The 57671-nt window shown below is 36.3% G+C and carries 57 protein-coding genes, 1 rRNA gene and 2 pseudogenes (1 of these 60 running past the window's edge); 35 read left to right on the top strand and 25 right to left on the bottom strand.

Annotated features, from left to right (window positions below; translation table 11 throughout):
- A protein-coding gene (locus AC22L0_RS20955; RefSeq protein WP_016110886.1) for a GNAT family N-acetyltransferase crosses the window boundary here: on the top strand, window positions 1-366 show its 3' portion. It extends 114 nt beyond the left edge of the window; only the last 366 of its 480 coding nucleotides appear in the window; its start codon lies off the left edge, out of view; it ends in the stop codon at window positions 364-366.
- Between the two features lie 23 nt (window positions 367-389).
- On the opposite strand, the gene AC22L0_RS20950 is transcribed toward AC22L0_RS20955, so the two are convergent.
- Window positions 390-881 (bottom strand): phosphatidylglycerophosphatase A family protein, encoded by a 492-nt coding sequence (locus AC22L0_RS20950; RefSeq protein WP_000665094.1) that lies wholly within the window; start codon window positions 879-881, stop codon window positions 390-392.
- Window positions 882-1001: 120 nt separating this feature from the next.
- On the opposite strand from AC22L0_RS20950, the gene yutH reads away from it, so the two are divergent.
- The gene (gene yutH / locus AC22L0_RS20945; RefSeq protein ID WP_000614218.1) at window positions 1002-2003 is read left to right on the top strand and encodes a spore coat putative kinase YutH; all 1002 of its coding nucleotides are present in this window, start codon (window positions 1002-1004) and stop codon (window positions 2001-2003) included.
- A 61-nt stretch (window positions 2004-2064) separates the two neighbouring features.
- Here the strand turns inward: yutH and AC22L0_RS20940 are convergent, their stop codons facing one another.
- The gene (locus tag AC22L0_RS20940) at window positions 2065-2280 is read right to left on the bottom strand and encodes a hypothetical protein (protein ID WP_001125495.1); all 216 of its coding nucleotides are present in this window, start codon (window positions 2278-2280) and stop codon (window positions 2065-2067) included.
- Window positions 2281-2588: 308 nt separating this feature from the next.
- Complete coding sequence (locus AC22L0_RS20935; protein ID WP_000431159.1) at window positions 2589-2825, bottom strand: NifU family protein; 237 nt, start codon at window positions 2823-2825, stop codon at window positions 2589-2591.
- Between the two features lie 195 nt (window positions 2826-3020).
- Here AC22L0_RS20935 and AC22L0_RS20930 point away from each other — a divergent pair, with 195 nt between their 5' ends.
- The 3 genes from AC22L0_RS20930 to AC22L0_RS20920 all read left to right on the top strand — a co-directional run bounded on the left by AC22L0_RS20930 (window position 3021) and on the right by AC22L0_RS20920 (window position 4968).
- Window positions 3021-3329: a YuzD family protein gene (locus AC22L0_RS20930; protein WP_000248588.1), complete on the top strand. Its 309-nt coding sequence runs from the start codon at window positions 3021-3023 to the stop codon at window positions 3327-3329.
- Window positions 3330-3381: 52 nt separating this feature from the next.
- Window positions 3382-4176, top strand: a complete 795-nt coding sequence (locus AC22L0_RS20925; RefSeq protein WP_139894700.1) for a nucleotidyltransferase domain-containing protein — start codon at window positions 3382-3384, stop codon at window positions 4174-4176.
- A gap of 123 nt (window positions 4177-4299) precedes the next feature.
- Entirely contained in the window at window positions 4300-4968 is a 669-nt protein-coding gene (locus AC22L0_RS20920) for a hypothetical protein (RefSeq protein ID WP_000049704.1), read from the top strand.
- 50 nt (window positions 4969-5018) lie between these two features.
- On the opposite strand, the pseudogene AC22L0_RS20915 reads toward AC22L0_RS20920, so the two are convergent.
- A pseudogene (locus tag AC22L0_RS20915) lies at window positions 5019-5351 on the bottom strand (DUF4304 domain-containing protein); the annotation flags it as partial.
- Window positions 5352-5718: 367 nt separating this feature from the next.
- Here AC22L0_RS20915 and AC22L0_RS20910 point away from each other — a divergent pair.
- The 3 genes from AC22L0_RS20910 (at window position 5719) to phnA (ending at window position 7368) form a co-directional block, all read left to right on the top strand.
- Entirely contained in the window at window positions 5719-6516 is a 798-nt protein-coding gene (locus AC22L0_RS20910; protein ID WP_114159709.1) for a DUF2628 domain-containing protein, read from the top strand.
- Window positions 6517-6600: 84 nt separating this feature from the next.
- Window positions 6601-6867: a hypothetical protein gene (locus AC22L0_RS20905; protein ID WP_224765022.1), complete on the top strand. Its 267-nt coding sequence runs from the start codon at window positions 6601-6603 to the stop codon at window positions 6865-6867.
- Window positions 6868-7026: 159 nt separating this feature from the next.
- Window positions 7027-7368 (top strand): alkylphosphonate utilization operon protein PhnA, encoded by a 342-nt coding sequence (gene phnA, locus AC22L0_RS20900; protein ID WP_000212737.1) that lies wholly within the window; start codon window positions 7027-7029, stop codon window positions 7366-7368.
- 220 nt (window positions 7369-7588) lie between these two features.
- Here phnA and AC22L0_RS20895 read toward each other — a convergent pair whose 3' ends face one another.
- The 4 genes from AC22L0_RS20895 to AC22L0_RS20880 all read right to left on the bottom strand — a co-directional run bounded on the left by AC22L0_RS20895 (window position 7589) and on the right by AC22L0_RS20880 (window position 10562).
- Window positions 7589-8386: an ABC transporter permease gene (locus AC22L0_RS20895; RefSeq protein WP_000679246.1), complete on the bottom strand. Its 798-nt coding sequence runs from the start codon at window positions 8384-8386 to the stop codon at window positions 7589-7591.
- Complete coding sequence (locus AC22L0_RS20890; RefSeq protein ID WP_000470265.1) at window positions 8370-9029, bottom strand: ABC transporter ATP-binding protein; 660 nt, start codon at window positions 9027-9029, stop codon at window positions 8370-8372. The genes AC22L0_RS20895 and AC22L0_RS20890 overlap by 17 nt, the downstream gene beginning before the upstream one ends.
- A gap of 55 nt (window positions 9030-9084) precedes the next feature.
- Window positions 9085-9258: an aspartyl-phosphate phosphatase Spo0E family protein gene (locus tag AC22L0_RS20885; protein ID WP_001054089.1), complete on the bottom strand. Its 174-nt coding sequence runs from the start codon at window positions 9256-9258 to the stop codon at window positions 9085-9087.
- Window positions 9259-9491: 233 nt separating this feature from the next.
- Window positions 9492-10562, bottom strand: coding sequence for an NAD(P)/FAD-dependent oxidoreductase (locus tag AC22L0_RS20880; protein WP_000682077.1), 1071 nt, complete (start codon window positions 10560-10562; stop codon window positions 9492-9494).
- 346 nt (window positions 10563-10908) lie between these two features.
- Here AC22L0_RS20880 and AC22L0_RS20875 point away from each other — a divergent pair, with 346 nt between their 5' ends.
- The 6 genes and pseudogenes from AC22L0_RS20875 to AC22L0_RS20850 all read left to right on the top strand — a co-directional run bounded on the left by AC22L0_RS20875 (window position 10909) and on the right by AC22L0_RS20850 (window position 14840).
- The gene (locus AC22L0_RS20875) at window positions 10909-11148 is read left to right on the top strand and encodes a YuzB family protein (RefSeq protein ID WP_000595026.1); all 240 of its coding nucleotides are present in this window, start codon (window positions 10909-10911) and stop codon (window positions 11146-11148) included.
- A gap of 268 nt (window positions 11149-11416) precedes the next feature.
- Window positions 11417-12283 (top strand): diaminopimelate epimerase, encoded by an 867-nt coding sequence (gene dapF, locus AC22L0_RS20870; protein WP_000077397.1) that lies wholly within the window; start codon window positions 11417-11419, stop codon window positions 12281-12283.
- Window positions 12284-12324: 41 nt separating this feature from the next.
- Window positions 12325-12678 (top strand): HesB/IscA family protein, encoded by a 354-nt coding sequence (locus tag AC22L0_RS20865; protein ID WP_000573825.1) that lies wholly within the window; start codon window positions 12325-12327, stop codon window positions 12676-12678.
- Window positions 12679-13092: 414 nt separating this feature from the next.
- Window positions 13093-13863: a hypothetical protein gene (locus tag AC22L0_RS20860; RefSeq protein WP_000834604.1), complete on the top strand. Its 771-nt coding sequence runs from the start codon at window positions 13093-13095 to the stop codon at window positions 13861-13863.
- Window positions 13864-14274: 411 nt separating this feature from the next.
- Window positions 14275-14343: pseudogene (locus tag AC22L0_RS20855) on the top strand (methyltransferase); the annotation flags it as partial.
- 143 nt (window positions 14344-14486) lie between these two features.
- A complete protein-coding gene (locus AC22L0_RS20850; protein ID WP_000833145.1) occupies window positions 14487-14840 on the top strand; it encodes a YxeA family protein in 354 nt (117 codons plus the stop codon).
- Between the two features lie 29 nt (window positions 14841-14869).
- On the opposite strand, the gene AC22L0_RS20845 is transcribed toward AC22L0_RS20850, so the two are convergent.
- Window positions 14870-15331 (bottom strand): 2-thiouracil desulfurase family protein, encoded by a 462-nt coding sequence (locus tag AC22L0_RS20845; RefSeq protein ID WP_000635484.1) that lies wholly within the window; start codon window positions 15329-15331, stop codon window positions 14870-14872.
- Window positions 15332-15410: 79 nt separating this feature from the next.
- Here AC22L0_RS20845 and AC22L0_RS20840 point away from each other — a divergent pair, with 79 nt between their 5' ends.
- Window positions 15411-16292 (top strand): helix-turn-helix domain-containing protein, encoded by an 882-nt coding sequence (locus tag AC22L0_RS20840; RefSeq protein WP_000535260.1) that lies wholly within the window; start codon window positions 15411-15413, stop codon window positions 16290-16292.
- Window positions 16293-16309: 17 nt separating this feature from the next.
- On the opposite strand, the gene AC22L0_RS20835 is transcribed toward AC22L0_RS20840, so the two are convergent.
- Both AC22L0_RS20835 and AC22L0_RS20830 read right to left on the bottom strand, forming a co-directional pair.
- Window positions 16310-17557, bottom strand: coding sequence for an MFS transporter (locus AC22L0_RS20835; RefSeq protein WP_000391942.1), 1248 nt, complete (start codon window positions 17555-17557; stop codon window positions 16310-16312).
- 165 nt (window positions 17558-17722) lie between these two features.
- On the bottom strand, window positions 17723-18202 hold the full coding sequence (locus AC22L0_RS20830; RefSeq protein ID WP_000902159.1) for a GyrI-like domain-containing protein: 480 nt from the start codon (window positions 18200-18202) through the stop codon (window positions 17723-17725).
- 471 nt (window positions 18203-18673) lie between these two features.
- Here AC22L0_RS20830 and AC22L0_RS20825 point away from each other — a divergent pair, with 471 nt between their 5' ends.
- On the top strand, window positions 18674-28381 hold the full coding sequence (locus AC22L0_RS20825; RefSeq protein ID WP_139894699.1) for an isopeptide-forming domain-containing fimbrial protein: 9708 nt from the start codon (window positions 18674-18676) through the stop codon (window positions 28379-28381).
- 112 nt (window positions 28382-28493) lie between these two features.
- Here AC22L0_RS20825 and AC22L0_RS20820 read toward each other — a convergent pair whose 3' ends face one another.
- Window positions 28494-29483: an NAD(P)/FAD-dependent oxidoreductase gene (locus AC22L0_RS20820; protein WP_000829788.1), complete on the bottom strand. Its 990-nt coding sequence runs from the start codon at window positions 29481-29483 to the stop codon at window positions 28494-28496.
- Window positions 29484-29944: 461 nt separating this feature from the next.
- Here AC22L0_RS20820 and AC22L0_RS20815 point away from each other — a divergent pair, with 461 nt between their 5' ends.
- From AC22L0_RS20815 to pepA, 5 genes are all read left to right on the top strand, one after another.
- Window positions 29945-31153, top strand: coding sequence for an NAD(P)/FAD-dependent oxidoreductase (locus AC22L0_RS20815; protein ID WP_000856612.1), 1209 nt, complete (start codon window positions 29945-29947; stop codon window positions 31151-31153).
- 123 nt (window positions 31154-31276) lie between these two features.
- Window positions 31277-31783: an NUDIX hydrolase gene (locus tag AC22L0_RS20810; RefSeq protein ID WP_000415320.1), complete on the top strand. Its 507-nt coding sequence runs from the start codon at window positions 31277-31279 to the stop codon at window positions 31781-31783.
- Window positions 31780-32097 (top strand): YuiB family protein, encoded by a 318-nt coding sequence (locus tag AC22L0_RS20805; protein WP_000027016.1) that lies wholly within the window; start codon window positions 31780-31782, stop codon window positions 32095-32097. The genes AC22L0_RS20810 and AC22L0_RS20805 overlap by 4 nt, the downstream gene beginning before the upstream one ends.
- 86 nt (window positions 32098-32183) lie before the next feature.
- The gene (locus AC22L0_RS20800) at window positions 32184-32810 is read left to right on the top strand and encodes a 3D domain-containing protein (RefSeq protein WP_000920098.1); all 627 of its coding nucleotides are present in this window, start codon (window positions 32184-32186) and stop codon (window positions 32808-32810) included.
- Window positions 32811-32969: 159 nt separating this feature from the next.
- Entirely contained in the window at window positions 32970-34454 is a 1485-nt protein-coding gene (pepA, locus tag AC22L0_RS20795) for a cytosol aminopeptidase (protein ID WP_000487949.1), read from the top strand.
- A 174-nt stretch (window positions 34455-34628) separates the two neighbouring features.
- Here pepA and cdaS read toward each other — a convergent pair whose 3' ends face one another.
- Window positions 34629-35234, bottom strand: coding sequence for a sporulation-specific diadenylate cyclase CdaS (cdaS, locus tag AC22L0_RS20790; protein ID WP_000545253.1), 606 nt, complete (start codon window positions 35232-35234; stop codon window positions 34629-34631).
- A gap of 143 nt (window positions 35235-35377) precedes the next feature.
- Between cdaS and AC22L0_RS20785 the strand changes: the two genes are divergently transcribed.
- Both AC22L0_RS20785 and galU read left to right on the top strand, forming a co-directional pair.
- The gene (locus tag AC22L0_RS20785; RefSeq protein WP_087964805.1) at window positions 35378-37102 is read left to right on the top strand and encodes a phospho-sugar mutase; all 1725 of its coding nucleotides are present in this window, start codon (window positions 35378-35380) and stop codon (window positions 37100-37102) included.
- Between the two features lie 107 nt (window positions 37103-37209).
- Window positions 37210-38097, top strand: a complete 888-nt coding sequence (galU, locus tag AC22L0_RS20780) for a UTP--glucose-1-phosphate uridylyltransferase GalU (protein ID WP_002097988.1) — start codon at window positions 37210-37212, stop codon at window positions 38095-38097.
- Between the two features lie 45 nt (window positions 38098-38142).
- On the opposite strand, the gene AC22L0_RS20775 is transcribed toward galU, so the two are convergent.
- Together AC22L0_RS20775 and AC22L0_RS20770 are read right to left on the bottom strand one after the other, a co-directional pair.
- Complete coding sequence (locus AC22L0_RS20775; protein WP_016118807.1) at window positions 38143-38736, bottom strand: biotin transporter BioY; 594 nt, start codon at window positions 38734-38736, stop codon at window positions 38143-38145.
- Between the two features lie 50 nt (window positions 38737-38786).
- Entirely contained in the window at window positions 38787-39530 is a 744-nt protein-coding gene (locus tag AC22L0_RS20770; RefSeq protein WP_000810318.1) for a DUF3298 and DUF4163 domain-containing protein, read from the bottom strand.
- Between the two features lie 95 nt (window positions 39531-39625).
- On the opposite strand from AC22L0_RS20770, the gene AC22L0_RS20765 reads away from it, so the two are divergent.
- Complete coding sequence (locus AC22L0_RS20765; protein WP_001140612.1) at window positions 39626-40009, top strand: hotdog fold thioesterase; 384 nt, start codon at window positions 39626-39628, stop codon at window positions 40007-40009.
- A gap of 39 nt (window positions 40010-40048) precedes the next feature.
- Here the strand turns inward: AC22L0_RS20765 and AC22L0_RS20760 are convergent, their stop codons facing one another.
- Together AC22L0_RS20760 and AC22L0_RS20755 are read right to left on the bottom strand one after the other, a co-directional pair.
- Complete coding sequence (locus AC22L0_RS20760; RefSeq protein ID WP_000287147.1) at window positions 40049-41425, bottom strand: glycine--tRNA ligase; 1377 nt, start codon at window positions 41423-41425, stop codon at window positions 40049-40051.
- A 346-nt stretch (window positions 41426-41771) separates the two neighbouring features.
- A complete protein-coding gene (locus tag AC22L0_RS20755) occupies window positions 41772-42485 on the bottom strand; it encodes a DNA alkylation repair protein (protein WP_000553303.1) in 714 nt (237 codons plus the stop codon).
- 117 nt (window positions 42486-42602) lie between these two features.
- Between AC22L0_RS20755 and AC22L0_RS20750 the strand changes: the two genes are divergently transcribed.
- Window positions 42603-43070 carry a hypothetical protein gene (locus AC22L0_RS20750; RefSeq protein ID WP_000390061.1) on the top strand — a complete coding sequence of 156 codons (468 nt, stop codon included), beginning with the start codon at window positions 42603-42605 and terminating at the stop codon, window positions 43068-43070.
- Between the two features lie 68 nt (window positions 43071-43138).
- Here AC22L0_RS20750 and AC22L0_RS20745 read toward each other — a convergent pair whose 3' ends face one another.
- Complete coding sequence (locus AC22L0_RS20745; RefSeq protein WP_000545231.1) at window positions 43139-44464, bottom strand: ArsB/NhaD family transporter; 1326 nt, start codon at window positions 44462-44464, stop codon at window positions 43139-43141.
- A gap of 290 nt (window positions 44465-44754) precedes the next feature.
- Between AC22L0_RS20745 and kapD the strand changes: the two genes are divergently transcribed.
- The gene (gene kapD / locus AC22L0_RS20740) at window positions 44755-45378 is read left to right on the top strand and encodes a 3'-5' exonuclease KapD (protein ID WP_000344358.1); all 624 of its coding nucleotides are present in this window, start codon (window positions 44755-44757) and stop codon (window positions 45376-45378) included.
- A 40-nt stretch (window positions 45379-45418) separates the two neighbouring features.
- Here kapD and kapB read toward each other — a convergent pair whose 3' ends face one another.
- Window positions 45419-45802 carry a kinase-associated lipoprotein KapB gene (gene kapB / locus AC22L0_RS20735; protein WP_001209340.1) on the bottom strand — a complete coding sequence of 128 codons (384 nt, stop codon included), beginning with the start codon at window positions 45800-45802 and terminating at the stop codon, window positions 45419-45421.
- Window positions 45803-45966: 164 nt separating this feature from the next.
- On the opposite strand from kapB, the gene AC22L0_RS20730 reads away from it, so the two are divergent.
- Window positions 45967-46143 carry a hypothetical protein gene (locus tag AC22L0_RS20730; RefSeq protein ID WP_000982755.1) on the top strand — a complete coding sequence of 59 codons (177 nt, stop codon included), beginning with the start codon at window positions 45967-45969 and terminating at the stop codon, window positions 46141-46143.
- Window positions 46144-46211: 68 nt separating this feature from the next.
- Window positions 46212-46751 (top strand): superoxide dismutase [Cu-Zn], encoded by a 540-nt coding sequence (sodC, locus tag AC22L0_RS20725; protein WP_000746503.1) that lies wholly within the window; start codon window positions 46212-46214, stop codon window positions 46749-46751.
- A gap of 218 nt (window positions 46752-46969) precedes the next feature.
- Here the strand turns inward: sodC and AC22L0_RS20720 are convergent, their stop codons facing one another.
- On the bottom strand, window positions 46970-48121 hold the full coding sequence (locus tag AC22L0_RS20720) for a MalY/PatB family protein (RefSeq protein ID WP_087964807.1): 1152 nt from the start codon (window positions 48119-48121) through the stop codon (window positions 46970-46972).
- Window positions 48122-48238: 117 nt separating this feature from the next.
- On the opposite strand from AC22L0_RS20720, the gene AC22L0_RS20715 reads away from it, so the two are divergent.
- Window positions 48239-48490, top strand: a complete 252-nt coding sequence (locus AC22L0_RS20715; RefSeq protein WP_000537645.1) for a YugE family protein — start codon at window positions 48239-48241, stop codon at window positions 48488-48490.
- A gap of 120 nt (window positions 48491-48610) precedes the next feature.
- Here AC22L0_RS20715 and AC22L0_RS20710 read toward each other — a convergent pair whose 3' ends face one another.
- Both AC22L0_RS20710 and AC22L0_RS20705 read right to left on the bottom strand, forming a co-directional pair.
- A complete protein-coding gene (locus tag AC22L0_RS20710; RefSeq protein WP_001015858.1) occupies window positions 48611-49450 on the bottom strand; it encodes an alpha/beta fold hydrolase in 840 nt (279 codons plus the stop codon).
- Window positions 49451-49559: 109 nt separating this feature from the next.
- Window positions 49560-50552, bottom strand: a complete 993-nt coding sequence (locus tag AC22L0_RS20705) for a 2-hydroxyacid dehydrogenase (RefSeq protein WP_087964809.1) — start codon at window positions 50550-50552, stop codon at window positions 49560-49562.
- A gap of 118 nt (window positions 50553-50670) precedes the next feature.
- On the opposite strand from AC22L0_RS20705, the gene AC22L0_RS20700 reads away from it, so the two are divergent.
- The 3 genes from AC22L0_RS20700 to yugI all read left to right on the top strand — a co-directional run bounded on the left by AC22L0_RS20700 (window position 50671) and on the right by yugI (window position 52953).
- On the top strand, window positions 50671-51168 hold the full coding sequence (locus AC22L0_RS20700; RefSeq protein WP_135238356.1) for an Lrp/AsnC family transcriptional regulator: 498 nt from the start codon (window positions 50671-50673) through the stop codon (window positions 51166-51168).
- On the top strand, window positions 51165-52355 hold the full coding sequence (locus AC22L0_RS20695) for an aminotransferase (protein ID WP_016110870.1): 1191 nt from the start codon (window positions 51165-51167) through the stop codon (window positions 52353-52355). The genes AC22L0_RS20700 and AC22L0_RS20695 overlap by 4 nt, the downstream gene beginning before the upstream one ends.
- Before the next feature lie 253 nt (window positions 52356-52608).
- Window positions 52609-52953, top strand: a complete 345-nt coding sequence (yugI, locus tag AC22L0_RS20690; RefSeq protein ID WP_000003764.1) for a S1 domain-containing post-transcriptional regulator GSP13 — start codon at window positions 52609-52611, stop codon at window positions 52951-52953.
- A 109-nt stretch (window positions 52954-53062) separates the two neighbouring features.
- Here yugI and AC22L0_RS20685 read toward each other — a convergent pair whose 3' ends face one another.
- A complete protein-coding gene (locus tag AC22L0_RS20685; protein ID WP_000105788.1) occupies window positions 53063-53296 on the bottom strand; it encodes a DUF378 domain-containing protein in 234 nt (77 codons plus the stop codon).
- 274 nt (window positions 53297-53570) lie between these two features.
- Here AC22L0_RS20685 and AC22L0_RS20680 point away from each other — a divergent pair, with 274 nt between their 5' ends.
- Window positions 53571-54923: a glucose-6-phosphate isomerase gene (locus AC22L0_RS20680; protein ID WP_000103658.1), complete on the top strand. Its 1353-nt coding sequence runs from the start codon at window positions 53571-53573 to the stop codon at window positions 54921-54923.
- A 107-nt stretch (window positions 54924-55030) separates the two neighbouring features.
- Window positions 55031-55444 (top strand): YugN-like family protein, encoded by a 414-nt coding sequence (locus tag AC22L0_RS20675; protein ID WP_000612334.1) that lies wholly within the window; start codon window positions 55031-55033, stop codon window positions 55442-55444.
- On the opposite strand, the gene AC22L0_RS20670 is transcribed toward AC22L0_RS20675, so the two are convergent.
- On the bottom strand, window positions 55431-56426 hold the full coding sequence (locus AC22L0_RS20670) for a potassium channel family protein (RefSeq protein ID WP_087964813.1): 996 nt from the start codon (window positions 56424-56426) through the stop codon (window positions 55431-55433). The genes AC22L0_RS20675 and AC22L0_RS20670 overlap by 14 nt on opposite strands.
- 92 nt (window positions 56427-56518) lie before the next feature.
- The gene (locus AC22L0_RS20665; protein WP_000386676.1) at window positions 56519-57199 is read right to left on the bottom strand and encodes an MgtC/SapB family protein; all 681 of its coding nucleotides are present in this window, start codon (window positions 57197-57199) and stop codon (window positions 56519-56521) included.
- A gap of 404 nt (window positions 57200-57603) precedes the next feature.
- Here AC22L0_RS20665 and AC22L0_RS20660 point away from each other — a divergent pair.
- A 16S ribosomal RNA gene (locus AC22L0_RS20660) occupies window positions 57604-57671 on the top strand; the annotation flags it as partial.

The raw sequence follows: 57671 nt of genomic DNA, 5'->3' as shown, positions 1-57671 counted from the left end.
TTAGATGGAACGTATTATGGCTGTTGTGATGATCAAGGAGACTTCATCGGTTATTTTTGTTTTGGAGCAAATGCACAAGTACCAGGTGGAAGAGATGCTCATTTATATGGTGGAGAAGATGTGATTGATACCGGACTTGGCATGAAGCCGGCGTTAACAGGGAAAGGAATGGGGAAAGAATTCTTCCAAGCTGGAATAGCGTTTGCCACGAAAGAGTTTAATGCAAAAATGTTTCGATTAAGCGTAGCGACATTTAATACAAGAGCGATTACGTTATATAAAAATATCGGATTTAAGCAAGGGCCTATTTTTTTGAGTCGCGGAAGAGAATTTATGCTGATGGAATATGAAAGACCGTCAGCATGAACCTGACGGCCTAGAAAACACTATTATTCTGAGTGCTCAGCTCGGTGCGCTAAACGGCTTGAAGCAGCGGCAGCGATTCCGCCAACGATATCATCAAGGAACGTGTGCACCTTTCCAGTTGATTTATCATTTAAGTATTCTAAAATACCAGGTTTTAATTTATCAATATATCCAAAGTTCGTGAAACCGATAGAGCCGTACACATTCACGATAGAAAGTGCGATAACTTCATCAATTCCGTATAAGCCTTCATCACGTTTTACAATATCTTGTAACGGTTCACTTAGCATTCCCTTTTCAGCAAGGACATCAAGCTCGATACCAGTAATCAGTGCGTTTTGTACTTCACGTTTTGATAGTACACGTTCTACATTGTAACGGCATTCTGACATCTCTAAATTTGGATGATATTTTTTTTGAAGAAAATGAACAAGTTCAGCAATATCGTCAATTGTTACACCGCGTTCTTGTAATAGTTTTAATGCTCTTTCTTGTAGTTGATTTGATTCTTTCATGTTTATCACCTTTTTTTCTTTTTAGTATTTGTATACGTTTCGTTGCTTTATCATGTGCATAGGAATGAAAGGCGAGCACAAGCTCATATATATAAAGAAAAACCATAGGTGGCGACTGCGATGATTCAGCATATTTATGAGCATTATCACATGCATGTTAAAGAATTAATCCCCCTTGGCCCCTATAAAAGCTTTTGGATTCGCAACAAAATTTATGTACTTGTTCCAATTGGAGAAATGGAGGAAGAAGTACTTGTAGAGATGAAAAAGCTCAGTGATTATATGAACCAGCAAGGGGATATAACTGTAGCGACTTTCGTTCCGACTATACACGGCTACTATGTAAGTGAGATAGAAGAACAAAATTATTGCTTATTAAAAGGTATGCGCACGTTAGAACGACATGCTATGTCATTAGGAAGTGAGCTTTCTATATTCCATAAACGAGGTGCATTCTTTCCAGAAGAAATTGAGCAATTAAGCCGAATTGGTGAATGGAAAGCGTTATGGGAAAAAAGGCTCGATCAATTAGAAAAGTTTTGGCAATCACAAGTGATGAACCACCCTTCAGATGTATTCGATCAATTGTTTATTGAATCCTTCCCGTATTACTTAGGAGTTGCAGAAAATGCCATTCAATATGTTGTCGATACAGAAATGGATGATACGCCGCAACTAACGGATGCAGCAACAATTTGCCAAGAACGATTCACACCTTTATTATGGCATCAAACGAAGCGTCTCAAACTTCCTTTTGATTGGGTGTATGATCACCCGAGTCGAGATATTGCAGAATGGATCCGCCATATGACGATAGAAAAAAAGAAAGACTGGGAGCAAACAATCGTTCAATTTGTTACGGATTATGAACGGAATTATTCGCTATCCTCATTTGGCTGGCGCTTATTATTTGCAAGGCTCCTGTTCCCGCTGCACTATTTTGAAACGGTCGAACGATATTACCAAACTGGAAACGAAGAACAAAAAAGCATATATAGAGATCGCTTAGAAGCCATTTTACACGATGTGAACCGCTCAGAGCAATTTATGAAGCATTTTTATGGCTCACTTCGTTTACCAGTAGATAAGCTTGGGATTAGAAAATTAGATTGGTTATCTTAAAAATATAAAAAAGAGACCGAGTGAGGTCTCTTTTTTATATACCACAATTTTATGTAATACATTATGCCCCTACCTGCTGATCTGTACATATATTTAAAACGAATTGATGCCTTTCGAGCTTTTCATTTACTTTACCCAATAATTCTTGCTGGATTTCTTTAAATAAAAATTGATAGCTTGTATTCCATGTTGGTATAGCGGATGAAAGGCCTAATAAATACTCTTTTTTCTTTTCTAGTTCTTGAATTGTTAAAAAAGTGTTCCCCATTTTTGGCATCTGTCGTCCCCCTATGTTTTTTACTTTATATGTGTGAACGATTCACTATATAGTATTAATTATCGCATTTTTTGAGAGGTATTTCCAATTTTGTTTTATGATGTTAACGGATAAATGTGATTTGAATAAAAAAAGGAGACCAAATTTGGTCTCCTTTTAGCAAGTGACTTTGAACGAGCCGCTAGATAATATCCAGCTCCAGCGGCTAAAATGTTCGGTGGCTTCGCTTCTTCCTGTGAGGCAAAAAACGCCTCTATGTCAGAAGCTCCATCCCCCTCACATTTTGAACGAGCCGCTTCCGCTTTTAATTAAAATACTTGTTCTACTTCGATAACGCCTGGTACTTCTTCAAGTAACGCGCGCTCGATACCAGCTTTTAGTGTGATTGTAGAACTTGGGCAGCTTCCGCATGCACCCATAAGGCGTAGTTTTACGATACCTTCTTCAATGTCTACTAATTCAACGTCTCCGCCATCGCGAAGTAAGAATGGACGTAATTTATCTAATACTTCTAATACTTGTTCTTGCATATGTGGGTTTTCCATTTTTATCGACTCCTTTCATCAGTTTTATTATAATCAAGATAGAGGGGAAAATCTATTTTTTCTCTTCTTGTTTTATTGTCGAAATATTGTATCGTGTTTTTTCAGTATAGGGGTATGGAATAAGTTTGTAAAATGATGTGCTTATGTAATAAGACATCTGAATATACTGTTGGGACAAGAAGTGGGGGAGAAGAAATGGTTAATGTTCAAGTGTATGGGACGAAAGTAATTTGTGCGAGCTGTGTTGGAATGCCATCTTCAACAGAAACGTTTGAATGGTTACAAGCGGCAATTGGTCGTAAATATGAAGGACAAGAAAATAAATTTAATTTCGAGTATATTGATTTCCAGGAAGAACAAGAAGATGCGGATAAAAAAGCATTCGCAGAGCGCGTAGTGGAAGAAGATTTATTTTATCCGGTCGTTCTTGTAAATGGAGAAATTGTTGGAGAAGGAAATCCTCGTTTGAAGGATGTTTACGAAGAAATCGAGAAATATTTATAAAACAAGAAGTCTTTGCGAATTTGCAAAGGCTTTTTTTATTGGAGGGATAGATATGAAAAATGGAGTGAAGCATGCGTTACCAACGGAAGTAGAGCAGTTAATGGAGCGGTACACAGTAGAATTAAAAGAAATTTTTTTGGATGAAAAAATAGTCGGGGTATATATTTACGGATCCATCGCACTAGGTGCATTTCATAAGGAAACGAGCGATGTTGATTTTGTTACAGTGATAAAAGATTCCGTGAATGAAGCTGAAAAACAGCAGCTTGTGGAACTACATAAGAAACTTAGTGATAATATGCTAGGTAAAAGAATGGACGGTATGTATATTCCGCTTGCTGACTTAGGGAAATACAATGATGAAATGAACGAGTATGTGTATTGTGCAGATGGTAAAGCTAATGTTGGTCATTGGGACATTAATGCGGTCACATGGTGGACGTTGAAAAATCAAGGCATTACAGTTACCGGAAAAGAAGCAGAAGATCTTCCACTGCAAATACAATGGAATGATGTAGTAAATACGATGAAATATAACGTAGAACAGTACTGGAGTGAAAAGGCGAAGAAGCCATATTTATTTTTTATAGAAGAGTGGGTAGAATCAGCTGTCGTTACGATGGGACGTATTTTATATACACTAGATCATAAAACAATCGTTTCAAAAGATAGAGGCTTGCAATACTTGTCACAACGTTCAGCGGAAGAATGGGAGCTTTTATTAAAAGAAGTAGCTAGAATACGGCAGAACCCAAAAGAAAAGCGAATGATCTCAAGGTGGAGAAGGGCAGATATGACGAAGAGGTACTTACTGCATTTAATTGAGACGTGTAGAGAGAAATGGTAGGGAAGAAAATGGACAATACAGTGGGGTGTATTGTCTTTTTCATTTTGTAGTAGATAGAAAAGTATTTACAAGTATTGTGTAGAGGAAAAATAATAGAAAAAAATATGTGCATGGGGGAAGATGATGAGTAAATATAAATTACATATAGATAGAGAACAATTATGGAAAGGATGCGTTTTAAATTCGATTGCCCATGCAATTAATGTAGCGCATTGTCCAGATTTCTCACATGAAAGTTCATGGGATGGATTTAACTATAGTATGCAAGATAGCCAAGGCGGACAAGGGGCAATTACGTTTCATCCGAATTACACGATTGTATGTCTTCAAGATGTGAATAGTGAGAGAATGGATGAGTGGATTGATGCGAAAAGTTATTTTGAAGGGGCACCTTCGGAAGTAATAGATATTGCGAAAGAAGAAGCACTTCAATACGTATTAGAAGAAGTAGAAGGCGAAACAGTTCCTTTTATTACAACTGCATTTTGGATTGAGGATAGTGGTGCGTATTCAATTGATTCATTTGAAGAGATGGAAGAGCACGGTGGATTCTTATTAGAAATTCCATTACTTGATACAGAATCAGCAATGGAAAGACTGGAAGAAGAGTATGAACTGACAGAGGAACAAATAGAGCTTTTACAACTCGTGTATGAGAAAAAAATCCAAAGGCCAAATGAGGAAATTAAGTTGTCTAAAGAAGAAGTAGCAATGATTGGAACGGAAGATAGCGAAGGATTGGAAGCTAGTAAGGAGTCATTTGCAGAAATGAATATTACTTGGGAGTTGTAGGATAGGATATAAAATTGTGATAAAGGACTATTAGAAAGAACAATGTGAAATTACATTGCACTTTCTAATAGTTTTTTCATATACATATCAACTTCGTGAAAGAATATGGGCTCTTTTTCCTTAGTATTCAGATGCACGGTGCAATGTAAATATTGCTGTAAGTAGCAATTAGCTTGTTCGTACTGTTTTAATTTGTAGAAAGAAAAACAGGTAAGAAGTAGAAACGCTTTTTCTTCTAATATTGGAACGACAGCTAGTACCGGAGTAATGGAATGTATATTTATTTCCACTAAATTTTCATAAGATGTCCACGTTTGAAACCAGTCGAAAATAGTAGAAAGGTAACCCAGAATGTTGATAGTTTCATGTGAAACATTATGCAGAGGAAGTTAATAATGAACTATTCATGAGTTGTGTAAGTGGAAATATGTTTGAAATAGTAGAAGGCTAATTTGTGAGCTCTTTTAAGTCGAGATGTTTGTTTTAAAATAGTAGTATATATTCACTAAAAAAGATGTATAAAAATGATTTTGATGCATCCTTTTTAGTGAATATATAAAATAATTAACTTAGTGTATTAAATATATGATACATGATTATTTTAATATATTTAAAAGTAAAATGAAATAAGAAACGGATAATTGTCGGAATATATTCGATTTCCGTTCATTTTTATGAAATATGTGTACTTTTTGTTAGATTCCTTCATTTTGTGCATATACAATAAATGTATATAGAAATAAGAAAAGGATGATGTACGTGAAGGACACTGTTTTAAAAGAAACGATTTCTCCACAAGAATTACATAAAGTTGTTCAAAAGAATACAGCTTATTATGACTTTAAGTGGGGGAAAGTAGAAAATCCAGCGCAAGGGAATACATGGAATTGGGTAGCCTTTTTCTTCCCAACTTTTTGGTTAGCTTATCGAAAAATGTATAAGTTATTTATTATATTTGCGTTATTGGCTATACCTAGTATATTTATACCCCCTTTTATAGATATTCCAGATGGGATTTATGTAACATTTAGTTTAGCTCTTCAATTAGGAATGATGATATTTACTGGATGGCAAGGAAACCGTTTATATTATAAGCATGCTGTTCGTGTTTTTCGTAAGGGAGAAGATGCGTCTGATCATGAGAAGGCGTATTTCTTACAATCAAAGGGTGGCGTGAGTATTGCTGGTATGATTGGTTTACAGATTATAGTCGGGATTGTGTTTGGGTTAGCTGCGTTCGGGCTGTCCTTTTTACCAACTGAACCGAATATTAAAAACGTTGTTCGTTCAAGTGGTGAAGGGGTTACGTTAGAGATTATGACTGATAATCCAACTTGGAAGTTTGTGAAGAAAGAAAAAGATTATGACGTAGTAGAGTTTACTGGTTATGATTATACAGAGAAGAAAAACGTGAAAATTAAATTTGCTGTTTATTTCGATGAAGATTATTTCGAGTGGCAAGAGGTATATGAAAATAATAAGAAGTTAAGTGAAGAAGAAGTGGAAGAATATCAAATTTACATTGAAGAAAATAATTTGGGTTTCTAGAGAGAACTCGTTCATTTTGAAAAGAAGAATCTTGTGAAGGTTCTTCTTTTGTTTATTAGGGGGAGAGAAATGATTTCAGCATGAATAGAAGCTCTAATAGGATCTATTAGTTTAAGTACGGGTTTACACACGAAAAAGATTGATGTTAACATACGTTACTTGCAGCAGTATGAATGGTTTCGAATGATATATGAAGACGAGAAGTATCGAAAGTTATTTATTACGAACTACAAAGTTCGCTCATATTTACAAAGTAAGCTAAGAGTTCGATTGCTCGTAAAAAATAAAAATGCACAACGAAGATTTTTAAAATTAGTAGAAGAGCAAATAGAAAAACGGCATACAAATTGAAATTTTGTAAAATACAATAAAAAATGAGAATTTGAGGTAGGGTTGTCAATAACGTGAGACTATGGCACTATAAAGAAATGCTATACAAATTTTATTTATCGAGATGTAAACATCAATTTTGATTTTTACGTATAAATAATGAACGGAGGAAATGAATTTATGGCTACTTTACCAAATTGTCCAAAATGTAATTCAGAATATACGTATGAGGATGGCGTTCTTTTCGTATGTCCAGAATGTGCTCATGAGTGGGGCCAAGAAGCAGAAGCTGAAAATAATGATGGTGCAAAAGTTGTAAAAGATGCGAACGGAAACGTTCTTCAAGATGGCGACGCTGTTACTGTTATTAAAGATTTAAAAGTAAAAGGAACTTCTTCAGTTGTGAAGATCGGTACGAAAGTAAAGAGTATCCGTCTAGTTGATGGCGATCACGATATCGATTGCAAAATCGACGGTTTCGGAGCTATGAAGTTAAAATCACAGTTCGTTAAGAAGGCATAAGTAAATAGAAGAGGAGGCGAATAGCCTCCTCTTTTTATTATGTCACTTTTTGTCGGTAAATCGATATTTCGTACAAAATCGTTGATATATTCTGAGTTATGATAGATATATTTGAAAAATCGTTGATATATTGCAAGTTATGATAGATATATTGAAAAAATCGTTAATATAATTTCACTCACCGAGAACGATGCATCATTTACTGAGCGAAAGTTACGATTTACCTCGCATCATAGTCAACCTCTTTCAACTGACATCGCTTATTAAAGAACGTTTTATATCCAAGCTGTAAAAAGATAATGACAGCAAAGGCAGTACTTCCAGAAATACCGAGTATGATGGCGATTTGATATTGAATGGCTGTGAATGGTGATACACCGGATAATATTTGACCAGTCATCATGCCTGGTAAGCTTATAATTCCCATTCCGACCATAGAATTAATTGTTGGTAAAATAGCAGAGTCAAAAGCGTCTCGAATGAGCGGAGCAGCTGCTTCTTTCGGTGTTGCGCCGAGCATAAGTGCACCTTCAATTTGACCTCTTTGCGATTTCATATTGTTTAAGAACGTATTTGCACCAAGAGAAACACCAGTCATGGCATTCCCAACTAACATTCCTGTAATAGGGACGATATATTGCGGAGCATACCAAGGGTCATGACCGATAATAACAAAGATAAATAGTAGAAGTGGTCCAATTGATCCGGCGATCATGGAAAGGGCGGCTACTCGTTTTAATTCTTTAGACATTGGGATGTTAACCCGTTTATAAATATTAAAAATTGCAAAGGTAGTAATAGAAGTGATGAGAGCGATTGTATAAAATGGATTACTGTTTTCAAATACGTATGTAAGGACATATGCAACAAGTACGAGCTGAATCGTCATACGGAATGTTGCGAGCGCGATTTGTTTTTCGCGAGGTATTCCTTTTAATTTTACAAGTCCAATTAAAATAAGAATGAAAATATAGGCAGCTGCAAGTTGCCAAATTTGGAGTTCAATAACGCCCTTCAACTGAGAGCACTTCCTTTCTAGTTGCACCCTTTGTTTTGCTAATTTCAATAATATCGTCTGCAATTTCTTCTGGAAGTTGTTGCGAGTGTGTGATGAAGATAACTGTTTTTTTCTTTTTTCGTGCTAGTTCAGTAAATTGTTTCATAACGCGGCGTTCTGTATCACTGTCTAATGCTGAAGTGGGTTCATCTAATAAATAGACAGGCGGATCCATAAGTACGATACGTGCAAAGGCAAGTCTTTGTTTTTCACCGCCGGATAATGAGGAGGTGCTATCTTCTAATTGCTTGTCTAAGCTAACGGTTTGTAATGCACTCCGCAGGGCATCATCATTTGGAAATGGTTTTTCAGAAAGACGAAGTCCCATTAATAGGTTGTCTTTAACGGTTCCATCAAAAATAGGTGGAGTTTGCCCAAGCATAACTACGTCACGACGTAATTGAATAGGGTAATAATCAGAAATTAACTTTCCGTTATATTCAATTGTACCGGATGTTGGGGATTGTAAATCGTTTAACATGCGAAGTAATGTGCTTTTTCCGCTTCCGCTTTCACCGATAATACAAGTAATCTTTTCTTTTTGAATCTGTAAATAAGGAATGTGTAGTATATCTTTATATATAACGTCTTTTAATATAAACATAAATCGCTCCTTTCTGATTCTAGTTATATCGTATCAAAGAAAGAGGGGAAAATGGTTATAACGAACAACGTTTTTTCTTCGTCTTGAGTTTTATTAATAAGTTAAGTAAACGATCTAATTCTTGGCTGAAAGAAATCACTTTATCATGAGTGAATCCGTATCGTTCAACGAGATAGATCAACTCTTTCTTTTTCGCTTCTATTCGATTGTTTAGTTTCGATAAGTTCATAAGTGGAATGTAATGCCTCCTACAAAAGTATTTATCACATAAAAAATAAGACCGAATGAACTCGGTCTTAAAGGAAGTAATAAAACAACTTACAAATAGCATACAATGTTTATCAATATTTTTTAATATAAAAATGAAAAATAAATCATTATAAATATTGAGAAAGATGTGTCTGATAATTTTTAAAAACTGATGCAAAGAGGCTGCCTACATAGTAGACAGCCTGTAAGGTATTAACCTTTATGATATTTGTACATCCAAAGAAGACCAGATTTTAATAATCTCGGTACACGTCCCATTAATGGTTGGTTTGCTAGTAAACCAAAGCCGTGCTTCTTACCAAGAGATCCTAGAACACCTTTTAATTTAATAACAGGTAGTTCATCCGGGAGTGGTTCATTATTCCAACGTTTTAATAATATTTGGACAATTTGTTCTCCTTGACCTTCAGCCAGTTGGGCAGATGGTGCATGTGGAAGTGCTGCGCAATCTCCTACAACGTAAACATGATCGTTATTTGGAATATTATGATATTTAGTTAAGACAACCCGTCCGCTACCATCTTGTTCAACTGGAAGGTTTCGAACAACTTCATTTGCTTGAATACCAGCTGTCCAGACGATTGCATCACATTCAAGTGGTTCATCGTGGTTGTACACAATATTTGGTTCTACTTTTGTAATGTTAGAGTTTCGTATAATGTTAACTTTATGCTTTACAAACCATTCTTCTACGTATCTACTTAATTTCTCTGGATATGGGAATAAAATTCTATCTTTTCGATCAAATAAATAGATTTTTAAATCAGAACGGCTTTCACGAAGTTCACTTGCTACTTCAACGCCACTTAAGCCAGCACCAACGACAGCTACTGTTGCATTTGGTTCTAGACTATTTAATTGTTCATATGTCTTACGTGTTTGTTCAATTGATTGTAGACTATGTGTATATTCTCTAGCTCCAGGAACGTTATGATATTTATCTTCACAGCCAAGTCCGATAATTAAATCATCATATTGGATCGCTTCGCCGCCATCAAGATGAACAGCTTTTTCTTCGAGGTCAATATTTGTTACTGTGCCGTATTGAATATTGAGGCGTGGGTGTTCAGGAAACGGTATACGAATATGCGTTTCTGAAATAGTACCCGCAACTAATGCATAATATTCAGTTTTGAAGCAATGATATGGTACTTTGTCGATTAATGTCACTTGTACATCATCTGGAAGTTGGTTGCTTGGAAGTAGCCTTTGCAGAATTCTCATTCCACCGTAGCCCCCACCTAGTATTACGAGGTGTTTCATGATGGATTACCCCTTTTCTGTTGAAATATCCCCTAATCATAAAATTTTATATTAATAAAATATTTTGACTTTACTCAATCAAATTATATCGAATTTGTGAACAAATAACAATGCATGAATGAATACTCTGTTGTACAATAAGAAGAAAAGTAAACTGTTTTTCTTTTTAAGTTACTCTTTCATTGTAAGTAGCATGTTATATAGAAGAAATCATCTACTTTGAAGTGAAGTAATGAAGTAACTAAATAGTTTAGACTGTGTAACGAAAACAACAAGAAACAGCTTAGTTTTCTTCTTATAGATAAAGTGAAAAGGTAATTTGTTTTGTAGTACAGGGGGGAGAATTTTGATTAAACCATTAATTGAATTTTGTGTAGGTAACCTTGCAAGTGGTTCACAAGCAGCTCTAGAAAAATTAGAAAAAGATCCGAATTTAGATGTAATGGAGTATGGTTGTTTAGGATATTGTGGCATTTGTTTTGAAGGACCATTTGCACTTGTAAATGGTGAAGTTGTACAAGGTGCAACAGTAGAAGAGCTTGTTAATAATGTATATGAGTATTTGGATGAAAATCCAATGTTTTAAGGTGTTGCGAATTAGTAGCACCTTTTTCATTAGATAAAACTTTATTTCGTGGGGAAGACTAATACTGAGTATTAGTCTTCCCCAATCGAAAATAGTAGGATAAATAAAAAAAGGCCCTTTTTAGAAGGGCTTTTTTCTTACACAAATTGTGTAAGAGTGGCTCATCGCCAAACGTTGTCAAATATGAGAAACGGGGGACATTCATATTGTGTTCTAAAAGCATGCATTTTATACTTAACATAACAAATTATTTTTGGAGTGAATATAAATGAGCCAATTTTCTTTTACAAAAATGCATGGTCTTGGCAATAGTTATATATATGTAAATATGTTTGAAGAGCAAATTCCTGAAGAAGATTTAGCCCTTGTGGCCGAAAAGGTTTCAAATATTAATACTGGTATTGGAGCAGACGGGATGATTTTAATTTGCCCTTCAGACGTAGCTCCGGTGAAGATGCGTATGTTTAATAATGATGGTTCTGAAGGAAAGAGCTGTGGTAACGGTTTACGCTGCGTAGCGAAATATGCGTATGAGCATAAACTAGTAGAAGAAACAGTTTTCACAATTGAAACGTTAGCTGGTATTGTAACGGCTGAAGTAACAGTAGAAGATGGTGTCGTGACATTAGCAAAAATCGATATGGGAGCACCTCGTCTAACACGTGCAGAAATACCGATGCTTGGTGAAGGTGAAACACCATTTATTCGTGAAAACTTCTTATACAATAATCATCGTTATGCATTTACAGCTGTTTCAATGGGAAATCCGCATGCGGTTATTTTTGTTGATGATGTAGAAAAAGCACCTCTTACAACACTTGGACCAGTTCTCGAGACACATGAAATGTTCCCAGAGCGAGTAAATGTTGAGTTTATCGAAATTTTGAATAATGACGAGATGAACTTCCGCGTTTGGGAACGTGGATCTGGTGTAACGCAAGCTTGCGGAACAGGAGCGTGCGCTGCAGTTGTAGCTGCTATTTTAAATGGAAAGATGGAACGTGGTAAGGAAATTACAGTCCATTTAGCTGGCGGCGATTTAATGATTGCGTGGACTGAAGAAGGAAACGTGTTGATGAAAGGACCTGCGGAAGTAATTTGCCGCGGAGTGTATGAGTACAAGATAGAAGCGTAAAGATGTATAATGGACTAAGAACAGAAAGGAAGGTGTATTTCATGATTGAAGTAACAGAACAAGCAGCTTTTCAAATTAAAGATATGTTAAAAGATGCTGAAGATGGAGAGAAGTATGTGCGCCTTGCTGTACACGGCGGCGGATGTAGCGGTCTTTCTTACGGCTTAGGATTTGAAGTAGAACCAAAAGAAGACGACACAGTGCTTGAGTTTTTCGGTGTTGAATTTGTTATCGATACAGAAAGTGCTCCAATTGTTAAAGGAGTAAAAATTGACTATAAACAATCTATGCTTGGCGGCGGATTCACAATCGACAATCCAAACGCAATCGCATCATGCGGATGTGGATCATCTTTCCGTACAGCATCGAATGCTGGTAAGCCAGAAGAGTGCTAAGTTTTTAGCAGAAATAGAGAAAGACCTTTTTAGCGATAGAATAAAATCGTTAGAAAGGTCTTTTCTTTTTGCGTTAAAACAGGAAATGTATGTAAAGTTAATTTAGATATTAATTTAAATGTTATTATATATGGTATATATGATTAATGCTGTGAATTCGAGATTCATATTGTTCATTTTAAGATAAGATTATGTAGAAAAAATGTAAATGATTAGCAAAAATATACTATTTATTAGTTATATTTAATGTTAATATTTGTAACGAAGATGATTGGCGAGGGCTGATTAAAGTTTCACTTTATACAAAAAAGGTGCATGAGCGAGAAGGCTATAGCAAATTGTATAGAACTGAATAGTTCCGTATTAATTAAAATACGTTGATTATTAGATATAAAAAACACCGGGGGGATTAGAGTGAAGTCATTTAAGAGAGTACTTATAGTAGGGATGGCGTTGACTACAGTATCGATTTTGGGAGCTTGTTCTAGCGATACAGACGTATTAACAAAAGCAGGAGCAAAGCAACCAGCGAAGGCGGAAGGTGAAGTACTAAAAGATCAGAAGAAAACACCTATGACTACGAGCAAACGTGAAAGTATTAAAAATGAGGATGCACCATCATCACAAAAGCGTTATATTTCTCATGATGAATCTCAAAAGATTGAGGAAGGGATGACGTATACGGATATTCTTAATACGATTGACTATGGTGGTGAGAACATAAAACATTATAATAACCATGAAAAACGCGTATTTTATACTGAAAAAGATACGGATGGTACATATGAAATTATGGTTGAATTAAATACATATGGTTATGTTGTAAACATTGAACGTACTGCTATAAAGGATGAAGATAAAGATACAGATAAAGAGAATCAGGTATTTACGAAACGTAGTGAAGGGCCTGTAAAGGAATATGAAGAAAAAAACGATCGTGTACCGTGGTATAAAGATGTAAATAACAATTCGGCAGCAGTAAGTTACAATCATTATTTGAAAATCAAAAAAGGTATGCCCGCGAATCAGGTAAAAGCTGCAATTGGACAGCCACATGTGATTGAGAAATATAAATCTTATTCAGTATATGACTATACTGGTTATGGTGGAGAAGGATCATTACGTGTAATCTTTGAACCGAATGGAACTGTTACGGATGTAGTGGAAGACGGTTTACCACGATAATAAATTAGTTACGGGAAGAATTGTAGTAAAGTTGTCTTTGATTTTATAAAGTTTTTGGGAGCATCTCCGAATATAGGTGAAAAAATAATTCTCTTAGCCATGTTAACTACAGTATTAGTATTTACCGAAGTTTCTTCCAAATTCAATAGCGTTATCGTGGATGTTGTTGTCGTATTATCTTTGTTGATATATACCGCAGTAGGGCAGAAATTGTAACTGGACGCGGAGGAGTAGCAGCTTCCTTTTAAAAGAAGGAGGAAAATATGATGGAGGATATTCTTGAATTTATAGGGAGATACGTAATTAAACCTATTATTAGTTTAGTGAGATATCTTGTAATAGAGATTATAATTGAGGGCATAATAGAAGGCGTAATAAACGGTATAAGGAAATTACGTGATAAGTGGCGAAATTGGCGTGAAAGACGTTATTGGCGGTAGTGTAGCTGATGAGCGTGAGAAACAAAAACGTTATACAGAAGCTTAATGGAATGACAATTTCTAAAGTGAAGAAATAATTATTATCTTACAAAAGTGTAATGTTCATGTCATGTTTTTGAATTTCTTCTTTAAGCTCCGGGCTTTAAGATAAGAATATAAGAAAAAACATATGAGGTGAAGGAAATGAAAAGATACATTGCACTATTTAGTATTTTAGTTGTATTTGCAAGTTTGTTAGTTGGTTGTGATTTAAACCGTATGGGTAAAGATGAGTATTATGTTCAAATTACAGTAGATGGAAAAGAATTTGATAGTAAAGCTAGTAATGGGCAGAAATTTAAAGATTATGAATATAAGCTGACTGGCTTTGATAAAGACGGTAAAGAGAAAGAATTAGAATTCATAGCTCAAAAAAATCTTCGTAAAGAAGCATTCCTACGCGTATACCACTCAGATAAAAAAGGTGTAACAGCTTGGGAAGAAGTGAAAAAAGACGAGCTTCCAGCGAAAGTGAAAGAAAAACTAAGTGTGAAATAAGACAGATAAAAAGGAATTGACGAACAGGGTCAATTCCTTTTTTTGTTTTCAAATTCTTCTTCTGAAATGACTTTAAATCCGTGTCTTTTAAATAAAGCAGTTGTCACTCCGAAACCAGTTTGCTTATTACCGTTAAATTCTCCAGTGTAAATCGTAGAACTACCACAAGATGGGCTGCGTTCTTTTAAAATAATATATTCTGGGTGTAAATCTTTAATTTGTTCTAATGCTTTATAAGCACCATTTACGAAAGCTGCTGTGACATCTTCACCATTTTTTGTTATCACTTTCGCTTTTCCGTCTAAAACGTCATCGCCATTCCCGCCAATAATTTCAGCGGAAGGACGAGGTGTTGGTAGTCCTCCTAATACTTCAGGGCAAATGAGGACTGTATCTTCTTTTTGCAGAAGCTCCTCTATTTTTGAAACGAGATTGTCATTCCCGTCATAACGGCAAGCAATCCCACCTAAACAAGCGCTAATTACGATCATATTTTCATCTCCATTAAAAAATATTAACTATCACGCCAATTTCGCTTCCTGCCTCTTACTTATAAATGAGGTGATATAAATGGGAAGCTTATATAATTTAATGAAACCATATAGTGAATTTCGAAGTAAAGAAGAGTTTAATACATATCAAAAACAAGTTTTGAAGTGCTACCGATTTCAATTGAATAAAACTGATTCTATCATTATTCATTTTTTAGGAAAATATGCGGTGAATGAGAAACAAAAAACAGTAGGAGTCGCTTGTCCATTAATGGGGACGATTGCGACGAATGTTGGAAAGAGTATTCGTACAGTACGCCGTTCAATTGCAAAGTTAGAGGAACTAGGAATTATAAAGCGTGTTGCAACAAAAGAAAGGCATAAACGCGGCGGGTATAGTGCGAACTTATATGTATTTCTTACATCTGCGATTGACCGCATGGATGACCGTATGAAAATGTCCGCTTGTAAAACTGAGGATAATGCAACTGGCTGTAGTAAAAATGAGCAAAAAATTGCTGGGGAAACAATTCTTTCTAAAAACATTTCACAAATAAAAGAGAAAAGAAAAGGAACGTATGAGCTTGATGAGACGTATTGCCGTCATGATATACCGAAGCCTTTTATATACGCACTGGTGCCGATGACGAGTAATCCGAAGAAAATTAATATATTTTGGAGTAAGGTCGAGCTTGCGTATAAAAAGAGTGGGTTACTAGAACAAGGTGTTTTACTAGAGCAAATATTAGCTGACGAAGAAGTGTATGGAAATTTAATTTGGCGCGTGAAAAGTGTTGTAAGAGCATATAAATATGGGGAAATTCGTAAAGACATTGGGGCACTTTTATACAGTACAGTGCGAGATTTATTTTTAGAGGTTGGATTAGAATGGGGAGCAGCATTAAGGAGAAGTAAGGGAATATCACTATTTGATCCATTCAAAAAAGAGCCATGCGTATAATACATGACTCTAAGTGGCTAATCGAACTTCCTTACAACTGGAACACGAATCGCTACAAATAGTACGAAGACGATAACAGCTATTGCACCACTTTTCATAACGGTTACGATTGGAATTCCCATTGCAAGTGCAAGTGATGTGAATGCATAAGAGAGCGGGATAAAGCCCATTGATGATAGCATAAGTAAACTCATTACGCGTCCCATCATTTCTTCTTTTACTGTCGATTGAATCATTGCCATAAGCGGTACAATCGCCATTGCGATTGTAATACCATAAAACATGCCGGCTAATAGTGCTTGCCAAAGTACGGTGCTAAAGTTGATGGCTAAGAAGAATACACCAGACAATAGCATCATGATAATACAAAATAGACCGCGTCTACGATTAATATTTTTTAAACCTACAATGATAGCACCGATTGCCATTCCGCCGCCTACAGATGCTTCTAAGTAACTAAACTGGAGCGAATCACCATGCAGAACGTTTTTAACAAAAAGAGGGAAACCAACTTGCATCGGGCCGATTAAAAATAAGTTTAAAAAAGCGCTACAAATAAGGAAAGTTGAAAGGAATGGCGATTCCTTTACATATAAGATTCCTTCTTTAATGGAAGTGAACATACCTTTATCTGTATCTTTTTGTTCTGGCATCGTAAATTGTATTTTTTGAACGAGTATGGCAGCGACAATCAGTAATAAAATCGTAATGGAAAAGATTGTCTCATAGTTCGTAAATTTAATGAGAATACCACCAAGTACAGGGCCTAAGATGACCGATGCTTGGTTCGTCATTTGTGTAAGTGAATTTGCTTGTGTTAACCGGCTTTTTTCTACCAATTCCGGTAAGATAGATCCATCCGCTGACCAGAAGAAAGCATCAGCAAGTCCAAAGAATAAAGCGAATAAAGCAAATGTATATAGTGTTACATCACCGACAATGAACCATGTGAGAATGGTTGCGACAAGAATCGCTCGAATGATATTGGAGTAAAACATAATGTTTTTTTTCGGGAATTTATCAGCTACAGCGCCGCCGACAATCATAAAAATAAGCCTTGGAACACTAAGGGCTACGAAAACAACACCGAGTGAAGCTTCAAGGTTTAATGTTTTTGCTATGTACCACGTTTGTGAAAAAGTAAAAAAGGCTAAAGCAAAGCTTGAAAAAAGAGTAGCTGCCCAAAGAAAAAGGAAATTCGTATTTTTTAATAACGGTTTTCCGCTTCCTTCTAAAGCAGTTTTATTTTGTTGTAGTTCCTCCATATTGCTTCCTTTCTATGTGACGAATTTAAACTAAAAAACTTATTAACAATCGTTTTATACAGTTTCTAATATTTCTATACTGCACTTTCTCATTGTAGACAATAATAATGAATTTGCCCAGTAGCTATTTAACGACAAAAAAAGATGCCGAATGGGCATCTTTTTTTAGGCTAACGCAATATAAATATCCAATTGAACGTTGTTTGGATCTAACGCTCTTTCATCGTAAAGCTCAAAGTCTGTTGTGAAGGCACGTTTATTTTCTTTCGACCATTTCCAAATATATTCCCAAGCTTCACAAACGACTTCAGCAACTGGTCCTTTTCTTGTTGTAAATACCGCATATGTAGCGGCAGGTATTGTTAAAGTTGTCATATTTTCAGGAACGTCTTCTAATGAAGAAACAGGCATACCGATTGTAAATTGATATGTACCGGTTTCATCTGATTCGTAGTTTGAGTAGAAAGCGAATGTTTCTTTCGTTTGTTGATTTGGGATGTGATGCATCATTTGTTCTTGAAAGTATCGGTTCCAAAGTTGTGGAATGTTTCCTTCAGTAGATGCCTCTTTTTCATTAGTCGTCGTAACCGAAACGCCGATTGCGTGGAAAGCTTCTTTTTTTACGATAATAGGTTCGTGTAGCATAAAAAATTCCTCCTTTTTTAAAAAAAAGAACATTTGTTCTTGTTTTAATATAACATATTTTTACATGTAACGGTTGTTATTTTTAGAAAATTTTAATCATAAAAAACAAACTGAAAATAACTAAAAAATGGTAAATTTTCTATTGTATGTATAAATAGGATGAGGAGTATGTTAAAATTTTTAAGTATCCTTTAACTGTTATATAAACCTATACAGCACGGTGTTTTTACTAGATTAAAAGTATGGTAAAGGTTTGTATAAGTGTCCAGTATATATGTTATTTTTGATAAATTAAAATAGTAATATTCTATGAGATTTATATTGTTGACATTGGGATTTCAACGATACATTTTCGTAGGTCGGATTGTTGCGAGTGGATATATATTGCTATGTATTCGGCTACTAAATGAAAGGGTTACTGAAATGAAGTAGGCGGATAGCAAGTATATAGAAAGGAGAAAGGTAGAAAATATGAAGCAAGTATTGAAGTGTTTTAATGTCGTAACAATGATCACACTTCTTCTATCCATCATATTGCCTTCGCCCAGTGCTTTTGCTACAGAGATAAATAAAAAAAGCTGGGATGAGTTACAAGGAAATGATGTGAAAATTAAGGCAGATCAAGTGAATGCTGAAATGTATAAGGGAGAAGTAGCGGAGAGGGAGCACGTATTTCAATATAAGATTGAAAATACGGGAGATACACCAATCCGAGAATTAGTAATTAAACAAAATAATGACAATGGAATTGAGTTTCTTTCGCAATCTGTGAAAGTAAACGGAGAGAAGTTACTTGAAAATAAGGTAGCGGATTTCTATGTAGAGGAAAAAGATAATGGAGGAAAGGTTCTTTCTTCTAATCTTAAAATTCAAGATTTAAAATCACATGAAAAAATGACTGTATTAATAAAAGCTCGTCGTGCGCAACATTTTAATAAAGAGTATAAGCAAAAAATTAGTGTGCAAAAGGATCAACTACAAATAGGAAACATGTCTGTAGATGTTGAAGGGCTTCCTTCTGAAGAGAAGTTAGAAGCTAATACCGATGATGAGGCTGACAGTAGTAAGAAAGCTATCGGATCAACAACTGATTCAAAAACTAAAGAAGTGGATGGAAAATTAAAAGTATCTGTAGAAGATAAAAATACATCTGCACAAAAAACAGAAATAGAGAAGATAAAACAACCTGAGGCTGAGAAGCAACTAGAAAAAGAGAAAAAGCAATCACCTTTAGCAGTAAAGCAGAGTGATGCAGAAGTACAAGCTGCATCAGAAAATGCTTCGAAGGTTCAAATCCAAACAGGAGATAAACAAGGATTTGGAGACCCGTTGTATTCTACAATTGCTCCTGGTAATTTAGTACAGACTGGTAATGTGACGCTTGGTTTAACAGATAATCATTATACTAGGCAAAGTGTTGGTGGCAAAACCAATAAAAAAGCTGTAGATGTTGATAATGATGATACTACATTTAATTCGTCAACAGGTGCATTTCCTAACATTCCTGCTGGAAGTAAAGTGAAAAAGGCGTATTTGTTTTGGACAGCTGCTATGGGGACTCCGAGTGATGCAAGGACAGATTATAGAGTTAGCGATGAAGATGTAAGACAACCCGTTAAAATGAAGATGGGAAATAAGCAATACGCTGAAGTAAGTGCTGATAGTATACGAAAAGCGGATTCTTTACCGTATATTGCAAATCACTATGGCAGTGGTGCAGGATACGTAGCGTATGCAGATGTAACAAATGTAATTGCACAGCAAGGTATTTCTCAAACGGTGACAGTTGCAAATGTGCCACAAATTAAATTTGAAAAAGGCAGTGGCTATTACTGGGGTAACTGGAATCTTATCTTAGTTTATGAAAACTATAAAGAAACAGTAAAAGACATGAAGATTTGGGAAGGGCTAGTCTCTCAAAAAAGTACAGCCTGGACAGATATTAATGTTAATAAAATAAACACACCAAAAGAAGGTGCTTTTAAGGCGAAATTTAGTTATTTTTCATCGCAAGGTGATCCAGCTGATAATGATGGATATGCCTATGATTATGGAGAGTATGATTTTGGGTTAGGGTATCAAAAGTTTAAAAATATTAAAGGTAAAGATAATGATGTTAATGACTCATCTATGACAGAAGTACAAGTAGATGGTACTAACGAATTTGTTACGAAAAAATACCCAGGATATAATCCAGATTGGACAAATTCTTTCAGTACAGATATTCATACGTATCACCTTGAAGGACCCACTCAAGTGAAAAATGATTTAAAAGAAGCAAAAATGCGTTTTAGAGCATATGGTGGTGGCGGTGATATTTACGTATTAAATAACGCTACATTCGTTACAGAACATAATGCTCCAAACTTACAAGTTGATAAAAAGGCATTAGATAGTGCCGGAAAAGAAATTAAGGACGTTAAAGTTGGTGAAGAGTTTACGTATCAAATTGAAGTGAAAAATGATACGAAAAATAACCAAGCGCCGGTATCAAATGTAAAAGGTTTTGATAAATTAGATGATCGTTTAGAGTATGTTCCAGGGTCTATACAATATGTTTCTGGAAGTAATAAAGGAAATAAAACAGATAATGCAAGCGATGATGAAGCAGAGTTTGTAAATAATCAAATTGATTTCCGTGTTGGTGAGGGTGCAGATGCTAAAAACGGTGGTGTTTTAAAGCCTGGTGAAAGTACCGTTATTACATTCAAAGTAAAAGTGAAAGATTCTGTACAATCAGATACAACAGTAAAAAATGTCGTTGTTGTAAAGGGACAAGATAGTGCCGAGATAAAGTATGAAACTGAGGACGATGCAAATGTTACGGTTACTACCCCAAAAGAAGTTCCAGGGGAAATAGAGGCGAGAAAAATAGCTTCTAATAAAACACCGAAGTTAGGTGAAGAGGTAGAGTATCGTATTACATTTAAAAATAAGACAAAAGATGGACGTCTAGATGTATTGACCATTGAAGATGAATTACCAAGTAGTCTTGAATACGTGAAAGATAGTTTGAAAGCAGAAGGTGCAAAACCAGAGCCAGTAGAGCTGAAGTTTGAAAATGGAAAAGTAATTGCAAAGTATCCAGAAATTATGGATATGGAAGAAAGAAGTATCGTCTTTAAAACAAAAGTAAAAGAAACTGCAAAAATTGGTGAAGAAATTGTTAATAAAGCAACCGTTAGAGATAAAACAAATCCACCAAAGAATCTAGAAGAGAAGATTACACCACAGCATAAGGCCGGTAAAATTGCTGCAAAGAAAAAAGCAACAAATAAGAAGCCGAGGCTAGGAGAAGAAGTTGAATATCAAATTAGCTTCAAAAATACGGTGGAAAACGGAAAACTAGATGCAGTTACAATAGAAGATGAAATTCCAGCTAACTTAGAATTTGTTCAAGGCAGTGAGAGAGCTGAAGGTACTGAACCAAATCCAGTAGAGTTAAAAGTAGAGAATGGTAAGGTAATCGCAAAATATCCAGAGATTACGGATACAAAAGAGCGAAGCATCGCCTTTAAAGTGAAAGTAAAAGAAGAGGCAAAAGCGGGAGAAACGATTGTTAATAAAGCGGTTGTGAGTGAGCCAAATGGACAGTCTGAGCATCCAGAAGAAAAGATTACGCCGGATTATAAATACGGTAAAGTGGATGTAGAAAAAAACGTAACGAATCAAACACCAAAACTAGGAGAAGAAGTGGAATACCGAATTACATTTTATAATACGGTAGAAAACGGAAAACTAGAAACGGTGCTAGTAGAAGATACACTACCTAAAGGTGTTGAATACGTGAAAGATAGTTTGAAAGCTGAAGGTATAAAACCAGAGCCAGTAGAACTAAAAGTGGAAGATGGCAAAGTAATGGCCAAGTATCCAGAGATTATGGATACAGAAAAAAGAAGTATTGTTTTTAAAGTGAAAGTAAAAGATTCGGCAAAGGTAGGGGAGGCAATTGTAAATAAAGCAATTGCAAAAGATCCGAAAAATGAGCCTGTTGAATCAAAGGTTGTTATTACACCGCAAAGTAAAAAAGGTGAAATTGCTGCTACAAAGGTAGTTAATAATAAGAAGCCAAAGTTAGGCGAAGAAATCGAGTACCGCATTAGTTTTCATAATACGGTTGAGAACGGAAAACTTGAAGAGGTGCGAGTGGAAGATACAATTCCAAAAGGTCTTGAATATGTAGAAAATAGCATCAAGGCCGAAGGAGAAGCACCTGAACCAGTAGAATTAGCTGTTGAAAATGGGATAGTCAAAGCTAAGTATATCGATATTATGGATATGAAAGAAAGAAGTATCGTCTTTAAAGTAAAGGTGAAGGAAGAATTAAAAGTAGATAAAGAGATTGTCAATAAAGCAATTGTTGATGATACGAAAAATCCACCGATTGAACCGGAGGAAAGAATTACTCCGCAACATAAGGATGGAATAATTGATTCGAAGAAGACAGTAGATAATTCATCACCAAAACTAGGAGAAGAAGTAGAATACCGAATTAGCTTTAAGAACACGGTAGAAAACGGAAAACTAGAAAAGGTAATAATAGAGGATACAATTCCTAACGGTTTAGAGTATGTAAAAGGCAGCGAAAAGGCTGAAGGTGATAAACCAGCTCCATTAAAGTTAAGTGTGAAAGATGGAAAAGTTATTGCTGAATACGACAATATTACGGATATGAAAGAAAGAAGTATTGTCTTTAAGGTAAAGGTGAAGGAAGAAGCGGAAGTGGGGAAGGAAATCATCAATAAGGCAATTGTTGATGATATGAAAGATCCGAAAGAACCAGAAGCGAAAATTACACCATTACACAAAGATGGAAAAATTAAAGCGAAGAAAATCGTAAATAATGAAACACCGAAGTTAGGAGAAGAAGTAGAATACCGAATTAGTATGAAAAATACGGTAAAGAACGGAAAGCTAACAGACGTGACAGTAGAGGATACTTTACCAGAAGGTTTAGAGTATGTAGAAAATAGTTTGAAAGCAGAAGGTGCCGGAATAGATTCAGTAGAGCTGAAATTTGAAAACGGTAAAGTAATGGCAAAATATCCAGAAATTACGGATACAGAAGAAAGAAGTATCGTTTTTAAAGTGAAAGTAAAAGAAGAAGTAAAAGTCGGTAAAAAAATCATTAATAAAGCAACTATTGATGATTCGCAAAATAAGCCAGTTAATCCGACAGCGGAAATTACTCCTCAGTATAAAGATGGAAAACTTGAAGCAAAAAAGATAGTAAATAATGAAACGCCGAAGTTAGGAGAAGAAGTGGAATACCGAATTAGCTTTAAAAATACGGTAGAACATGGAAAGCTAACAGAGGTAAAAATAGAAGATGATTTACCAAATGGATTAGAGTATGTGAAAGATAGTTTAAAAGTAGAAGGTTCTAAGCCAGATCCAGTGGAATTAAAATTTGAAAACGGTAAGGTAATGGCAAAGTATCCTGAGATTACAGATACAAAAGAGAGAAGTATTACCTTTAAAGTGAAAGTAAAAGGTAAAGTGAGCGATTCAATTGTTAATGAAGCGATTGTGAGCGATACGAAACATCCGCCAGAAACACCGACAGCAGAAATTATTCCGCAACATAAAGACGGAAAAGTGAAAGCGAAGAAGACGGTAAATAATGAAACGCCGAAGTTAGGAGAAGAAGTAGAATACCGCATTAGTTTTAAAAACACGGTAGAAGACGGAAAACTAGCAGAGGTGAAAATAGAAGATACTTTACCAGAAGGTTTAGAGTATGTAGAAAACAGTGTGAAAGCAGAAGGTACTAAGCCAGATCCAGTAGAACTGAAAGTGAAAGATGGAAAAGTAATCGCCAAATATCCAGAGATTACGGATACAGAAGAAAGAAGTATCGTCTTTAAAGCGAAAGTAAAAGAAGAATTTAAAGTTGGTGAAGGCCTTGTCAATAAAGTGGTTGTTGATGATACAAAAGATCCAACAACTTCAGAAGTAACAATTACGCCAGAATATAAAGACGGTAAGCTTAAAGCAGAGAAATTTGTAAACAATAAAAAACCGAAATTAGGAGAAGAAGTAGAATACCGAATTAGTTTTAAAAACACGGTAGAAAACGGAAAACTAGTAGAGGTTACAGTAGAAGATGAAATTCCAGCTGGATTAGAGTACGTGGAGAACAGTTTACAAGCAGAAGGTTCTAAACCAAGTCCGGTAGAATTGAAATTTGAAAACGGCAAGGTAATGGCAAAGTATCTAGAAATTACGGATACAAAAGAAAGAAGTATTATCTTTAAAGTGAGAGTAAAAGAAGAGGCAGAAGTAGGCAAGGAGATTGTTAATAAAGCAATCGTAGTAGATACAAAAAATGAGCCCGAAGAGCCTCATGTGGAAATTACTCCGCAATATAAAGATGGTAAAATTGCTGCGCAGAAAGTGGCGAATAATCATAAACCGAAACTAGGAGAAGAAGTAGAATACCGAATTAGTTTTAAAAACACGGTAGAAAACGGAAAACTAGCAGAGGTAAATATAAAGGATGCATTACCAAATGGTTTAGAGTATGTGGAAGGCAGTATCACGGCAGAAGGTTCTAAACCGAAACCAGTAGAGCTACATGTGAAAAATAATAAGGTAATGGCAAAGTATCCAGAAATTACAGATACAGAGGAAAGAAGCATTGTCTTTAAAGCGAAGGTAAAAGAAAGCGTAAAAGTGGGAGAAGAAATCGTAAATGAGGCAATTGTAGATGATACAAAGAATCTGCCAGAAGAGCCTTATGTACCGATTACACCACAATATAAAGATGGGAAAATTGAGGCAAGAAAAGAAGTAAGTAACCATGAACCGAAGTTAGGTGAGGAAATCGAATATCGAATTATTTTTAATAACACGGTGAAAGATGGAAAACTAGCAGAGGTAAAAATAGAAGATAAAATTCCAGCTGGATTAGAGTTTGTAGAAGGAAGCGAAAAAGCTGAAGGTGAAGAGCCAAAACCAGTGGAGTTGAAAGTAGAAAATGGTAAGGTAATGGCAAAGTATTCAGAGATTATGGATACGCAAGAAAGAAGTATTGTCTTTAAAGTGAAGGTAAAAGATTCGGTTACAATAGGGAAGGACATTACAAATAAAGCGATTATCCATGTTGATGATCCGAACCATCCAGTAATTGATCCGACAGCAAAAATTACACCACAATATAAAGATGGTAAAATTGCTGCTCATAAAAAGGTGAATAATCATAAACCGAAGCTAGGTGAAGAAATCGAATATCGAATTTCATTTAATAATACGGTGAAAGATGGAAAACTGGCAGAGGTTAAAATTGAGGATGAAATTCCGTTTGGTTTAGAGTATGTGAAAGATAGTCTAAAAGCAGAAGGTGATAAGCCGGCCCCAGTAGAGTTGAAAGAAGAAGCTGGTAAGGTTAGTGCGAAGTATGAAAATATCACTGACATGAAAGAAAGAAGCATTATCTTTAAAGTGAAGGTGAAAGATTCCATTGAAGTGGACAAGGCAATTGTAAATAAAGCAATTGTTGATGATACAAAAAATCCACCAGAGCGACCAGAAGTAGATATTACACCGCAGCATAAAGCTGGTAAATTTAAAGCTAATAAAAAGGTAAGTAAAAAAGATCCAAAGCTAGGAGAAGAAGTAGAGTACCGAATTAGTTTTAAAAATACGGTAGAAAACGGAAAACTAGCAGAAGTGAAAATTGAGGATCAACTACCAAATGGATTAGAGTATGTGAAGGATAGTTTAAAAGCAGAAGGTAATGAACCAAATCCGGTAGAGTTAAAAGAAGAAGCTGGAAAAATTACAGCGAAGTATGAAAATATTACTGATACAGCTGAGCGTAGCATTATCTTTAAGGTAAAAGTAACAGAAGCAGTAAAAGTCGGGAAGAAAATCGTGAATACGGCAATTGTGGATGATGATAATCCGAAGAATCCTCCGCAAAAACCAGAAGCGATTATTACACCGGAGTATAAGAATGGAAAAATAAAAGCTGAGAAAACAGTAAATAACCCAGCTCCAAAATTAGGAGAAGAAGTAGAGTATCGAATTACGTTCCGTAACGTAGTTGAGCACGGAAAATTAGCGAAGGTGAAAATTAAGGATGAATTACCAAACAGTTTAGAGTTTGTAGAAGGTAGCGAAAGAGCTGAGGGGGATAATCCAAAACCGTTGCATGTAAAAGTGAAAAACGGCATAGTAATCGCAGAATATCCAGAAATTACGGATACGAAAGAAAGAAGTATCGTCTTTAAAGCAAAAGTGAAAGAAAAAGCTAAAATTGGCGAAGCGATTGTGAATACGGCGGTTGTGGAAGATACTATAAATCCACCAGAGAAACCGAATGTCGCGATACAACCTCAACATAAAGAGGGTGTATTACAAGCTGAAAAGACAGTGAGTAACCATGAACCGAAGTTAGGAGAAGAAGTAGAATATCGAATTAGTTTTGAAAATACAGTAGAAAACGGCAAACTAACTGAGGTAAAAGTAGAGGACGAAATTCCAGCTGGTTTAGAATACGTACAGGATAGTATAAAGTCTGATGGGCCGGAACCAAATCCAGTAGAACTTAAAGTTGAGAATGGAAAAGTAACAGCAAAGTATCCAGAAATTACGGATACGAAAAAAAGAAGTATCATCTTTAAAGTGAAAGTACAAGAAACGGTACAAGTAGGAAAAGAAATTATAAACAAGGCGGTTGTGGATGATAATAATCCGACAAATCCACCAGTTGAGTCACTTATACCAATTACACCTCAATATAAAGATGGGAAACTAGAGGCAAGGAAAGAAGTAAGTAACCATGAACCAAAGCTAGGGGAAGAAATCGAATATCGAATTACTTTTAACGGCACAGTAGATGGCGGGAAGTTAGTTGATGTAAAGATTGAAGATGAAATTCCGTCTGGTTTAGAGTATGTGAAAGAAAGTCTGGAGGCCGTAGGTGATAAGCCTGTGCCAACAGAACTTAAAGTCGAGAATGGAAAAGTAACAGTGAAGTATCCAGAAATTACGGATACGAAAGAAAGAAGTATCATCTTTAAAGTAAAGGTAAAAGAATCAGTAAAAGTTGGAGAGGAAATAACAAATAAAGCGATCATTCATGTAGATGATCCAGATCATCCAGTTATGGAACCGACAGCGACAATAAAGCCAGAATATAAAGATGGTAAGTTAAAAGCGACGAAGACAGTAAATAATAAAGAACCGAAGCTAGGAGAAGAAGTAGAATACCGAATTAATTTCAAAAATACGGTAGAAAACGGCAAACTAGCAGAGGTAAAGGTAGAAGATGAAATTCCAGCCGGTTTAGAGTACGTGCAAGATAGCATTAGATTTGAAGGGGCTGAACCAAATCCAATAGAGTTAAAAATGGAGTTTGGAAAAGTAATAGCAAAGTATCTAGAAATTACAGATACGAAAGAACGTAGTATTATTTTTAAAGTGAAGGTAAAAGCAGCACCAAGTAAAGGGATAACAAATAGAGCGGTAGTGGACGATAAAATAAATCCACCACTTGAGCCTACAGTTACAATTTTACCGAAAACAAAAGAAGATCTTAAGATACCAGAAGAGCCGAAGGAACCAGAAGTGAAACCGAAAGAACCGAAAGAACCAGAAGTGAAACCGGAAGAGCCGAAGGAGCCAGAAGTGAAGCCGGAAGAGCCGAAAGAACCGAAGGAACCAGAAGTGAAGCCGGAAGAGCCGGAAGAGCCGAAAGAACCGAAAGAACCGAAAGAACCGAAAGAACCGAAAGAACCGAAAGAACCGAAGGAACCAGAAGTGAAACCGGAAGAGCCGAAAGAACCGAAGGAACCAGAAGTGAAGCCGGAAGAGCCGAAAGAACCGAAGGAACCAGAAGTGAAGCCGGAAGAGCCGAAAGAACCAGAAGTGAAGCCAGAAGAGCCGAAAGAACCGAAGGAACCAGAAGTGAAACCGGAGGAACCGAAAGAGCCGAAGGAACCAGAAGAGCCGAAAGAACCAGAAGTGAAACCGGAGGAACCGAAAGATCTGAAGAAACCAGAAGTGAAACCGGAAGTAAGACTGGAAAAGTTAATTAAAGAACCTCAAGTAAAAGTAGAAAAAGAATTACCGAAAACAGGGGCAGCACATTCATGGATGATGTCAGTTGGTGCGGGAATTTCATTCTTAGTTGGCGGAGTATTATTCGTATTAGGTAGAAGAAGAAAACAATAATTTTTTAGACGAAAAGCACACTGAGTTCGATAGTTTATTGGACTCAGTGTGCTTTTATGTTATATAAAAGGAAAGCTCCTTCCGCGTATGGAAGGAGCTTTATTTTTGTATATTAAAACATACTTGAGCTATGCATCGGTTGAAGTTTTGCATTTGGATCGAAGTAAGCTTTTGCATTGTTTACTGCTGTCGGTGCTTCGCCAAATCCACAAGCGATAAGTTTTACTTTTCCTTCATATGTACAAATGTCACCAGCAGCGTAAATGCCAGGAATATTTGTTTCCATTTTTGAATTTACAAGGATGCTGTTTTTTTGTATATCTAAGCCCCAGTTTTTAATTGGGCCAAGAGAAGAAACGAAGCCGTAGTTTACGATTACGTCATCAACATCGATGATAATTTTTTCCTCCGTTTTTACATGTTGAAGAACGACTTGTTCAATCTTGTCATCACCAATGAGTTCTACTGGAACGTATGGTGTACTTACTTCTGCACGAGAATTCATTAAGCTTTCTACGCTATGTTCATGCGCACGGAATTTATCACGACGATGAACGATTGTAACTTTTTCAGCAATCGGTTCTAACATCATTGTCCAGTCTACTGCTGAGTCGCCACCGCCAAATACTACGACGCGCTTACCAGCAAATTTATTCATATCATCAACGAAATAATGTAAGTTTTTCTTTTCGTATTTCGCTGTACCTTCTAATTCTAAGCGGCGTGGTTGGAAAGCACCATTGCCAGCAGTAATAATAACTGATTTAGAATAGTGAGTTTGCTTATTCGTAACAAGTTTAAATATACCGTCAGCTTGTTTCTCAAGCGTATCGACAGCTTCTTCTAAACAAACAGTTGGGTCAAATTTCTTCATTTGCTCTTTTAAGTTATCAACTAATTCTTGTGCGCGCACTTTTGGAAATCCAGCCACATCATAAATGTATTTTTCAGGGTAGAGTGCGGATAATTGTCCGCCAAGTTGAGGCAAGCTTTCAATGATTTTTACACTTGCTTGTCTCATACCGCCATAAAATGCTGTGAACAGTCCCGTTGGACCACCACCAATAATTGTTATGTCGTAAACTTTTTGATTTTCTGCCACTTTCATTCCCCCTATAGATGGAATTTTGATATTGATTTCATATATTGTTCATATGTACACGAAAATCCTGCAAATGATGATACTTTCAAATAAATGATAGCATATTTGAGTTCATAATACTTCTGAAAACGACTGAATTGTGTGTAAGTTTTCGCATCGGTTCTTTTTTATTGTATAAAATATACAGAAAGGAAAATACATGAAAAAAAGGCTAAAAAACCCTTGAAAACGCTATGTTATTTTAAAATATTGATAATTCTCCAGACGCTTGAATTCTGGAATAAAACCGACTAATATAGGGAAGTATTATGTTAAATTTCTATGACAAAATTCGTACGATTTTTTGACTGCGTTTTGTTATGATATAGAATGTGATAAATTCCACATTCTTGACAAATAGAGTTTTTAGTACTTGGTATTATTTTTTATTACTATTATATAAAGAAAAGGGTTGTGATTTGGTGAAGACTCCAAAAATCGTAGTTTTAGGTGCAGGTTATGGCGGGATGATTACGACTGTTCGTCTGCAAAAAGCATTATCTGTAAATGAAGCTGAAATTACGCTAGTAAACAACAACAGCTATCACTACCAAGCGACTTGGTTACATGAGAGCGCAGCTGGTACATTACAAGATGAAAAAATCTGTCTAGATATTCAAGACGTTATTGATACAAATAAAGTGAACTTTGTACAAGACACAGTAGTAGAAATTAAAGCTGCTGAAAAACGCATTATCTTAAAAGATGGCGAGTTAGAGTATGATTACTTAGTAATTGGTCTTGGTTTCGAATCAGAAACATTCGGAATTACAGGATTAAAAGAGCATGCATTCTCAATCGCTAACATTAATGCAACTCGTGAAATTCGTGAGCATATGGAAGCTAGTTTCTCTAAATATGCAACTGAACAACGCGATGAGTTAGTAACAATCGTTGTTGGTGGTGCTGGATTTACTGGTATCGAGTACGTAGGTGAGCTTGCAAACCGTGTTCCTGAACTTTGCAAAGAGTATAATGTACCACGTGAAAAAGCACGTATCATCTGTGTAGAAGCTGCTCCAACAGCACTTCCAGGTTTCGATCCAGCGTTAGTAGAATACGCTGTAAAACAGCTTGAGAAAAAAGGTGTAGAATTCCGCATCGGTACAGCAATTAAAGAAGCAACTGAAGAAGGTATTATCGTTGCGAATGGCGATGACACTGAATTAATTAAGTCTGAAACAGTAGTTTGGGCTGCAGGTGTTCGTGGTAATGGTATTGTGGAAGAGTCTGGCTTTGAAGCAATGCGCGGACGTGTAAAAGTTGATGAGTACATGCACGCTCCAGGATACGAAGATGTATTCATGGTTGGTGACGCAGCGTTAATCATTAATGAAGAAATTAACCGTCCTTACCCACCAACAGCACAAATTGCAATTCAACAAGGTTACAATATTGCACACAACTTAACTGTATTAGTTCGTGGCAAGGGCGAAATGAAGAAATTCGCATTCGATAATAAAGGATCTGTATGTTCTTTAGGTCATGACGATGCAATGGGCGTTGTTATGGGTAAAAAGTTAACAGGTTGGAAAGCTTCCTTCATGAAGAAAGTAATCGATAACCGTTACCTATTCTTATTAGGTGGACCTTTATTAGTTCTTAAAAAAGGTAAATTAAAGTTCTTTTAATATATAGTAGAAAAAGCAGAAACGGCTAAGAGCTGTTTCTGCTTTTTTCATATTAAAAATATAGTATAATATATAAAAAAGAAAGAATATTCTGTCCGTTCTGATGGAGGAGGTTATTACATCATGGAGAAACGAGGGAAGGTATGGCTAGCTGTTAGTGGTTTAGTAGCTACAAAAGATGGTAGGTGGCTATTTGTTAAGAAGAAATACAGTGGATTAAAAGGAAAATGGTCTTTACCGGCTGGTTTTGTAAATGAAGGTGAGACGGTTGATGAAGCTGTGAAACGCGAAGTGTTAGAAGAGACAGGCATTGTCGCTCATGTGAAGGGGATTATTGGTGTTCGATCGGGTGTTATTCGTAATGAGATTAGTGATAATATGATTATTTTCCTTTTGGAACCTGAAGGAGAAAATATTATTGTACAGGAGAAAGAATTGTCTGAAGTGGCGTTCTTACATCCGGATAAGATTGTAGACGATCCGAATACGTCTGTGCTTATTAAATATTTGTTAGAAGGAAGATCAGAACTACATCTTGAAGTGGACAAAACATTAAATCCAGGTGAACCATTTGGTTATACAGCTTATCACGTATTTACGGCACGTGCGGAGGAGAGGGGAAAAGAGTGAGTATACCGGTACTACTTATTTCAATGATGTTATTCTTTATTTTGTTCTTTGGAATTGGATTTTTACTCAATATGATTTTGCGAGCTACTTGGGTAATGGTTATTGTGTATCCGATTGTTTGTATGCTTATTATTAATAAAGCGAGTATGTGGGATTATTTTTCAAAACCGAAAGAAACATTTTCTTCATTTGGGACAAGTGTATCGCACTTAGGACAAGCAGACGTATTTATTCTATCTACTGGATTAGTAGGGGCTGCTTTAGCAGGAGTCGTAATCAAGAAACTTCGGAAAAGCGGATATCAAATGTTTTAATCTCCAATTAAGTTGGAGATTATTTTTTTGCATATTCCTTCATCGTATAGGGAATGATTAACGATGAAGGAGTGTGGAATATAAAAATGTTAAAACGATATTGTATTCGCATTATGATGACTTGTTTACTTGCAATTGCATTATGCGTAACATGGAATGCTTTCACAGGAGTTTCTTTATTAGAGATTGTAAAGATATATGAAGGAATGAGTGCAAAAGAAGTACATGCAGCAGAAGTTAAGAGAAATGTTGCTCCGAGTAAAGAAGTGATAAATGCTTTAGAGCAGGCAAACGACTGGTCTAAATATCGTTCAATTGAAATGACTGCAACAGGTTATACATCGGGGATTGAGTCAACTGGTAAGAGGCCGGGGCATCCAGAGTATGGTATTACATATTCAGGTGTTAAAGTGAAAAGGGATTTATATTCCACAATCGCTGCGGACTTACGCGTATTTCCGATTGGAACGATTCTATTCGTACCAGGTTATGGATATGGTGTAGTAGCTGATAAGGGCGGTGCAATAAAAGGAAACCGTCTTGATCTATATTATGATACGGTGAAAGATGTTTATAGCCAATGGGGTAAGAAAAAAGTAAATGTGTACGTAGTAAAAGTAGGAAATGGTAAGTTTACAGAAGAAGAGTTAACGATGTTAAATCAAGACGAAACGATGCAAGTGTTTCGTGGTCAATATTTAAAACAAAGATAGTCTAGTCGTAATTACGCTAGACTTTTTTTCTTGGCTTATTTCATGATAGAGGAGATTTTGGATCTGCGATTTTACACGCCATATAACTGTAGTTAGAATTATCGCATTTTATCGAAAATAAAGTTATAATGGTGGTAGAGAAATTTAGGGGGTCTGAACATGTTTCAAGTACAAAAAGAATTAGCAGGTCATGAAGCGGTAATTGTTGCTTTATTTGAAGAAGAGAAAATGAGTAGTTTTGTACAAGAACTGGACAAAGCGTTTGAAGGGCAATTACAAGTTTTACTAGAAGAGAAAGAATTATCTACGAAGAAAAAGGCCATTTCGAAAGTACATAGCTTAGGGAAAACAAATGTGAAACGTTATTACTTTGTTGGTTTAGGAAAGAAAGAATCTTACACGACAGAAACGTTACGTGCGGCTCTTGGTAAGGCGTTTAAAACACTGCAAGCAGCAAAAGTACGAGATGCAGCAATCTTACTTGATTCTTTCGTAACAGAGAAATTAGACGCGATTGATGTCGCTCATATTGCGGCAGAGGTACAAGGCCTTGGTACATATGAGTTACAAACGTATAAATCAGATAAAAAGGATCGTGTAGAGTTAGAGAAGTTCACGGCTATTACAGCGGAAGATGCACAAGAAATTGAAGCAGCATTAACAGTTGGCTACGTACATGGACGTGCAACAAATTCAGCTCGTACACTTGTAAATATGCCGCCAAACGTATTAACAGCGACAAAGCTTGCTGAGTATGCTGTTGAATTAGCGGAGAAGTATGATATGGACTATAAAGTTCTTGAGAAAGAAGAGATGGAAGACCTTGGTATGGGTGCGTTACTTGCAGTAAACCAAGGTAGTGTAGAGCCACCAAAAATGATCGCTCTTATTTATAAAGGAAAAGAAGAGTGGACAGATGTCATTGGGTTCGTTGGAAAAGGTATTACATACGATACAGGTGGTTATTCTTTAAAACCACGTGAAGGCATGGTTGGTATGAAAGGTGATATGGGCGGTGCAGCTGCTGTATTAGGTGCGATGGAAATTATCGGTGAACTTCGCCCAGAACAAAATGTGATCGCTGTTATTCCTTCAACTGATAACGTTGTAAGTGGTACGGCATTTAAGCCAGACGATGTAATCACATCTATGAGCGGAAAAACAATTGAAGTATTAAATACGGATGCAGAAGGTCGTCTAGCTTTAGCTGACGGTATTACGTATGCGAAAAAACTTGGTGCAAACTACCTTGTTGATGTTGCAACATTAACAGGCGGTGTAATTGTTGCACTTGGAAACTATACGACAGGCGCAATGACAAATAATGAAGAGTTATTTGAGCAAGTGCTAGAGGCTTCTATGGAAACAGATGAGCCAATTTGGCAACTACCGATTTTTGATCGTGATAAAGAACGTGTGAGAAACAGTAAGTTTGCTGATTTAAATAACTCACCAGGCCGTGAAGGACATGCGGTTATGGCAGGTACATTCTTAGGCGAATTCGCTGAAGATACACCATGGGTACACTTAGATATCGCTGGAACATCAGAAACAAAAGGTGCGCACGACTTAGGTCCAGCTGGAGCAACTGGCGCAATGGTACGTACACTTGCAACACTTGTGGAGCGTTTTGGAGAAGAATAAGAGTATAAGTGAAGACTGTTCCGATATTTTGGAACAGTCTTCTTTTTTATAGGTTTGTTTATCCCACTATTTGCTGGGTAGTAAGACCCATAACTCAAAATTCAGCGAAAGGAAAGCAGTTAGGTCGGATTGCCGGTAAACGCTCGATTGGTGAGGGCTGATTAAAGTTTCACTTTATAAAGAAATCGTATACAAAACCCCATTTAAAGCAAAAGAAGTACGGCCCGTTTCTTCAGAGACAACTAATATAAGTGCATCACTCTTTTCAGATAAGCCAATTGCAGCTCTGTGACGTGTTCCTAGCTCAGGATCAACTTCTGTACTTTTCGTTAAAGGAAGAATATTAGCAGCTGAGACAATATGATTATTTTTTACGAGAACGGCACCGTCATGAAGGGGGTTACCTGGATAAAATATTGATTCGAGTAATGGCGCAGTTAAATGAGCGTTTAATGTCGTTCCAGTTTGAATGAGAGCTTCAAGCGTCTCGTTTCGTTCCACGACGATAAGAGCACCATGTTTTCTGGCGCTTAAATGTTGGATAGCTGTCGTAATAAAAGATGAACTTTCCGTATAAGGTGATAAATATGCCTGAATATAGTATGTAGCTGCTAATGTTTGTACATTTGCTAACATATGATGAATATCTTCCATTTTGCATAAAATACATTCGTCTTCTTTATCGATTGCGTTCCTCATAATCGATAGTTCTTTTTCAGCAATTTCAATCATTTGCTTTGTTTGTATTTTGAGCTCTTCTGACAAGCCCCATTCGTGCATAATCCTCATTCCCTTTAGTGGAGTATTTAACAATAGTGTATACAAATATTCCTAGTAAAATCCTGTTAGATTTTATAAAATATTGAGATACAGCATGTTTTTTTCATATAATAAAGGTATGACGAGCGAGAGGAGAGAGAAGAATGAATTGGAAACAAGAATTTAGTCGCTGGCTTTCTTACGCACAATTAGATGCAGAATTAAAAGAACAGCTAGAAAATATGAAGCAAGATGAGAAGAAAATCGAGGATAGCTTTTATAAAAATCTAGAGTTTGGCACAGGTGGTATGCGTGGTGAACTTGGTGCTGGTACGAACCGTTTAAATGTATATACAGTTCGTAAAGCAACAAAAGGATTAGCAAGCTTTATCGAAAAGTTAGGTGAGAAAGCGAAAAAACGCGGTGTTGTTGTAGCCTATGATTCTCGTCATAAATCACCTGAGTTCGCAATGGAAGTCGCTGCTACACTTGGTGCACGTGGTATCACAACATATGTGTTTGAAAGCTTACGTCCAACGCCAGTACTTTCTTTCGCAGTTCGTCATTTACATACAGTAAGTGGAATCGTTCTTACGGCAAGCCATAATCCGCCTGAATATAACGGATACAAAGTATACGGTGAAGATGGTGGACAGTTACCTCCAAAAGAGGCAGATGAGTTAATTAGCTACGTAAATGCAGTAGAAGATGAATTAACAGTTGAAGTCGCTGATGTAGAGCAATTAAAAGCTGACGGTTTATTACATATTATTGGACAAGAAGTAGATGATGCATATGCTGCAGAATTGAACAATGTCATCATTAATAAAGAAATGGTACAAAAGGTTGGTAAAGACTTAAAAATCGTCTTTACACCATTACACGGAACATCAAATATTTCTGTACGCCGTGGTTTAAAAGAAGTTGGATTTACAGATGTAACAGTTGTAAAAGAGCAAGAGTTACCAGATCCAAACTTCTCTACAGTAAAATCACCGAACCCAGAAGAGCACGCAGCGTTTGAGTATGCAATTCGTGACGGTGAAAAGGTAGGCGCAGATGTATTAATCGCAACTGATCCTGACGCAGACCGCCTTGGTGTAGCAGTGCGTAATCATAATGGTGAGTTCCAAGTATTAACAGGAAACCAAACAGGTGCATTAATGCTTGATTACTTACTATCTCAAAAGAAAGAAAACGGAACGCTTCCAGAGAACGGTGTCGTATTAAAAACAATCGTAACGTCTGAAATTGGTCGTACAATTGCAAAAGCATACGGTTTAGATACAATTGATACGTTAACTGGATTTAAATTTATCGGTGAGAAAATTAGACAGTATGAAGAAAGTGGACAATATGAATTCCAATTCGGTTATGAGGAAAGCTATGGTTATTTAATCCGCCCATTCTGCCGTGATAAAGATGCAGTACAATCTGTTCTATTTGCATGTGAAGTAGCTGCATACTACAAATCACAAGGGAAAACGTTATATGACGGTCTATTAGAAGTATTTGAGAAATACGGCTTCTTCCGTGAAGACCTTGTATCGTTAACGTTAAAAGGAAAAGATGGAGCGGAAAAAATCCAAGAGATGATGGCAACGTTCCGTGAGAATCCTCCGAAAGAAGTGGCGGGTTTAACAGTCGTAGCAGTGGAAGACTATAAAGCAAGCATCGTTACATCTTTACAAGATGGACATAAAGAAGAGATTCACTTACCGAAATCAAATGTGTTAAAATATCAATTAGAGGATGGTTCATGGTTCTGCCTACGCCCATCTGGAACTGAGCCGAAGATTAAGTTTTACTTTGGTGTAAAAGATAGTTCTTTACAAAATAGTGAACAAAAGTTACTTACTATTAAAGAAGACATTATGAATCGTTTATAATACAAAGTAATTTTAAGTAGTAAGGAACAAAAGGGAGCGAAATCTCCCTTTTGTTTTATGTAGGAAATGCTTGCTATTGATTCCGACAGGAGAGAGGGTATTTTGTGATGAAAAAAGTAAGAAAAGCGATAATCCCAGCAGCTGGATTAGGAACACGTTTTTTACCAGCAACGAAAGCAATGCCGAAAGAAATGTTACCGATAGTAGATAAACCAACGATTCAATACATTGTAGAAGAAGCAGTGAAATCGGGAATCGAAGATATTATTATTGTTACTGGTAAAACAAAGCGCTCTATCGAAGATCATTTTGATAACGCATTTGAACTAGAACAAAACTTATTAGAGAAGAAAAAATATGAGTTGCTTGAAAAAGTACAAGCTTCTTCAAAAATGGTAGATATTCATTACATCCGTCAAAAAGAGCCGAAGGGACTAGGACATGCTGTTTGGTGTGCACGTAAATTCATTGGTGATGAGCCATTTGCAGTGTTACTAGGTGATGATATTGTCCAAGCTGAGAAACCGTGTTTACGTCAATTAATGGATGAGTATGAAAAAACACTTTCTTCTGTTATTGGTGTACAAACTGTTCCGGAGTCGGAAACACATCGCTATGGAATTATCGATCCATTAGAACAAGAAGGTCGTCGTTACCAAGTTCGCAATTTCGTTGAAAAACCAGCACAAGGTACAGCTCCTTCAAACTTAGCGATTATGGGGCGCTACATTTTAACGCCTGAAATCTTTATGTTCTTAGAACAGCAACATGTCGGTGCTGGTGGTGAAATTCAGTTAACAGATGCAATCCAAAGCTTAAATGAAATCCAACGTGTATTTGCCTACGATTTCGAAGGAAAGCGCTACGACGTAGGTGAAAAGCTGGGATTCGTTCAAACGACAATCGAAATGGCTCTGCAACACCCAGAATTACGTGATGACATGGTTGCGATGATGAAGAAAATTTTAGAAGAACAAGCGAATCAAGAGTCATAATAAAAAATGAGTTATTTCAGTATACTGAAATAACTCATTTTTTTATTATGAAATCGTCGAATGAGAATGCTGATAAGCAGAACGACGCACAGCATAATATATGCGAGGTGCGATAATAGCACCGATAATTGTAAATGCAATATCTTTTACTGCAAACCACATCATAATCATCCAAGCAGCTTTATAGCTCATATTACCGCCCATAAAGAGATTGACTGCCCCGTACATGTAAGTAGTACCGATTATATAAGTTAAAATAATTCCTGTGAAAGAGGCAACTGCAAATGTAATGAATGTTGGTCTTTCTTTTTGTTCTACTAGTTTTCCGGATACGTAAGCAACGATAATAAATGCGATAATAAAACCACCAGTAGGATCTAAAAGTGCTCCAAATCCAGCTTTGAAGTTAGCGAAGATTGGTGCGCCGGCTACGCCAACGAGCATATATACAGTCATGGATAAGGCACCAAGTCTACTTCCAAGAAGAAGACCTGCTAAAATTGCGAAAAATGGTTGCATAGATAATGGGATGCCTGCTACTTGAAGGAATGGTGCCCAAGATACAATATTTGCACCGATTGCCATAAGAGCAACGAACATGGCAGCTAATGCTAAATCTAAAACATGAAATCTTCTCATAATGTTAACCTCCTGTTGTTTTTAGGTTAACATTATCGTAGCGAAAATATTTACTTGTTGTCAATCAAAATATTTTGATAAGAAGGCTTTAAATAGTCTCTTAGCAACGTATATGGAATACGAAATTGCGGAATTCCACTTGAATAGGGAGCAATCTCATATAAAGGGAAATAAATGACGAGATTGTCTGGCTCTAAAAAGAAGTGGAATTTTTTCATACTCATTACTTTTTCAGTTGCATCAGGAAAATAAATGCTTTCATTTTGTTTAATTTGTCGTACAATCTCCGCACGGATTACATCTTTATATTTATCCTTTTGTTCAAATAAATCGTCTAAGTGCAGTACCTTTTTTTCGTTTAAATCGAATGTATTTGCCTTCCACGTATAAAGACCGTGTGCTCCACCAGTATATTGATAGTAATTCACATATAGGCTAAGAAAAGGTGGTTTGTTTAAAGAGACTTTATAATCAACATTTGCTACGTACGGATGAAATGGTGTACTAGATCCTTCTGTCTCTTTATAATATTTTTTTGCTTCTTTTTCTAATTTGGTTTTAAATTTGTCAGTGGATTTTTTGTAGTATAAATTGAGTTTATTTTGAAATTTAGAGTCAGAAAATTCGTGAAAAGAAGGCCTGTTTATTTGATATTCTATATAAGGTTTCTTACCTTTTTGCGTTACAGTCTTAACATCGATTGTCAGGTTAGATGCTTTGGCTGTTATTGCACAATTTGGTACAATAGTCAGCAAGGAGAACATAAGCAGTAATATACAAAATTTCTGTTTCATTTAGGTGAAGCCTCCTTATATAAGTGTTATAAGTAGTTTGAAAATAAATAGGTAAAATTATACATTTAATTAAAGTAAGAGAAGGGGGAAGCGATATGGCAAAAACTTTAATGGATTCACTTGGAATTGAGTTGTTAGAGATGACAGAAGATAAGGTGGTTGCTACGATGCCTGTTGATGAGCGTACGCATCAGCCATTTGGATTTTTACATGGTGGTGCATCGGTTGCATTAGCAGAAACAGTGGCAAGTGTTGGTTCATATAATTTAATTGATCAAGAAAAATGTATTTGTTTCGGATTAGAAATTAATGCGAACCACATTCGCTCAAAGAAAGATGGAATTGTAACAGCGATTGGAACACCAATACATAGAGGACAATCGACAATGGTTTGGGATGTTCGCATTATTGATGAAAATGATGATTTACTATGTATATCAAGATGTACAGTAGCAATTAAAGAAAAACGTGAAAAATAAAAAAGAGGCGCTCTTATGAGCAGCCTCTTTTTCTTATAATTAGAACTGGATTTTCTTCTCTAAGAAACCTTTTAGTTCGCTAATTGGCATACGAACTTGTTCCATTGTGTCACGGTCACGTACTGTAACAGCTTTGTCTTCAACTGAGTCGAAGTCGTATGTGATACAGAATGGTGTACCGATTTCGTCTTGACGACGGTAACGTTTACCGATAGAACCAGTTTCATCAAAGTCTACCATGAAGTCTTTAGCTAATTCTGCGAATACTTCAGTAGCACCTTCAGATAGCTTTTTAGATAATGGTAAGATAGCTGCTTTGTATGGTGCTAAAGCAGGGTGGAAACGAAGAACTGTACGAGAATCGTTTTCTAATTGCTCTTCTTCATATGCATCACATAAGAATGCTAATGTTACGCGGTCTGCGCCTAAAGATGGCTCGATGCAGTATGGTACGTAACGCTCATTCGTTTGTGGATCGATATAGTTAAAGTCTTCGTTTGAGTGTTCCATGTGACGTTTTAAGTCGAAGTCTGTACGAGATGCAACGCCCCAAAGTTCGCCCCAACCGAATGGGAATTTGAATTCAATGTCAGTTGTTGCATTACTGTAGTGAGATAACTCTTCTTCACCGTGGTCACGAAGACGCATGCTCTCTTCAGACATACCAAGTGAAAGTAACCAGTTTTTACAAGTTTCACGCCAGAATGCGAACCACTCTAAATCTTCACCAGGCTTACAGAAGAATTCAAGTTCCATTTGTTCAAATTCACGTGTACGGAATGTGAAGTTACCAGGTGTGATTTCGTTACGGAAACTCTTACCGATTTGGCCGATACCAAATGGAAGCTTTTTACGCATAGAGCGTTGAACGTTTTTGAAGTTTACGAAAATACCTTGTGCTGTTTCAGGACGAAGGAAGATTTCGTTTGTGCTAGACTCTGTAACACCTTGGAATGTTTTGAACATTAAGTTGAACTGACGTATTTCAGTAAATTCTTCACTACCGCAATCAGGACATTTTACTTCATGTTCTTTCATTAAGTCAGCCATTTGGTCGAAAGTAAGACCGTCAACAACCATTTCGATGCCTTTTGCATCTAAAGCATCCTCAATTAATTTGTCAGCACGGTGACGAGCTTTACATTTTTTACAGTCGATCATTGGATCGTTGAAGTTACCAACGTGACCAGAAGCGATCCAAGTTTTAGGGTTCATTAAAATAGCTGCGTCTAAACCAACGTTGTGTGGAGATTCTTGAATGAATTTTTTCCACCAAGCTTTTTTAACATTATTTTTTAATTCGATTCCAAGTGGACCGTAATCCCAAGTGTTTGCAAGACCACCGTAAATTTCAGAACCAGGGAAAACAAAACCGCGATGTTTCGCTAAGTTTACAACTTGTTCCATTGAATACATAAGAAAATCCTCCTTTTGAAAGTTAACGTATTGGCGATGACATACTCTGATACTTTGGAAACGGGCAGTATATGTTAAAAAGAACATAAAAAAACGCTCATCCCAAGGCTTATTTGCCTAGGGACGAGCGTTTGCCCGCGGTTCCACCCTAGTTGATACACAAAAGGTGCATCCACTTTATCATGTATTGCTCGAGACTGCCGTTTCCTTGCGTCTTCAGGCTTTCACTATCCCTGAATCGCTTTTTATGCAAGTACTTATAAGTCCGTCATCGCTACTTATATTAATAATAATGAACATATTCTAACACGTTCTTTTTTAAATCTCAATAGAGGAACGCGTCTATCTATGATAGAGTCTCGCCTATTTTTTCATTATTTATTCCGTAATTTTGCTTAATATGCTTAATTGCTTCACGCTTACTTAATGGAGCGAGCTCATTGTTTTGCACGTATTCCCAAACTACATCCTGATTTGTTTTTGCATATTCACGAAGGACCCAGCCAATTGCTTTTTGAATGAAAAATTCTTTTGAAGAATGTAGTTGTCCAATAATCCAGAAAAGAAGTTCTTCATCCATCTTTTGTTTATATTTGAGTTGGAATAAAATAGTGGCACGTTGTAACCAAATGTTATCTGATGCAATCCATTTTGGGATATAGGCAGAAATCAATTCTGGATGTTGTAAAAAGATATTACCTAAAAATGTAGGTACGATGCTATCGACAGTGTCCCACCAAGATTTTGTTACAATCAATTCTTCTAAGAAGGGGATATGTGTTTCGTTTATATGCTTTTTATATTTTTGCATAATATCAAGTGCAGCCGCTTGGAATTCACGTTCTGGTAAGTCCCAAAGTTCACGTACGATAATTTGGAAGTCTCTTTTATCTGGGAGAGTATGTATTTGAATGATGTCTTTTAATAATTGGCGTCTTTCCGGTGTTTGAATACCTAGAAATGGGAAGTGATTTTTCATATAACGAGCCATGGGTTCTGCTTTTTCAAGATTTTGATGAGCTGTAAAATGCTCTTGTAATGCTTTTACAAATGGATGCATACGTGTTTCTCCTCTCTTATTCTCTTTCTTCTCTTATTATACAAAGAGTTTGGATAAATTTTAAAACATAACTTGCAATGTAATGAAATATGTTGAAAGTAGAGAGGAGAGGATAAGATGGAGGATCAAGGCGTACTAGCAGGTTTCTTTGCTCTTAGTTTTGCGTTTATTCTTGTTATATTGATTTGGGCAATTATTTCATATTTGTTAACGGCTTTTGCACTTTATTCGATGGCGAAAAATGATGGTGCAACGGACGGGGTGCTTGCGTTTATTCCGTTTTTGAATAGTAAGACGTGGGGGGACTTAGCGAAAGATAAATTACCAGATTTTTTGAAAGAAGAAGCAGGGTGGAAAGTATTCGGCATATATGTTGCATGTTTCATTTTTAATTTCGTACCAATTATAAGTTTACTAGCAACAGCTGTATCGATTGTATTGTCCATTTATCTTATCTACGCTATTTTAGACAGATACGGAACGAACTCTATATTATTTACGATTATTCATGTAATCACATTTTCGGTGTTCTTACCGATTCACTTATTTATTATTCGAAATGAACCGGTGAGATATAAAGAGTAGATTTTTCATTTTTGTTGATAAGTAGCTATAAGTAAAAAAGCGCCCTGATTATCAGAGCGCTTTTTCTACTACATAAGGTAGCGTAAATAAATATAAATGTGAGAAATGATTAATGAAACGATCATAATTGGGAAACCGACTTTTAGGAAGTCCATGTAACTAAATTTATGTCCTTCGCGGCTCGCGATACCTGCAACGATTACGTTAGCAGAAGCTCCGATTAATGTTCCGTTTCCGCCCAGACAAGCACCTAGTGCTAATGCCCACCATAATACATCGATTTGTGCGTCAGATGGTGATAAGCCTAGCCCAACTGCCATATCGTTAATAAGTGGAATCATTGTTGCGACGAATGGGATGTTATCAATTGTTGCAGAGGCGATACCAGATACCCATAAAATAAGGATGGATGCGTAAGAAATATCTCCGCCTGTTATACCAATTACTTTTTGAGCTAACATTTTGATAAGACCGATATCGATAAGTCCTCCAACAAGTACGAATAACCCTGCGAAGAAGAAGATTGTTACCCACTCTACGCTTGCAAATACTTCTTCAATTTCATGTTCTTTCACACCAATTAACATAAGTACAGTAGCACCAGTTAAGGCGATAATAGCGGCATCGATATGGAAAATAGAATGAGTCATGAAACCTACAATCGTAAGTCCAAGTACCGTTAAAGATTTTTTCATTAATACTGGGTCTTTAATGTACTGTTTTTCATCTAAGCTCATTAATTTTTTAACTTGTACAGGATCGGCAATTAATTGTTTGCGATACATGAAGTAAAGTATTATCGCTGTAACTGCAATAATAATAATTACAATTGGTGCTAGATTCAATAGGAAAGCATTGAAGTCTAAATGCTTATTTGCAGAACCAATCATAATGTTAGGTGGATCACCAATTAATGTTGCTGTTCCTCCAATGTTTGAAAAAATAATTTCAGAAAGTAAATAAGGAACAGGATTTACTTGCAGTATGCGCGTAATAGATAAAGTAACTGGAACAACAAGAAGTACAGTTGTAACGTTATCTAAAAATGCGGAGCCAAGCGCGGTAAGTAAGGAAAGTGAAATTAAAATTTTAATTGGATTTCCTTGTGCCCCTTTTGCTGCTTTAATGGCAACGTATTGGAAGACACCTGATTTACTCGTAATGTTCACCAAAATCATCATACCGATGAGTAGCGTAATCGTTCCCCATTCAATATGTTTCGTAAAGGCGTTATGTAAATCGACGACCCCCACAATTACCATGAGTGCTGCACCAAGAAGTGCGATGACAGCGCGATTAATTTTTTCAGAAATAATAATGGCATATGTAATTAAAAAGACTGCGATAGCAAAATAATACTGCCAGTTAGCGAGTTCTTGCGTTGTTTCGTGCAAAAATCTCATCTCCTTTCATTCACTTTTTCTTAGTGTGTCAAAAATGCTCTAGAAGAAACACACATAACGTCATTATAAAGTAGGAAAATGGCGGATGTAAATGAAAGGAGAGATTTTGTCATATTTTCTGCATAGGTCATTTTTTCTTATTTTTTAAAATATTTGTGGGCATTTGACATATATATAAGATACATCCAATCTGAATATTTAAAATGGAATTAGCATTCGAGCTTGTTCGTGTAGGAGTGTCAAATAGAAAGGAATGACAAAAATGATAAGGAAGGGATCGTATGGATGAACAACGATTTTTATTTTTAGACTTTGAGTTTACGATGCCCCAGCATAGAAAGAAACCGAAAGGATTTTTTCCAGAGATTATTGAGGTAGGACTCGTTTCAGTTGCTGGCTGTAAGGTAGAAGATACGTATTCATCACATGTTAGGCCGAAAACATTTCCCTCTTTAACGGATCGATGTAAGAAGTTTTTAGGAATAAAACAAGAAGTCGTGGATAAAGGGATTTCATTTCCTGAACTCGTTAAGAAGCTTTCAGAATACGAAACGAAATGTAAACCGACAATTGTAACGTGGGGAAATATGGATATGAAAGTGCTGAAGCATAATTGTGAAATGGCAGGGATAGCTTTTCCATTCTTCGGACAGTGTCGTGATTTATCGCTTGAGTATAAGAAGTTTTTTGGAGAAAGAAATCAAACAGGATTATGGAAAGCAATTGAGGCGTATGGAAAAGTAGGGACAGGGAAGCATCATTGTGCGCTTGATGATGCAATGACGACGTACAACATTTTTAAACTAGTAGAAAAAGATAAAGAGTATTTAGTAAAACCAGCACCTCCAACATTAGGAGAACTTGTTGATTTTTCAAAAGTGTTAAAGAAAGTGAGCACACAGTAACGACCAAATTGCACATTATGTAATTTGGTCGTTTTGTTTTTTAGAGTTTGTAGTCTTTCTTTAACTGTTCTAATGTTTCTAGACTACGCTCTGCAAAAGGTGAATCATCTTCAGAAAATGAATTCATTTGAGTTTCTAATGCTAATTTTAGTGAATCTGTATAATCCGGAATTTCTCCTTCATATTTCTTCACCATTTGTTCTGGAATGTTCGTTTGCTCACGAAAAGCTAAAGCACGTCTTTCGTGGAAAAATGGTACGTCAGCTTGTTTTACGTTATGTAAGTCACCTTGCACCGGATGTTTTAAAACAGCTAATACTTTTACGACGTAACTGCCAGGGCGGCTATTTGTAACCTCGCCAATGTATTTTCCTGTTTTATAAATACCAGTAACGATTTCACCAATTTCAAATGTTTCTCTCATATTTTTCACCTCAAGTTTATAGTAAGGAAAGTGAGGGAAGGAGTCAAAGAAATCCTTCGTTTTCAGAACGCCCCTTGAGAATATGGGTAGGTTGCACTATAATTTAAAATGATATAACAGAAAATTCTGATGTTTTATAAATCCTATAATAAGGAGTGTTCTATATGATGCCTTTATATTTTCCGGAAGATAAAACAGAATATATTATTCCGGGGATTGTTTGCGTTCTATTTATTATCGGTGCTATTGCCACGTGGCGTATGTTCATTCGTATATCAAAAAGAGAAGCAGACCGATTACAGAAAGTTGAAGAAAAACTATTAGCTGAAAAGAAACAGTAACTCATTTTTGTATGTTTCCTTCTATGCTCGGACAATCTAAGGGCAGAATATATTTTGGAGGGAATAAAATGAAAAAACGGCTTTTTTTCAGTTGTTGTTTACTATTTCTGATGGCAGGTTGTGACCAAGGAAAGCCGAAAGAAATTGACGTGAAATTACATAATGCTTCAGGTGATGAAGTGGGGACTGCGAAAGTAACTCAGCAAACAAGCGGAGTGAAAATTAAGATTAAAGGGGAAGGTTTCACGCCAGGCCCGCACGGCATACATGTGCACGAAATTGGTGAGTGTAAAGCACCACGATTTGAATCATCTGGGAATCATTTTAATCCTGATAATAAAAAGCATGGACTCCTTAATCCGAAGGGTGCAGAAAACGGTGATTTACCGAACGTAGTTGCAGATGGTTCTGGAAAGATTAAAGCAGAAATCGATGCACCTCACATTACACTTGAAGAAGGGAAAACGACGATTCATAGAAAAGATGGAGCGTCTATTATTATTACAGAAAACCCTGATGATGGTATGACTCAACCGACAGGTAAATCAGGGGATCGAATTGCTTGTGGCGTAATTGTAAAAAAAGCATCGGATATGAAGAAAAAGTAAAAGCTACCGTGAATGGTAGCTTCCTTTGTGAAATGTAATTGAAAATATATCAGCGATTATTGGAATATATCGACTGTAACTCAAATTATATCGGCGATTATTGGAATATATCGACCGTAACTTGAAATATATCAGCGATTATTGAAATATATCGACTTACCGACAAAATATGATAAAGGAGTCTGCCCAAGAATGATTAGGGGCAGACTCCTTTCTTATTATGAAAACGTATGACGCAGTCTGTTTAAAATTTCTTCTAAAACAGATCGTGGACAGCCGATGTTAATTCGAATATGTTCTTCGCCACCTAACCCGTATTTCTCACCAGGTTCAACGATGATTTTTCCTTTTTCCTCAAGTAGTGCGGTACGCTCGTTTTGAGAAAGCTTTAGACGAGAACAATCAATCCATAATAAAAAGCTACCTTCTGGCTTCGTTACGGAAAGAGCAGGTATGTGAGTTTTAATATATTCACAAGCAAATTGAGCATTATCTTCTATATATAATCGAATTTCGTTTAGCCAATCATTACATTCTGTATAGGCGCTTTGCATCGCTGTATAAGCGAAGATATTTAACCCGTGGAAGCCTTGTCTATACTGGATAGCTGTAAAGGCATGACGGAGCTTTTCGTTTGGAATGATAATGATCGACGCTTGTAATCCAGCGATATTAAATGTTTTACTTGGAGCCATGCAAGTGATAGTGCGCTCTGCTAATTCTTCAGATAAGGAAGCGAACGGTGTATGTGTATGGTCTGCATAAATGATATCGGAATGAATTTCATCCGCCACAACGATTACGTCATATTTAGTACATAACGATCCGAGCTGCACAAGTTCCTCTTTCGTCCAAACGCGTCCGATTGGGTTATGAGGGCTACAAAGAAGCATGAGTTTGATGCCTTGCTGAAACTGCTTTTCTAAATGCTTGAAGTCTATCACATATGTATCATTTTGTTTCTGTAATGGACTCACGCATAACTGCCTGTTGTTTGTTGTGACCATTTCAAAAAATGGAGGATAAATAGGTGGTTGTACGAGAACAGATTCGTTTTCTTTGGTGAAAGCCTGTATGCTCGTACTAAGAGCTGGAACGATTCCGGCGCTAAAGACAATCCATTCTTTTTGAATATCCCAGTCGTATTGTTGTTTTGTCCAGTTACAAATAATATCTCCAATATTTTCGGGAGGAAGTGTATAGCCAAAAATCGGATGTTCGATTCGTTGTTTTAAGGCAGTTTGAATTGGTTTTGGTACTTCAAAATCCATATCAGCAATCCAAGCATGGATAAGTTCTTCGTTTTTATATGTATCCCATTTTATACTATGCGTTCCACGTCGATTGATTGCTTTATGAAATAGTTGCATAAGTTTGCTCCCTTCTTCTGTAAAACCAATAAGTTATGAAAGTTCTCTCTCTTCTTATAGAATAGCTGATGTGATAGGATAAAGAAAAGTATTAAAAAGTGAAAAGGCGGGAAGCGAATGGGTACATATGAAAAGATGATAGAGGTTGTGAAGAATTGGGATCCGTTTCAAATGGGACCGGAGTTTTATGAAACAGAAGCGAGCGATGTTGTGAGCGTCATAAGTGTGTTTGACGATCCAAAATATATCGCAAAGAAGATTCAACATATATACTTTATGTCTTTTGAGGAAGTACCTGCGCTTGAAAAATGTGAGAAATTAGCTGTGGAATTACTTGTAATAAAAGAAGGCGGAAGCTGTTCATTATAGGCTGTCGGGATTTCCGACAGCCTTTTTTATATTATCCCGCTATTTGCTGGGTAGTAAGACCTTCACCTCAAAATTTAGCGGAAGCAAAGAAGTTAGGTGGAGGCTGATTAAAGTTTCATTTTATTGCGCGGAAAAAGCGATAATTTCTTCATAAACATGTTCAGGCTTTTCTTCAGGTAGTAAATGTCCTGTATTTTCGTAAGAAATAAATTTTGAATTCGGTAAATCTTTGTGTAGACGATGACCTACATGTACAGGGACGACGCGGTCTTTTTCACCCCAAATGAGTAGGATAGGTGTTTCGATTTTTTGTAATTCAGTTGAAGATAAGTCACCTTCACGGTCTCGTATCATGCGAGTTAAAGCGGGAAATATACGGTCGTCATAAAAAGGAGCGGAGTAACCTTTTTTCATTTCATCGTCAATTAATGAGTGATCATGAACGACATTCATTAAGTTATGAACAATGCCGCGCCTTATAATCCAGTTCTTTACGTATAAATGAAAGAACGGTAAATAAGAAGAGTATAGTAAAGGTAAGGTTGCGCGCGCTAAATAGCTCGAGCTACATAGTAAAATCGTCTTTGAAATGAGTTCAGGACGTATACGGTTTACATAGAGAGAAATTTGCCCACCCATAGAATGCCCAACTAATACAATGTTTGAGAGAGATAAATGTTCAATTAAATCAATAATAATCGTTGCTAAATTGTGATAAGAATACTTAAACAGATGAGACTTATCACTTTTTCCGAACGGTGGCAAATCAAGAGCAATGACTGTTCCTTCCTTCGATAGTAAAGGAATTAGACGGCGGTAACTGAATGAGGAAGATAAAAAGCCGTGAACGAGTATGAAAGTAGGACGTTCTGTTTTATTATCATGTTCATACAATTCGTAATGAACAGTAGTGCCGCGAGTGGAAAAAGTGAAATAAGGACAAGTATATTTATGATTCATTTTTTGTCACTCCATTGATTTTTGTTCATATCATCTCCAAGGAAGAAGAAAATATGTTAACAAAAAAAGGCAAGATGACGATGTCATCTTGCCTTTCGTTTATTCAGTATTACCCGCGAACAATATTAGGCGGTGTTTTTCCTTGTAACCCTGCAACTAAATTTTCAGCGGCGGTCATGGCCATTTGCTGACGAGTTTTTAATGTTGCAGATCCGATATGTGGTAAAGTCACAACATTTTGTAATGATAAGAGTGAATTATCTTTTTGAATCGGCTCTTGTGTAAATGTATCGATACCTGCTGCAAAGATTTTCTTTTCTGTTAAAGCATGGATTAACGCTTTTTCATCTACTGTTTTGCCGCGAGAAGCATTAATGAAGATTGCTGTGTCTTTCATTAATGAAAATTCCTTTTCTCCGATAAGATGATATGTTTCATCTGTTAATGGAGTAAGAAGAACAATAAAGTCAGACTGATTCAGTAGCGTCTGTAAATCACAATATGTAGCATCGAATTTTTGTTCAGCTTCTTCTTTACGACGGCGGTTATAGTAAAGAACATTCATATCAAATCCGAATTTTGCTCGTTTTGCAACGGCTTCTCCAATTCGGCCCATACCGATAATACCAATTGTGCTATGGTGTACATCTAGTCCGAAGTGTTCTTTTCCGATTTCAGCGTTCCATTCACCATTTTTCACGTAAGAATCGAGTTCGCAAACGCGGCGCCCAGCTGATAGCATAAGGGCGAAAACGAGATCAGCTACTGTATCATCTAATACGTATGGTGTATTTGTTCCGATAACATTTCGGTTTTTCATCGCTTGTAAATCAAAATTATCGTAACCGACAGAAATGTTGCTCACTACTTTTAAGTTAGGAGCTACTGTCAGTAATTCTTCATTAATAGCAGATCCGAAATTTAATAACCCATCTTTATCTTGTATTTTCTCTAATAGAATATCACGAGGTACTTTCTCATTTTGATCCCATTTTTCATAATCACAGTGTTCTGATAAATAGTTTTCTACAAATGTTGGAACTGGTTCAGCAATATAAACTTTTGGTTTCACGGTTCCATCCCCTTTCGCTTTATCCCGCATTTTTCCGCTGATTAAAGTTTCACTTTATTTTGACATAATTCAATAGAAAAATCTTCTTTTCAAACTTGAAAGGGTATTTGTATAATTTAGACACAAACGAAAAGGAAGGATGATTTATATGGTGACAGAAAAAGAATTAGAATTATTAGTTTGTCTTGAAAAGAGTAGTCGATTATCTGTAGATACATTAGCGAAGCTGTTAAATATAGAAGTAGAAGAAGTAAAGAAGATGGTTGCGAGATTAGAAAATGAAAAGATTATTGTGGATTATGTAACACATATCGATTGGACGAAAGTGAAAGAACATACAGGTTTAACGGCAATGATCGATGTGAAAGTTACGCCAAAGCACGGCGTTGGATTTGATGCGGTTGCTGAGCAAATTTATCGTTATTCAGAAGTGAAATCCGTTTATTTAATGTCAGGGACATATGATCTTTCTATTACATTAGAAGGGAAAACGATGGGGGAAGTAGCGATGTTTGTTTCTGAGAAATTAGCAACAATTGAATCTGTCGTTTCTACAACTACTCATTTCATTTTGAAGAAGTATAAACATGAGGGTGTTATTTATGAAAAAGACGATGATGATAAGCGAATTGTGGTGACACCATGAAGCAATTTGAACTATCTAGATCAGCAGAATCTTTAAAACCATCTGGTATTCGAAAATTTTTTGATTTAGCAGCAAATATGAAAGGTGTTATTTCCCTCGGGGTAGGAGAGCCAGATTTTGTTACCCCTTGGAATGTAAGGCAAGCATGTATTCGTTCTTTGCAACAAGGGTATACGTCATATACAGCAAATGCAGGATTATTAGAGCTCCGTCAAGAAATAGCAAAGTATCTAAAAAAACAATTTGCAGTATCTTATGACCCAAGTGATGAAATCATTGTTACAGTTGGAGCGAGCCAGGCGTTAGATGTAGCGATGCGCGCCATTATAAATCCTGATGATGAAGTGCTCATTATTGAACCAAGCTTCGTTTCTTATGCACCACTTGTGACATTAGCTGGAGGAGTTCCGGTTCCTGTGGCGACTACTTTAGAAAACGAGTTTAAAGTACTACCAGAACAAATTGAAGCAGTTATTACAGCGAAAACAAAGGCGATTTTGCTTTGTTCACCAAATAACCCGACAGGTGCAATGCTAAATAAATCCGAGCTTGAAGAAATAGCAGTGATTGTTGAGAAGTACAATCTAATTGTATTATCTGATGAAATTTATGCAGAGCTTGTATACGACGAAGTATATACAAGTTTCGCGAGTATTAAAAATATGCGTGAGCATACGATTTTAATTTCGGGATTTTCAAAAGGGTTTGCGATGACAGGATGGCGTCTCGGTATGATTGCAGCTCCTGTTCAATTTTCAGAATTAATGCTCAAAATCCATCAGTATTCAATGATGTGTGCACCGACGATGTCTCAGTTTGCAGCACTTGAGGCGTTACGCGCAGGGAACGATGAAGTGATTCGAATGAGAGATAGTTATAAGAAGCGTCGTAACTTCATGACGAAATCTTTCAATGAAATGGGCTTAACGTGTCATGTGCCAGGCGGAGCATTTTATGTTTTCCCTTCTATATCTTCAACAGGATTATCTTCAGCGGAATTTGCAGAACAGTTATTGCTGGAAGAAAAAGTGGCTGTTGTCCCTGGTAGCGTATTTGGCGAAAGTGGTGAAGGTTTTATTCGTTGTTCTTATGCAACATCGCTTGAACAACTTATGGAAGCAATGAAGAGAATGGAACGGTTTGTAGAGAATAAAAAAAGGACAAAACGTAATACGTTTTGTCCATAAAAGGGGGGGAATACTAGAAAGCCATGTGTTAGTAGTCTATCCCAATATTGGATAATTATACTTCTTTAAGGGAAATTTTTCATGAATTTTGAATGAGTTCTGTCATAGTGGTATAATTTACTAATATAAGGTATACGCATTCTAGATAACGTTATCTAGAATGCGTACTAACCAATCGGATATTTAAAATAAATATATCTGCTTTGCTCTCTATAATTGTAGAGAGAATGGTAAACGTATGGGAGTGTTTCATATGTCAGAACAATATACAACAGGAGTGGTTGTAACAGGGAAAGTGACTGGAATTCAAGATTACGGTGCGTTTGTAGCGTTAGATGCAGAAACACAAGGGCTTGTGCATATATCTGAAATTACAAATGGATATGTAAAGGATATTCATGACTTTTTAAAGGTCGGCGATACAGTAGAAGTAAAGGTACTTTCAATTGATGAAGAGCACAGAAAAATGAGTTTATCGTTAAAAGCGGCGAAAAGAAAACAAGGAAGGATTCTTATACCGAACCCATCTGAAAACGGATTTAATACGCTGCGAGAAAAGTTGGCAGAATGGATTGAAGAGTCCGAGTTAACAAAGTAAAAGAGGAACGCATATGAGCGTTCCTCTTTTACTTTATCTTATGATATATATTTGCAAATATGATTGCATGCAATCATATTCGTATGTCGGAGGTGAAAGGACATACTGATTATCGAATTTCGTTTGTTTCTGGGTGCGTACCAAGATTTTCAGATGGTTTAAACAGTAAACCAAGGTTGATAAGCCCAGATATACCAACGATGCCGTAAATAATACGTGCAAGAGCTGAATTTTGTCCACCGAAAATGGCTGCTACTAAGTCAAACTGGAAAAACCCGATTAGTCCCCAGTTCACAGCGCCAATTACAGTAAAGACTAATGCGATACGTTGTAAAGTACTCATGAAAAAGCCCCCCTTAATTGTGAAGCATGAGCAAGCGATGAGTTAATTAACTCTTTTATAGAATGGGGTAGTTATGTTGTTTTTATACATAAAAAATGTTTGAAAGAAGATGTATATACATCTATACCGAAAAATGCGAATTTTTATGCAAAAAATGAACTTTTTCTAAAAAATATATATTGGTTACGTTTACAATGTTTGAATCGCTTGATTTACAACTTCAGTTTCGCTAAAGTGAATACAGAAATACATATCCATAATTGGAGGGAAAAAGATGAGTACACATGTAACGTTCGACTATTCTAAAGCGTTATCCTTCATCGGTGAACATGAAATCACTTATTTACGTGATGCAGTGAAAGTAACACATCACGCAATCCACGAAAAAACTGGAGCTGGGAACGATTTCCTTGGGTGGGTAGACCTTCCGCTTCAATATGACAAAGAAGAATTTGCTCGCATTCAAAAATGCGCAGAAAAAATTAAAAATGACTCTGACATTTTACTTGTTGTAGGTATCGGTGGTTCTTACTTAGGAGCACGTGCAGCAATCGAAATGTTAAACCATTCTTTCTACAACACGCTTTCTAAAGAACAACGTAAAACTCCACAAGTGCTATTTGTTGGACAAAACATTAGCTCCACTTACATGAAAGATTTAATGGACGTATTAGAAGGTAAAGACTTCTCTATTAACGTTATTTCCAAATCAGGTACAACAACAGAGCCAGCACTAGCATTCCGTATCTTCCGTAAGTTATTAGAAGAAAAGTATGGAAAAGAAGAAGCTCGCAAACGTATTTATGCAACTACAGATAAAGCGCGTGGTGCATTAAAAACATTAGCTGATAACGAAGGTTACGAAACATTTGTTATTCCAGATGATGTTGGAGGTCGTTTCTCTGTATTAACGCCAGTTGGTTTATTACCAATCGCAGTAAGTGGCTTAAATATTGAAGAGATGATGAAAGGTGCAGCTGCTGGTCGTGATGACTTCGGAACATCAGAACTAGAAGAAAATCCAGCTTACCAATATGCAGTAGTTCGTAACGCTTTATACAATAAAGGAAAAACAATTGAAATGCTTGTTAACTATGAACCAGCACTTCAATACTTCGCTGAGTGGTGGAAACAGTTATTTGGTGAAAGTGAAGGAAAAGATCAAAAAGGTATTTTCCCATCTTCAGCAAACTTCTCAACTGATTTACACTCATTAGGTCAATACGTTCAAGAAGGTCGTCGTGACTTATTTGAAACAGTTCTTAAAGTAGGTAAATCTACACATGAACTAACAATCGAATCAGAAGAAAACGATTTAGACGGATTAAACTACCTTGCTGGTGAAACTGTAGACTTCGTAAACACAAAAGCATACGAAGGTACATTACTTGCACATAGCGACGGGGGAGTACCAAACTTAATCGTCAATATTCCTGAATTAAATGAGTACACATTCGGTTACCTTGTATACTTCTTCGAAAAAGCATGTGCGATGAGCGGCTACTTATTAGGCGTGAATCCATTTGACCAACCTGGAGTAGAAGCATATAAGAAAAACATGTTTGCTTTACTTGGTAAACCAGGATTTGAAGAATTAAAAGCAGAATTAGAAGAGCGTTTAAAATAATAAAAAGCGACCGGAATCCGGTCGCTTTTTATTATTTTATCGAAAAGTCCATCAGTATATTCAAACTAAAGTGGGTATGCTAAAGGAAAAGTCTAGGAGGGATGGGCTTGATTCCGATTCAATCAAATTTAGAAGGACGTACATATGCGTTATATAAGTTAGAAGAGATTATGAAACCACTTGGATATAGCATTGGTGGTAATTGGGATTATGATAAAGGATGCTTCGATTACAAAATCGATGAAGAAGATGGGTATCAATTTTTACGAGTTCCATTTACAGCCATTGATGGAGAACTAGATGTACCAGGCGTAATAGTTCGTCTTGGAACGCCGTATATTCTTTCGCACGTATATCAAGACGAACTAGATGATAATGTGAATACTTTAACAGCTGGAACAAGTGGAATGGATCAATTTGCTGAGCCGAAAGATCCAGATGGAGATGTGAAAAGAAAATATATCAATATTGGGAAAGTGCTCATGCAAGAATTAGAGCGTCATTTTACTAATGGTGAATAACAATGAGTATGTCGCTTTCAATGAGAACAAAGGAATGAACTGGATTAATCATATATTGTTCGTCGCGCTTTATACCTAGTAAGAGAATGTTTTGCTTTAAAAGAGTATAGCTACAATTGGCAAAAGTTTGTCCGGTGCAGGACGATGGAAGCTCCATCAGTTGTAATTTATTATCAGAGATTTCATCGTAAAGTGAAAATAGTACACCTGAAATGGAAGGGAATAAAAGAGAAGCGGTAAATACATAGCTCGTTAATTTATTTCCTTCTATAATTTCTGACGCGCCAGCTCTCGTTGCATTTTGTATTTGTTCAGAAGTAAGAAGTTCAGCGATGCAGTGAATGTTTGGGTTGAGCCCTTTTGCAGTTAAAATATTTAAAATGGACTGTGTATCCGCTAAGCTTTCGTTTTTTTCTTTATCAGCTGTTATTAATATGGTGTGTGCCGTTGCAATATTAGCCTTTAATAAAGTTTGATCGTGATGCGGACAACCTTTTATAAATTCTAAATGATGAAATGGTTTTGGGAGTAAAGAAAGTGTTTCATCAATTAAAACGATATCAAGGTTTGGTTGTAATACGTGCATTTGCTTTACAACATGTTTTGCGCGCTCATTCCAGCCAACGATAATCATATGACCGTTAGAAGTAGCGGCTTCTTCACCTTTAATTTTCATATATTGTTTATTAATCATTTCAGTAGCAAACAGCACCATATAATAAGAACAAAAGCCAGTTCCTAATAAAATAATACTTATACCTATTAGTTTTCCTATCGTCGTATGGGGAGCAAAGTCGCCATATCCAACTGTAAAAATGGTAACGATTGACCACCAAATTCCGTCAAACCATGTAGTGAAATGAAAAGGTTCTAATCTATGTATAAGAAAACCGGAAAAAGCAGTCAGTACAATAATAAAACAAATTAAACGAAAAATAATGGAATCACGAAATGTATCTACTAAATTCGGACGGGATTTCAATTGCCTATTCCTCCTTACTTTGTAGGACTACATTCATTGTTGCCATTATAGAAAAAAGAAAAACTCTCTAATTAAAGAGAGTTTGTTTTACGTTACATACTTTCCACTTCAGTTTGTTGGACACTTTCAAGATGCTGGAGAGCATAGTAAACATCAGCGGTATGTCTTTTTTGATCAATGGACAGTTTAAGATGTAAATAGTGAGAACCGTTTTCTAATGTTTTAAGCTTCATATTCTTAACTTTTATATCCATTTCTTTTATTTCTTCAATTACGATTGGGATATTGTCCATATTTCGTACAACAAGTTTCACAGCGATATCACGTTGACGAAATGATCTAGGGCCTACATATTTCATCGCGAGTGGTATAAGTTCGACACTAATCATAAGGAAACACATTCCGAATATCGCTTCAATATAGAATCCGGCCCCAACAGCAATACCAATACCAGAAGCACCCCAGATCATAGCGGCAGTCGTGAGCCCTGCAATGCTATCGTTGCCTCTTCTTAAAATTACGCCAGCACCTAAAAAACCAATTCCTGATACAATTTGAGCGGCGAGTCGAAGTGGATCCATATTCATATGATCGGTATGTGGTAAGTTATAAGCTGCTTTAATAGAAACAATCGTTAGGAGGCAACTAATAATAGAAATAACTAAACACGTTTTTAAACCAAGTGGTTTCCGTTTTAATTCGCGTTCTAAACCAATGGCAAATCCTAAAATAGCCGAGAGACCTAGTTTGATTAATAAATCGGTATAGTCCATATATATTCCTCCTTGTATGATATGCTATATGAATAAAACGCTTATTATAGAAAGAAACGTCTTTTGATAGAGTAACTTTATATAAAATATATGTAGGAATTGCTCATACATGAAAGAGATATTTCGTTTAAGTATATGATATAAAAAAAGAAATGTGGGCAGTTTTAAAAAAAGTTTATAAAAGGTGTTGCATTTCATTTTTCACCATGATATATTAATAACCGTCGCTGATGCGGAAACGCAGAAAACGACAAAAAAGAAATTGAAAAACTTAGTTGACATCGAAAAACGAAGATGTTAACATAAGGAAGTCGCAAATGAGCGACCAAGTAGTTCTTTGAAAACTGAACGAAACAAACAACGTGAAACGTCAATTTTTATTTTAGATGCTAGACAAACTAACTTTATTGGAGAGTTTGATCCTGGCTCAGGATGAACGCTGGCGGCGTGCCTAATACATGCAAGTCGAGCG

Source organism: Bacillus sp. LQ01, from assembly GCF_057624735.1.
The sequence above is the reverse complement of the archived record's forward strand: the minus strand, read 5'-3'. Positions and strand labels throughout refer to the sequence as shown.

Excerpts from the sequence above, each read along its gene's own strand:
- phnA (WP_000212737.1), top strand. The coding sequence starts at position 7,027 with ATGGCTACTTTACCAAATTGTCCAAAATGTAATTCAGAATATACGTAT.
- AC22L0_RS20840 (WP_000535260.1), top strand. The coding sequence starts at position 15,411 with ATGGGAAGCTTATATAATTTAATGAAACCATATAGTGAATTTCGAAGT.
- AC22L0_RS20920 (WP_000049704.1), top strand. The coding sequence starts at position 4,300 with ATGAGTAAATATAAATTACATATAGATAGAGAACAATTATGGAAAGGA.
- AC22L0_RS20850 (WP_000833145.1), top strand. The coding sequence starts at position 14,487 with ATGAAAAGATACATTGCACTATTTAGTATTTTAGTTGTATTTGCAAGT.
- AC22L0_RS20825 (WP_139894699.1), top strand. The coding sequence starts at position 18,674 with ATGAAGCAAGTATTGAAGTGTTTTAATGTCGTAACAATGATCACACTT.
- AC22L0_RS20910 (WP_114159709.1), top strand. The coding sequence starts at position 5,719 with ATGATGTACGTGAAGGACACTGTTTTAAAAGAAACGATTTCTCCACAA.
- AC22L0_RS20865 (WP_000573825.1), top strand. The coding sequence starts at position 12,325 with ATGATTGAAGTAACAGAACAAGCAGCTTTTCAAATTAAAGATATGTTA.
- AC22L0_RS20680 (WP_000103658.1), top strand. The coding sequence starts at position 53,571 with ATGAGTACACATGTAACGTTCGACTATTCTAAAGCGTTATCCTTCATC.
- AC22L0_RS20885 (WP_001054089.1), bottom strand. The coding sequence starts at position 9,258 with ATGAACTTATCGAAACTAAACAATCGAATAGAAGCGAAAAAGAAAGAG.
- AC22L0_RS20665 (WP_000386676.1), bottom strand. The coding sequence starts at position 57,199 with ATGGACTATACCGATTTATTAATCAAACTAGGTCTCTCGGCTATTTTA.
- AC22L0_RS20775 (WP_016118807.1), bottom strand. The coding sequence starts at position 38,736 with ATGAGAAGATTTCATGTTTTAGATTTAGCATTAGCTGCCATGTTCGTT.
- pepA (WP_000487949.1), top strand. The coding sequence starts at position 32,970 with ATGTTTCAAGTACAAAAAGAATTAGCAGGTCATGAAGCGGTAATTGTT.
- galU (WP_002097988.1), top strand. The coding sequence starts at position 37,210 with ATGAAAAAAGTAAGAAAAGCGATAATCCCAGCAGCTGGATTAGGAACA.
- AC22L0_RS20830 (WP_000902159.1), bottom strand. The coding sequence starts at position 18,202 with ATGCTACACGAACCTATTATCGTAAAAAAAGAAGCTTTCCACGCAATC.
- kapD (WP_000344358.1), top strand. The coding sequence starts at position 44,755 with ATGGATGAACAACGATTTTTATTTTTAGACTTTGAGTTTACGATGCCC.
- AC22L0_RS20845 (WP_000635484.1), bottom strand. The coding sequence starts at position 15,331 with ATGATCGTAATTAGCGCTTGTTTAGGTGGGATTGCTTGCCGTTATGAC.
- AC22L0_RS20765 (WP_001140612.1), top strand. The coding sequence starts at position 39,626 with ATGGCAAAAACTTTAATGGATTCACTTGGAATTGAGTTGTTAGAGATG.
- AC22L0_RS20880 (WP_000682077.1), bottom strand. The coding sequence starts at position 10,562 with ATGAAACACCTCGTAATACTAGGTGGGGGCTACGGTGGAATGAGAATT.
- AC22L0_RS20940 (WP_001125495.1), bottom strand. The coding sequence starts at position 2,280 with ATGCCAAAAATGGGGAACACTTTTTTAACAATTCAAGAACTAGAAAAG.
- cdaS (WP_000545253.1), bottom strand. The coding sequence starts at position 35,234 with ATGCACGAATGGGGCTTGTCAGAAGAGCTCAAAATACAAACAAAGCAA.
- AC22L0_RS20750 (WP_000390061.1), top strand. The coding sequence starts at position 42,603 with ATGGAGGATCAAGGCGTACTAGCAGGTTTCTTTGCTCTTAGTTTTGCG.
- AC22L0_RS20800 (WP_000920098.1), top strand. The coding sequence starts at position 32,184 with ATGTTAAAACGATATTGTATTCGCATTATGATGACTTGTTTACTTGCA.
- yutH (WP_000614218.1), top strand. The coding sequence starts at position 1,002 with ATGATTCAGCATATTTATGAGCATTATCACATGCATGTTAAAGAATTA.
- AC22L0_RS20760 (WP_000287147.1), bottom strand. The coding sequence starts at position 41,425 with ATGTATTCAATGGAACAAGTTGTAAACTTAGCGAAACATCGCGGTTTT.
- AC22L0_RS20925 (WP_139894700.1), top strand. The coding sequence starts at position 3,382 with ATGAAAAATGGAGTGAAGCATGCGTTACCAACGGAAGTAGAGCAGTTA.
- AC22L0_RS20785 (WP_087964805.1), top strand. The coding sequence starts at position 35,378 with ATGAATTGGAAACAAGAATTTAGTCGCTGGCTTTCTTACGCACAATTA.
- AC22L0_RS20715 (WP_000537645.1), top strand. The coding sequence starts at position 48,239 with ATGGGTACATATGAAAAGATGATAGAGGTTGTGAAGAATTGGGATCCG.
- AC22L0_RS20730 (WP_000982755.1), top strand. The coding sequence starts at position 45,967 with ATGATGCCTTTATATTTTCCGGAAGATAAAACAGAATATATTATTCCG.
- sodC (WP_000746503.1), top strand. The coding sequence starts at position 46,212 with ATGAAAAAACGGCTTTTTTTCAGTTGTTGTTTACTATTTCTGATGGCA.
- kapB (WP_001209340.1), bottom strand. The coding sequence starts at position 45,802 with ATGAGAGAAACATTTGAAATTGGTGAAATCGTTACTGGTATTTATAAA.
- yugI (WP_000003764.1), top strand. The coding sequence starts at position 52,609 with ATGTCAGAACAATATACAACAGGAGTGGTTGTAACAGGGAAAGTGACT.
- AC22L0_RS20950 (WP_000665094.1), bottom strand. The coding sequence starts at position 881 with ATGAAAGAATCAAATCAACTACAAGAAAGAGCATTAAAACTATTACAA.
- AC22L0_RS20710 (WP_001015858.1), bottom strand. The coding sequence starts at position 49,450 with ATGAATCATAAATATACTTGTCCTTATTTCACTTTTTCCACTCGCGGC.
- AC22L0_RS20835 (WP_000391942.1), bottom strand. The coding sequence starts at position 17,557 with ATGGAGGAACTACAACAAAATAAAACTGCTTTAGAAGGAAGCGGAAAA.
- AC22L0_RS20810 (WP_000415320.1), top strand. The coding sequence starts at position 31,277 with ATGGAGAAACGAGGGAAGGTATGGCTAGCTGTTAGTGGTTTAGTAGCT.
- AC22L0_RS20770 (WP_000810318.1), bottom strand. The coding sequence starts at position 39,530 with ATGAAACAGAAATTTTGTATATTACTGCTTATGTTCTCCTTGCTGACT.
- dapF (WP_000077397.1), top strand. The coding sequence starts at position 11,417 with ATGAGCCAATTTTCTTTTACAAAAATGCATGGTCTTGGCAATAGTTAT.
- AC22L0_RS20720 (WP_087964807.1), bottom strand. The coding sequence starts at position 48,121 with ATGCAACTATTTCATAAAGCAATCAATCGACGTGGAACGCATAGTATA.
- AC22L0_RS20700 (WP_135238356.1), top strand. The coding sequence starts at position 50,671 with ATGGTGACAGAAAAAGAATTAGAATTATTAGTTTGTCTTGAAAAGAGT.
- AC22L0_RS20755 (WP_000553303.1), bottom strand. The coding sequence starts at position 42,485 with ATGCATCCATTTGTAAAAGCATTACAAGAGCATTTTACAGCTCATCAA.
- AC22L0_RS20695 (WP_016110870.1), top strand. The coding sequence starts at position 51,165 with ATGAAGCAATTTGAACTATCTAGATCAGCAGAATCTTTAAAACCATCT.
- AC22L0_RS20890 (WP_000470265.1), bottom strand. The coding sequence starts at position 9,029 with ATGTTTATATTAAAAGACGTTATATATAAAGATATACTACACATTCCT.
- AC22L0_RS20935 (WP_000431159.1), bottom strand. The coding sequence starts at position 2,825 with ATGGAAAACCCACATATGCAAGAACAAGTATTAGAAGTATTAGATAAA.
- AC22L0_RS20705 (WP_087964809.1), bottom strand. The coding sequence starts at position 50,552 with ATGCGGGATAAAGCGAAAGGGGATGGAACCGTGAAACCAAAAGTTTAT.
- AC22L0_RS20685 (WP_000105788.1), bottom strand. The coding sequence starts at position 53,296 with ATGAGTACTTTACAACGTATCGCATTAGTCTTTACTGTAATTGGCGCT.
- AC22L0_RS20930 (WP_000248588.1), top strand. The coding sequence starts at position 3,021 with ATGGTTAATGTTCAAGTGTATGGGACGAAAGTAATTTGTGCGAGCTGT.